Source organism: Pseudoalteromonas sp. AS71, from assembly GCF_038900275.1.
GTDB lineage: Bacteria > Pseudomonadota > Gammaproteobacteria > Enterobacterales > Alteromonadaceae > Pseudoalteromonas.
Genome location: NZ_JBBMQZ010000001.1, coordinates 171,140 through 228,810 on the forward strand (window position 1 = coordinate 171,140; position 57,671 = coordinate 228,810).

The 57,671-nt window shown below is 38.8% G+C and carries 57 protein-coding genes and 1 tRNA gene (1 of these 58 cut by a window edge); 32 read left to right on the top strand and 26 right to left on the bottom strand.

Features of this window, described 5'->3' with window-relative positions:
• From WNY98_RS00885 to WNY98_RS00895, 3 genes are all read right to left on the bottom strand, one after another.
• Positions 1–63 carry the beginning of a DUF2237 domain-containing protein gene (locus tag WNY98_RS00885; RefSeq protein WP_342876869.1) on the bottom strand. Its footprint begins 306 nt before the window's first position, so 63 of the gene's 369 nt are visible here — the first part of the coding sequence; the start codon lies at positions 61–63; its stop codon lies off the left edge, out of view.
• Between the two features lie 132 nt (positions 64–195).
• On the bottom strand, positions 196–2,064 hold the full coding sequence (gss, locus tag WNY98_RS00890) for a bifunctional glutathionylspermidine amidase/synthase (protein ID WP_342876870.1): 1,869 nt from the start codon (positions 2,062–2,064) through the stop codon (positions 196–198).
• A gap of 332 nt (positions 2,065–2,396) precedes the next feature.
• Complete coding sequence (locus WNY98_RS00895) at positions 2,397–2,783, bottom strand: hypothetical protein (RefSeq protein WP_170071729.1); 387 nt, start codon at positions 2,781–2,783, stop codon at positions 2,397–2,399.
• 372 nt (positions 2,784–3,155) lie between these two features.
• Between WNY98_RS00895 and WNY98_RS00900 the strand changes: the two genes are divergently transcribed.
• From WNY98_RS00900 to WNY98_RS00915, 4 genes are all read left to right on the top strand, one after another.
• Entirely contained in the window at positions 3,156–3,989 is an 834-nt protein-coding gene (locus tag WNY98_RS00900) for a mechanosensitive ion channel domain-containing protein (protein WP_076923657.1), read from the top strand.
• Between the two features lie 242 nt (positions 3,990–4,231).
• Entirely contained in the window at positions 4,232–6,304 is a 2,073-nt protein-coding gene (locus WNY98_RS00905) for a catalase (protein WP_342876871.1), read from the top strand.
• A gap of 108 nt (positions 6,305–6,412) precedes the next feature.
• Complete coding sequence (locus WNY98_RS00910) at positions 6,413–6,937, top strand: GFA family protein (RefSeq protein ID WP_342876872.1); 525 nt, start codon at positions 6,413–6,415, stop codon at positions 6,935–6,937.
• A gap of 101 nt (positions 6,938–7,038) precedes the next feature.
• Positions 7,039–7,512 carry a VOC family protein gene (locus WNY98_RS00915; protein ID WP_342876873.1) on the top strand — a complete coding sequence of 158 codons (474 nt, stop codon included), beginning with the start codon at positions 7,039–7,041 and terminating at the stop codon, positions 7,510–7,512.
• A gap of 212 nt (positions 7,513–7,724) precedes the next feature.
• Here WNY98_RS00915 and WNY98_RS00920 read toward each other — a convergent pair.
• A tRNA-Leu gene (locus WNY98_RS00920) sits at positions 7,725–7,809 on the bottom strand.
• Positions 7,810–8,199: 390 nt separating this feature from the next.
• Here WNY98_RS00920 and WNY98_RS00925 point away from each other — a divergent pair.
• The gene (locus WNY98_RS00925; RefSeq protein WP_342876874.1) at positions 8,200–9,192 is read left to right on the top strand and encodes a fatty acid desaturase; all 993 of its coding nucleotides are present in this window, start codon (positions 8,200–8,202) and stop codon (positions 9,190–9,192) included.
• 104 nt (positions 9,193–9,296) lie between these two features.
• On the opposite strand, the gene WNY98_RS00930 is transcribed toward WNY98_RS00925, so the two are convergent.
• Positions 9,297–9,590 carry a hypothetical protein gene (locus WNY98_RS00930; protein WP_342876875.1) on the bottom strand — a complete coding sequence of 98 codons (294 nt, stop codon included), beginning with the start codon at positions 9,588–9,590 and terminating at the stop codon, positions 9,297–9,299.
• A 132-nt stretch (positions 9,591–9,722) separates the two neighbouring features.
• On the opposite strand from WNY98_RS00930, the gene WNY98_RS00935 reads away from it, so the two are divergent.
• A complete protein-coding gene (locus WNY98_RS00935) occupies positions 9,723–10,037 on the top strand; it encodes a hypothetical protein (protein WP_342876876.1) in 315 nt (104 codons plus the stop codon).
• A 170-nt stretch (positions 10,038–10,207) separates the two neighbouring features.
• Here the strand turns inward: WNY98_RS00935 and WNY98_RS00940 are convergent, their stop codons facing one another.
• A complete protein-coding gene (locus WNY98_RS00940; RefSeq protein WP_024598856.1) occupies positions 10,208–10,807 on the bottom strand; it encodes a short chain dehydrogenase in 600 nt (199 codons plus the stop codon).
• A gap of 137 nt (positions 10,808–10,944) precedes the next feature.
• Between WNY98_RS00940 and WNY98_RS00945 the strand changes: the two genes are divergently transcribed.
• The 5 genes from WNY98_RS00945 (at position 10,945) to WNY98_RS00965 (ending at position 14,920) form a co-directional block, all read left to right on the top strand.
• On the top strand, positions 10,945–11,841 hold the full coding sequence (locus WNY98_RS00945) for a LysR family transcriptional regulator (protein ID WP_342876877.1): 897 nt from the start codon (positions 10,945–10,947) through the stop codon (positions 11,839–11,841).
• Positions 11,842–12,057: 216 nt separating this feature from the next.
• Positions 12,058–13,344 carry an amidohydrolase gene (locus WNY98_RS00950; RefSeq protein WP_342876878.1) on the top strand — a complete coding sequence of 429 codons (1,287 nt, stop codon included), beginning with the start codon at positions 12,058–12,060 and terminating at the stop codon, positions 13,342–13,344.
• A gap of 403 nt (positions 13,345–13,747) precedes the next feature.
• Entirely contained in the window at positions 13,748–14,161 is a 414-nt protein-coding gene (locus WNY98_RS00955) for a GFA family protein (protein WP_165721100.1), read from the top strand.
• A gap of 10 nt (positions 14,162–14,171) precedes the next feature.
• Positions 14,172–14,621: a Rid family detoxifying hydrolase gene (locus tag WNY98_RS00960; RefSeq protein WP_241763425.1), complete on the top strand. Its 450-nt coding sequence runs from the start codon at positions 14,172–14,174 to the stop codon at positions 14,619–14,621.
• A gap of 77 nt (positions 14,622–14,698) precedes the next feature.
• Complete coding sequence (locus WNY98_RS00965) at positions 14,699–14,920, top strand: hypothetical protein (RefSeq protein WP_076923652.1); 222 nt, start codon at positions 14,699–14,701, stop codon at positions 14,918–14,920.
• On the opposite strand, the gene WNY98_RS00970 is transcribed toward WNY98_RS00965, so the two are convergent.
• The gene (locus tag WNY98_RS00970) at positions 14,900–16,105 is read right to left on the bottom strand and encodes an MFS transporter (protein WP_342876879.1); all 1,206 of its coding nucleotides are present in this window, start codon (positions 16,103–16,105) and stop codon (positions 14,900–14,902) included. The two genes, WNY98_RS00965 and WNY98_RS00970, sit on opposite strands and share 21 nt — an antisense overlap.
• Before the next feature lie 106 nt (positions 16,106–16,211).
• Here WNY98_RS00970 and WNY98_RS00975 point away from each other — a divergent pair, with 106 nt between their 5' ends.
• The gene (locus WNY98_RS00975; protein WP_342876880.1) at positions 16,212–17,003 is read left to right on the top strand and encodes a helix-turn-helix transcriptional regulator; all 792 of its coding nucleotides are present in this window, start codon (positions 16,212–16,214) and stop codon (positions 17,001–17,003) included.
• 16 nt (positions 17,004–17,019) lie between these two features.
• Here the strand turns inward: WNY98_RS00975 and WNY98_RS00980 are convergent, their stop codons facing one another.
• The 3 genes from WNY98_RS00980 to WNY98_RS00990 form a co-directional block, all read right to left on the bottom strand.
• Positions 17,020–19,080 carry a TonB-dependent receptor gene (locus WNY98_RS00980; RefSeq protein ID WP_342876881.1) on the bottom strand — a complete coding sequence of 687 codons (2,061 nt, stop codon included), beginning with the start codon at positions 19,078–19,080 and terminating at the stop codon, positions 17,020–17,022.
• A 74-nt stretch (positions 19,081–19,154) separates the two neighbouring features.
• Positions 19,155–19,811 (bottom strand): YoaK family protein, encoded by a 657-nt coding sequence (locus tag WNY98_RS00985; RefSeq protein WP_294121613.1) that lies wholly within the window; start codon positions 19,809–19,811, stop codon positions 19,155–19,157.
• A 29-nt stretch (positions 19,812–19,840) separates the two neighbouring features.
• On the bottom strand, positions 19,841–20,530 hold the full coding sequence (locus WNY98_RS00990) for a transporter substrate-binding domain-containing protein (protein WP_342876976.1): 690 nt from the start codon (positions 20,528–20,530) through the stop codon (positions 19,841–19,843).
• 123 nt (positions 20,531–20,653) lie between these two features.
• Between WNY98_RS00990 and WNY98_RS00995 the strand changes: the two genes are divergently transcribed.
• From WNY98_RS00995 to WNY98_RS01005, 3 genes are all read left to right on the top strand, one after another.
• Positions 20,654–20,902, top strand: a complete 249-nt coding sequence (locus WNY98_RS00995) for a TIGR03643 family protein (RefSeq protein WP_342876882.1) — start codon at positions 20,654–20,656, stop codon at positions 20,900–20,902.
• 76 nt (positions 20,903–20,978) lie between these two features.
• Positions 20,979–21,329 (top strand): hypothetical protein, encoded by a 351-nt coding sequence (locus WNY98_RS01000; RefSeq protein WP_342876883.1) that lies wholly within the window; start codon positions 20,979–20,981, stop codon positions 21,327–21,329.
• Positions 21,330–21,352: 23 nt separating this feature from the next.
• Positions 21,353–22,432 carry an endonuclease/exonuclease/phosphatase family protein gene (locus tag WNY98_RS01005; RefSeq protein ID WP_342876884.1) on the top strand — a complete coding sequence of 360 codons (1,080 nt, stop codon included), beginning with the start codon at positions 21,353–21,355 and terminating at the stop codon, positions 22,430–22,432.
• A 219-nt stretch (positions 22,433–22,651) separates the two neighbouring features.
• Here the strand turns inward: WNY98_RS01005 and WNY98_RS01010 are convergent, their stop codons facing one another.
• From WNY98_RS01010 to WNY98_RS01025, 4 genes are all read right to left on the bottom strand, one after another.
• Complete coding sequence (locus WNY98_RS01010) at positions 22,652–23,539, bottom strand: hypothetical protein (RefSeq protein ID WP_342876885.1); 888 nt, start codon at positions 23,537–23,539, stop codon at positions 22,652–22,654.
• An 826-nt stretch (positions 23,540–24,365) separates the two neighbouring features.
• Complete coding sequence (locus WNY98_RS01015) at positions 24,366–25,826, bottom strand: hypothetical protein (RefSeq protein ID WP_342876886.1); 1,461 nt, start codon at positions 25,824–25,826, stop codon at positions 24,366–24,368.
• An 822-nt stretch (positions 25,827–26,648) separates the two neighbouring features.
• Positions 26,649–28,025 carry an NAD-dependent succinate-semialdehyde dehydrogenase gene (locus tag WNY98_RS01020; protein WP_342876887.1) on the bottom strand — a complete coding sequence of 459 codons (1,377 nt, stop codon included), beginning with the start codon at positions 28,023–28,025 and terminating at the stop codon, positions 26,649–26,651.
• Positions 28,026–28,241: 216 nt separating this feature from the next.
• Positions 28,242–28,757, bottom strand: a complete 516-nt coding sequence (locus WNY98_RS01025; RefSeq protein WP_342876888.1) for an NUDIX hydrolase — start codon at positions 28,755–28,757, stop codon at positions 28,242–28,244.
• A 233-nt stretch (positions 28,758–28,990) separates the two neighbouring features.
• On the opposite strand from WNY98_RS01025, the gene WNY98_RS01030 reads away from it, so the two are divergent.
• The 6 genes from WNY98_RS01030 (at position 28,991) to WNY98_RS01055 (ending at position 35,472) form a co-directional block, all read left to right on the top strand.
• The gene (locus tag WNY98_RS01030) at positions 28,991–30,331 is read left to right on the top strand and encodes a sigma-54 dependent transcriptional regulator (RefSeq protein WP_002958086.1); all 1,341 of its coding nucleotides are present in this window, start codon (positions 28,991–28,993) and stop codon (positions 30,329–30,331) included.
• Positions 30,332–30,345: 14 nt separating this feature from the next.
• Positions 30,346–30,555 (top strand): histidine kinase dimerization/phospho-acceptor domain-containing protein, encoded by a 210-nt coding sequence (locus WNY98_RS01035; RefSeq protein ID WP_007581523.1) that lies wholly within the window; start codon positions 30,346–30,348, stop codon positions 30,553–30,555.
• A gap of 38 nt (positions 30,556–30,593) precedes the next feature.
• Positions 30,594–32,078 carry an ATP-binding protein gene (locus tag WNY98_RS01040; protein WP_342876889.1) on the top strand — a complete coding sequence of 495 codons (1,485 nt, stop codon included), beginning with the start codon at positions 30,594–30,596 and terminating at the stop codon, positions 32,076–32,078.
• Positions 32,079–32,540 (top strand): response regulator, encoded by a 462-nt coding sequence (locus WNY98_RS01045; protein WP_002958089.1) that lies wholly within the window; start codon positions 32,079–32,081, stop codon positions 32,538–32,540.
• A gap of 10 nt (positions 32,541–32,550) precedes the next feature.
• Positions 32,551–34,518 (top strand): response regulator, encoded by a 1,968-nt coding sequence (locus tag WNY98_RS01050; RefSeq protein WP_024598671.1) that lies wholly within the window; start codon positions 32,551–32,553, stop codon positions 34,516–34,518.
• A 333-nt stretch (positions 34,519–34,851) separates the two neighbouring features.
• Entirely contained in the window at positions 34,852–35,472 is a 621-nt protein-coding gene (locus WNY98_RS01055; RefSeq protein ID WP_342876890.1) for a fumarylacetoacetate hydrolase family protein, read from the top strand.
• Here WNY98_RS01055 and WNY98_RS01060 read toward each other — a convergent pair.
• The 3 genes from WNY98_RS01060 to WNY98_RS01070 all read right to left on the bottom strand — a co-directional run bounded on the left by WNY98_RS01060 (position 35,423) and on the right by WNY98_RS01070 (position 37,961).
• The gene (locus tag WNY98_RS01060; RefSeq protein ID WP_342876891.1) at positions 35,423–36,346 is read right to left on the bottom strand and encodes an ABC transporter substrate-binding protein; all 924 of its coding nucleotides are present in this window, start codon (positions 36,344–36,346) and stop codon (positions 35,423–35,425) included. The genes WNY98_RS01055 and WNY98_RS01060 overlap by 50 nt on opposite strands.
• Positions 36,347–36,464: 118 nt before the next feature.
• Positions 36,465–37,517 carry an aldo/keto reductase gene (locus tag WNY98_RS01065; protein ID WP_342876892.1) on the bottom strand — a complete coding sequence of 351 codons (1,053 nt, stop codon included), beginning with the start codon at positions 37,515–37,517 and terminating at the stop codon, positions 36,465–36,467.
• A gap of 9 nt (positions 37,518–37,526) precedes the next feature.
• Entirely contained in the window at positions 37,527–37,961 is a 435-nt protein-coding gene (locus WNY98_RS01070; protein WP_024598668.1) for a thioesterase family protein, read from the bottom strand.
• Positions 37,962–38,129: 168 nt separating this feature from the next.
• Here WNY98_RS01070 and WNY98_RS01075 point away from each other — a divergent pair, with 168 nt between their 5' ends.
• The 3 genes from WNY98_RS01075 (at position 38,130) to WNY98_RS01085 (ending at position 41,349) form a co-directional block, all read left to right on the top strand.
• Positions 38,130–38,306 (top strand): hypothetical protein, encoded by a 177-nt coding sequence (locus WNY98_RS01075; protein WP_170071746.1) that lies wholly within the window; start codon positions 38,130–38,132, stop codon positions 38,304–38,306.
• A gap of 340 nt (positions 38,307–38,646) precedes the next feature.
• Positions 38,647–39,699: a DNA polymerase IV gene (dinB, locus tag WNY98_RS01080; RefSeq protein WP_294121539.1), complete on the top strand. Its 1,053-nt coding sequence runs from the start codon at positions 38,647–38,649 to the stop codon at positions 39,697–39,699.
• A gap of 129 nt (positions 39,700–39,828) precedes the next feature.
• Positions 39,829–41,349 (top strand): leucyl aminopeptidase family protein, encoded by a 1,521-nt coding sequence (locus WNY98_RS01085; RefSeq protein WP_182723955.1) that lies wholly within the window; start codon positions 39,829–39,831, stop codon positions 41,347–41,349.
• Between the two features lie 71 nt (positions 41,350–41,420).
• On the opposite strand, the gene WNY98_RS01090 is transcribed toward WNY98_RS01085, so the two are convergent.
• Both WNY98_RS01090 and WNY98_RS01095 read right to left on the bottom strand, forming a co-directional pair.
• A complete protein-coding gene (locus WNY98_RS01090; protein WP_342876893.1) occupies positions 41,421–43,058 on the bottom strand; it encodes a methyl-accepting chemotaxis protein in 1,638 nt (545 codons plus the stop codon).
• Between the two features lie 142 nt (positions 43,059–43,200).
• Positions 43,201–45,426 (bottom strand): S9 family peptidase, encoded by a 2,226-nt coding sequence (locus tag WNY98_RS01095; RefSeq protein ID WP_342876894.1) that lies wholly within the window; start codon positions 45,424–45,426, stop codon positions 43,201–43,203.
• Positions 45,427–45,537: 111 nt separating this feature from the next.
• On the opposite strand from WNY98_RS01095, the gene WNY98_RS01100 reads away from it, so the two are divergent.
• Positions 45,538–45,942 (top strand): HIT family protein, encoded by a 405-nt coding sequence (locus tag WNY98_RS01100; RefSeq protein WP_342876895.1) that lies wholly within the window; start codon positions 45,538–45,540, stop codon positions 45,940–45,942.
• A 41-nt stretch (positions 45,943–45,983) separates the two neighbouring features.
• Here the strand turns inward: WNY98_RS01100 and WNY98_RS01105 are convergent, their stop codons facing one another.
• Positions 45,984–47,684 (bottom strand): Zn-dependent hydrolase, encoded by a 1,701-nt coding sequence (locus WNY98_RS01105; protein WP_076923631.1) that lies wholly within the window; start codon positions 47,682–47,684, stop codon positions 45,984–45,986.
• Positions 47,685–47,980: 296 nt separating this feature from the next.
• Between WNY98_RS01105 and WNY98_RS01110 the strand changes: the two genes are divergently transcribed.
• Positions 47,981–48,820 carry an HDOD domain-containing protein gene (locus WNY98_RS01110; RefSeq protein WP_024590070.1) on the top strand — a complete coding sequence of 280 codons (840 nt, stop codon included), beginning with the start codon at positions 47,981–47,983 and terminating at the stop codon, positions 48,818–48,820.
• A 55-nt stretch (positions 48,821–48,875) separates the two neighbouring features.
• Here WNY98_RS01110 and WNY98_RS01115 read toward each other — a convergent pair whose 3' ends face one another.
• Entirely contained in the window at positions 48,876–50,558 is a 1,683-nt protein-coding gene (locus WNY98_RS01115) for an amidohydrolase (RefSeq protein WP_342876896.1), read from the bottom strand.
• 172 nt (positions 50,559–50,730) lie between these two features.
• On the opposite strand from WNY98_RS01115, the gene WNY98_RS01120 reads away from it, so the two are divergent.
• Together WNY98_RS01120 and WNY98_RS01125 are read left to right on the top strand one after the other, a co-directional pair.
• Positions 50,731–51,252 (top strand): energy transducer TonB, encoded by a 522-nt coding sequence (locus WNY98_RS01120; protein ID WP_182747655.1) that lies wholly within the window; start codon positions 50,731–50,733, stop codon positions 51,250–51,252.
• 180 nt (positions 51,253–51,432) lie between these two features.
• Positions 51,433–51,885 carry an energy transducer TonB gene (locus WNY98_RS01125; RefSeq protein WP_076923628.1) on the top strand — a complete coding sequence of 151 codons (453 nt, stop codon included), beginning with the start codon at positions 51,433–51,435 and terminating at the stop codon, positions 51,883–51,885.
• 57 nt (positions 51,886–51,942) lie between these two features.
• On the opposite strand, the gene WNY98_RS01130 is transcribed toward WNY98_RS01125, so the two are convergent.
• The 4 genes from WNY98_RS01130 to WNY98_RS01145 form a co-directional block, all read right to left on the bottom strand.
• Positions 51,943–52,179, bottom strand: a complete 237-nt coding sequence (locus WNY98_RS01130) for a calcium-binding protein (protein WP_024598659.1) — start codon at positions 52,177–52,179, stop codon at positions 51,943–51,945.
• Positions 52,180–52,188: 9 nt separating this feature from the next.
• Entirely contained in the window at positions 52,189–52,425 is a 237-nt protein-coding gene (locus tag WNY98_RS01135) for a calcium dependent protein (protein ID WP_024598658.1), read from the bottom strand.
• A gap of 179 nt (positions 52,426–52,604) precedes the next feature.
• Positions 52,605–52,832: a hypothetical protein gene (locus tag WNY98_RS01140; protein ID WP_342876897.1), complete on the bottom strand. Its 228-nt coding sequence runs from the start codon at positions 52,830–52,832 to the stop codon at positions 52,605–52,607.
• A 24-nt stretch (positions 52,833–52,856) separates the two neighbouring features.
• The gene (locus WNY98_RS01145) at positions 52,857–53,090 is read right to left on the bottom strand and encodes an EF-hand domain-containing protein (protein ID WP_024598657.1); all 234 of its coding nucleotides are present in this window, start codon (positions 53,088–53,090) and stop codon (positions 52,857–52,859) included.
• 330 nt (positions 53,091–53,420) lie between these two features.
• Between WNY98_RS01145 and WNY98_RS01150 the strand changes: the two genes are divergently transcribed.
• The 4 genes from WNY98_RS01150 to WNY98_RS01165 are packed head-to-tail and all read left to right on the top strand — an operon-like array spanning position 53,421 to position 57,286.
• The gene (locus tag WNY98_RS01150; protein ID WP_342876898.1) at positions 53,421–54,878 is read left to right on the top strand and encodes a HAMP domain-containing sensor histidine kinase; all 1,458 of its coding nucleotides are present in this window, start codon (positions 53,421–53,423) and stop codon (positions 54,876–54,878) included.
• A 1-nt stretch (position 54,879) separates the two neighbouring features.
• Entirely contained in the window at positions 54,880–55,425 is a 546-nt protein-coding gene (locus WNY98_RS01155) for a hypothetical protein (protein WP_024598655.1), read from the top strand.
• 2 nt (positions 55,426–55,427) lie between these two features.
• Positions 55,428–56,777: a sigma 54-interacting transcriptional regulator gene (locus tag WNY98_RS01160; protein WP_342876899.1), complete on the top strand. Its 1,350-nt coding sequence runs from the start codon at positions 55,428–55,430 to the stop codon at positions 56,775–56,777.
• A gap of 8 nt (positions 56,778–56,785) precedes the next feature.
• The gene (locus tag WNY98_RS01165; RefSeq protein ID WP_002961636.1) at positions 56,786–57,286 is read left to right on the top strand and encodes a DUF1543 domain-containing protein; all 501 of its coding nucleotides are present in this window, start codon (positions 56,786–56,788) and stop codon (positions 57,284–57,286) included.
• A 30-nt stretch (positions 57,287–57,316) separates the two neighbouring features.
• On the opposite strand, the gene WNY98_RS01170 is transcribed toward WNY98_RS01165, so the two are convergent.
• Positions 57,317–57,544, bottom strand: a complete 228-nt coding sequence (locus WNY98_RS01170; RefSeq protein ID WP_182692551.1) for a hypothetical protein — start codon at positions 57,542–57,544, stop codon at positions 57,317–57,319.
• Between the last annotated feature and the right edge of the window lie 127 nt (positions 57,545–57,671).

A 57,671-nucleotide genomic window follows, 5' to 3' on the forward strand; every position in this document is an offset into this window, starting at 1 on the left:
GTAACCACCATTACCGCAACATAGTTTTAAACGTGTGCCAAGCACATTAAATTGATTCGCCATGAAATACCTTAATTTGTGGTGTTTGATAAATTTACTCTATCAGGAGTAACTCGCTTGAGATAGTTATAAAACTTAAAAGAGGGAAGGGGGGTTACACAAACTTAAGCCCGCAGCAAAATTGCGGGCTTAGTATTATTTAATACGCAGTGCCATACAATCGCTATGGCCGTTTATGATCATGCTTTTATCAACGCGTACGCCACCACCAGAGTATTTTCCGGCAGCTGTAAAACTACATATTTGTACAAAGTAATCATCTACTTTGGGCAATGCAAATAACTGTTGATATATTTGGTCTTGCTCTGCAAAGTGCCCAGTTGTTTTTTCTATAACTTGCTGCTGTTCATCAACAAGTTGAATATTAGCGCCACAGCGTCCTACTATTGGTTTAACTACATATCCGGTTTGTAATAACTCGTCGTTAAGATCAAACGCGGTATTAAGTAAATATTTATGATTAGGGAATAAGCTCCACAGTATTGGCAAAATAGCTTTGTTACTAGGAATTAATGTCCACAGCGGTTCAAACACCATGACATTTTTACGCAGTAATACATCAACTAAGCGTGGCGTTTCACCAATTTTGAATTGTGGTTCAAAGTTATCACCTAATGATTGATCGGCTTCGCATTCTTCACGGATTTGATCAAGTGCGGTTTCCCACGACCACGTTTTCCATACATAACTCAGTTGTGCGCCATCTGCATCTATTATGTTGCCCGATTCATTCCAGCGAAGTGTGCTTAAGCCAATTACTAACTTACACTCAAAACCAGCTGCTTCAATGGCTTCTTTCATAAATAATGCATGGTAATGCTCTTCTGGTTCATCATCTTGCAGAATATGAACAAGACCTTTTACCTCACTTTTACGCCATGCCTTTACTAGGTCTTTAAATAAATTTTGGCCTGCATCTACACCTGTTTTAACACCAAAGTGTTTTGCCCATTTACCCTGAACCTTACCGCTTTCCATATAACACGATGCCGAATCGCAATTGTATTCGTAAACTTTTAAACCTGCTGTGGTTAGAGCAAAGTCAAACCGACTGGTAATTAATTGGTTTAAGCGGTTATCCCACGATTGGCGAATTTTATTAAGCACAACATCGGGTAAATTGAACTTTTTTAATAACTCAGGGTGCTGCAGTACATAGTCGGTTGCATGCATAAATAAGCCATGTAGCTCATTTGTAGCATGCTCAATGCTTTGCTGCGCCGTTTGAGATATCGCAAAGTAATTATGTTGATCCTCAGCTACTGATGTAAGTTTATGGCCTTGCATCATTTCTACGTAGGCAGCTTCATCGTCATTCGCAATATTTAACCATGACTTGTTTGCTTGGCCTGTATCTACTGCTTTATGGGCTTCTATAATAAATAAGTCGGTGTTTAGCTCTGACGTTGGCTCAGCATATTCTGTTTCATCAGTTTGTGTCATCCAGCCTAAAATAGTGGCGTCGCTGTAAGAGCACTCAATCCAATAGTCGCCATCTTTAGTTACTTTTGCTTTTAGTTCACGACACCAGCTTTGATCTTTTGGCCATATTTGATGCCCTACATTTTGCTCAGCAAGGCGTATTTTATCTTCATATATTTCAACAACGACAGCAACATGGCCTGTTTCTTCAAACTCGCCACCTTCTTCCCAAATAAGTAAGCTACCTACCTGAGGATGATGTTTAGCACCGTTTTTAAACGCGTTTAGTGGCAGTCTGTTTTGACTATTTACATCGCGCACAGAACGCAGCTCAAAAATATCGTAAGCCATAGCAATATCATCAAAAATATAACTATGGTTGAGATACATCCATCGACGTGCAAACTCAACGCATTGCCATTTATAGCCCATGTAAATGCCATCAAGGTAACTACGAAAGGCGCTACGATTAGGATAAATACTTTCGTCAGCCGTATCATAATCAGATGAATAAACAGCAACATTACCAGGTGCATAACCTAATAAGGTACCAAAATCACTAGCAGGAGCAGAAGATTTCATAAACAAAGATGTTCAAAATAAAGGTGTGATAATTTGCTGACTATATGAGCGAAACTGCGTTATAGCAAGATATAAAATATGTTTTTACGAAGGAGGGATAAGTAAAAAATTACTCACTCATTAAAGAGTGAAAATACGGGAGAGTACTTTTACTAATAGTGTTAGGTTTGGTGCTTTTTTGCCTTTTAGCTAGTTGAACGTTAGTAATATTTTTGACGTAATTATTACTGTTTAAAATTCAACTAAAAAATGGAGAAGCTATAGGTAGCTTCTCCATTTTTATTATTCATATTTAGTGCTTTTTATAATGTTTAAAGCAGGTTAACGCGCTGCTAAATCATTTCAGCGTCTATATGGCGTATAAGGTTTGTTACCCAATTAACATACTGACGGTGAATTTTTTTGCCGTTGTAGTTTAAGTTAATTGAGTCTTTATAGTTGATTGAGTATGCCGTTTTGTCATACGCAATATCGATTGTTAATTGGTGTGTGCGAATATCCAGTACACCTTTTATTTTACCTTCACTCATAGGCGTACACTTCCAACCAAGCTGAATACATGCTTTTAGAATACCTTTTTCTACGTCAGCTTCACTGTTGGTAATTGTTGATGTTTGCGGAATAGGGTTTTGTTCAAAGTCTCTTACTGCAACAGATGTTGAACAACCAGCAAGTACAGTAAGTGCTGCCGCTGTAAGTAAAATTGAGTACTTTTTCATAATAATCCTTTGTTTTTAATTTCATCCAATTGTGTTGTCTCGCCAATATATGCGCGCTTAGGTGAGATTATCGGTAAATTTATAGATGAGTGCCAGTAATAATTAGAAAATTAAGAGAGTTAACCGAGATTTATCTCGGGTATTAGCTTTATTTATGAACTAGTTGAAGTTTAATTATTTAAGCTATAAACCAAGGATTGATAGCAAAATTATGGGTGAAAGATTTACGTGAGCGATAACATGTATTGAGGGTAACGCTCTTTCTTTATGTTTTAAATTACTCCTATAGTCGTACTTTAGTTAATTTTTTGTTAAACTTTTGCGCTTAGTATGGATTGAAGCTAGTTAAAAGTTTTTAAAACAGGAAAAACAATGGAAGACATAATAAACAACATTGATATTAATCAATATTTACCCGCTGCAATTACGTGGGCAACCAACATATTACTGGCGATTGCAATTTTACTTGCGGGCTTGTGGTTGGCAGGCAAAGTACGCAATTTAATTATTGGCTTATGCCACAAATACACTCACCTTGATGACACGCTTTTTCGCTTTTTAGGCAGCATGGCTCGATACATCATATTAGCGTTCGTTATTATTGCTGTGTTAAATCGCTTTGGTGTACAAACAGCTTCTATTATTGCTTTACTCGGTGCCGCGGGACTTGCTATAGGCTTGGCGTTACAAGGTGCAATGTCGAACCTTGCAGCAGGCGTTATGTTGCTAATATTTAGACCTTATAAAGTGAATGACTTTATTGAGGCAGCAGGGCGCTTTGGTAAAGTAACTGAGGTCGATATGTTTACTACTATTTTACAAACGTTCGATAACCAACAGGTTATTATTCCAAATAGTCAAATTTGGGGCGCGCAAATTATAAACCATTCACATCATCCAATTCGTGGTGTGGATATGCATTTTGGTGTTGCTTACGGTGAAGATACAACGGCTGTACGTAAAGTTATAGATGCCGTACTTGAAGCGCATCCACACATACTAAAAGACCCAGCTCCTTTTGTTGAAGTAGAAACACTTAACAACAGCTCAGTAGACTTTTTAGTAAGACCTTTTTGTAAGGGCGAGCATTACTTCGATATTCTTTACACAGTGCCAGAGTTAATTAAAAAAGCACTAGATGAAAACAACATCGAAATACCTTTCCCACATCGTAAAGTTATTTTAGTTAACGAAAGCAAAGATTAACTAAATTTAAAATGATTTAAATCTAAGAGCACTTTTAAGTGCTCTTTTTTTGTCTGAAAAAGTTACATACCTGTGTAACTTTTTCTTTTATAAACCACCTCAAATACTACATTGTTATCTGTACAGCCCTTTCTTACTAGGTTGGATGGCTGGTCTTTATTTTGCATTTGCATAGTCGCTTTTAGCTTTAAAGCTCATAAAAACTATTGACCCATTAAATCAAACTGTATGAAGGACTCAACATGGCTGAATCATTTAAATACTCAGGTAATAAAGGACATGGCGGCGAATTGCATCAAAAGGCGTCGGACGAACATCCTACCATGACCACCGCGCAGGGCTGCCCTGTAAGCGACGATCAAAACTCATTACGTGCAGGCAAGCGTGGCCCAGGATTATTAGAAGATCATATAATGCGCGAGAAGATCTTTCATTTTGATCACGAACGCATTCCTGAGCGAGTAGTGCACGCTAGAGGTTATGGTGCACACGGATATTTTGAAACTTACGACACGCTTGAAGATTTAACCTGTGCGGATATTTTTCAGCGAAAAGGTGAAAAAACGCCAGTGTTTACTCGCTTCTCTACGGTTGCAGGTAATAAAGGATCACCAGATTTAGCACGTGATGTACGCGGTTTTGCGGTTAAGTTTTATACCCAAGAGGGAAACTGGGATTTAGTGGGTAACAATATACCGGTATTTTTTATTCAGGATGCAATGAAGTTTCCTGATTTAATTCATAGCGCTAAAGCCGAGCCTGATCGTGGTTTTCCGCAGGCGCAAACAGCACATGATAACTTTTGGGATTTTGTGAGCTTGTCACCTGAGTCAATGCACATGGTTATGTGGGCAATGTCTGATAGAGCTATTCCGCGCTCGTTGCGCTTTATGGAAGGCTTTGGTGTTCATACCTTTAAATTTATTAATGCCAAAGGCGATGAAAAATTTGTTAAATTTCATTGGAAGCCAAAAGGCGGTATGCAATCGGTAGTATGGAACGAAGCACTTAAGCTTAACGGCGCCGATCCTGATTTTCATCGCAGAGACATGTGGGAATCAATTGGTAACGGCGACTTCCCTGAATGGGAGTTAGGTGTGCAAGTGTTTGATCAGCAGTTTGCTGATGAATTTGAATTTGATATTTTTGATGCCACTAAGCTTATACCAGAGGAACAAGTACCAGTACAAATTGTTGGCCGTATGGTGCTTGACCGTGTTGTCGACAACTTTTTTGCAGAAACAGAGCAAGTTGCATTTTGTACTCAAAACATTGTACCAGGGCTCGATTTTACTCCCGACCCGCTACTGCAAGGTCGTAACTTTTCATACTTAGATACTCAAACTAAGCGTTTAGGTGGGCCTAACTTTACGCACATTCCGGTCAATGCTCCTAAATGCCCAATGCGTCATTTTCAGCAAGATGGCCACATGGCAATGCACAATCCAAAAGGGCGTGTAAATTACGAGCCAAACTCGTGGAGTGGCGGTGAAAATAACCCGCGCGAATGCCCGGTACATGGCTTTAAAAGCTCAAGCGAGCCTGAAGTAAGCGGCGGTGATAAACTGCGTTATCGCTCAGAAACATTCAGCGATCACTACAGTCAAGCTCGTCAATTTTATTTAAGTCAAACAGAGGTAGAGCAGGCGCATATTCAATCTGCGTACGTGTTTGAGCTTTCTAAAGTTGAGCATTTACCAATACGAGAACGTTTGGTATCGCACTTGTTAAATATTGACGAAACCCTTGCAAATAAAGTGTCCGAAGGACTTGGCTTGCAAGAAATGCCAGACCCAGCAGAAGCTGCTATGCCAACACGTAAAGACTTACCTGTGTCTGATGCATTAAGTATTTTAAAAAATGCGCCAAATACATTTAAAGGGCGTAAGTTAGGTATTTTAGTGAGTGACGGGTTTGATGCAGAAATTTTTGAATCGGTTACTAATTCACTTGAAAGTGAAGGCGCAAACTTTGAAATTATTGCCCCACAAGTCGGCGGTGCTAAATGCAGTAAAGGTAAGCACTTTAAAGCAGACCAGGTTATTAATGGTGGTCCATCGGTTTTATATGATGCGGTACTTGTACTAACCACCGAAGAGGGAGCTAAAAAACTAGCTGCCATTGCAGAAGCCAAAGACTTTGTAAGTGATGCATATGCACACATGAAATTTATAGGCTTTACAAATGAGGCTAAGCCTTTATTTAAAGCGGCAGGTCTTGATGGAAAAGCAGATGATGGTTGGATAGATTTAGAGGCACATTCAGCCGATAAATTTATAAATACATTGCGTAATTTAAGATATTGGAAGCGCTAGTCGATATGGGTTAGTGATAAATAAAACCACAGCATGTAAGTGTTGTGGTTTTTTTAAGCTCACCTAGCTAAGGTATTAGTTCAAGCCAACAATAAAATTGGATATATTATGAAGCTTAATGGCGCTTGTCACTGTGGCAAAGTGGTATTTACAGTCAACTCAAAACACCCTTATCCTTACAATTTATGTTACTGCTCTATTTGTCGTAAAACCGCAGGGAGCGGCGGGTTTGTTATTAACTTGAACGCGCAATACAGCACGCTTGAAGTCACAGGGCGTGAAAACATAACTATTTATCATGCAAAAATAGGCGATAAAATCAGCCCAGCAGAGCGTCATTTTTGTAAGCATTGTAGCGCTAACTTGTGGTTATACGATGCACGTTGGCCTGAGCAAGTTCACCCCTTTGCAGGTGCAATAGATAATGAGTTACCCATACCGCCTGAGCAAGTTCACCCCTTTGCAGGTGCAATAGATAATGAGTTACCCATACCGCCAGAGCGCACTCATTTAATGCTTGGTAGTAAAGCAAATTGGGTAAATGCGCCCATTAATGAAGGTGACAAGCAATTTGAAGAGTACCCTGATGAAAGTATTGCTGCTTGGCATAAGCGTTTAAACCTCGAAAAGTAACGCAATTTTTTGTATGAGCTAAGCTTAAATTTAGGGGGCAATTAAACGCATATTTAGTTAATTAAATATTAAAAATCACCGTGTAAGTAAAGGAGAATATTATGGCAGTCTCAGCAATACCAAAAGGGTTTCATTCAGTTACACCTTATTTAATTATGAATGACGCACAAAAAGCGATAGATTTTTATTGTGATGCATTTAGTGCAGAACACGTAATGCAAATGCCTTTACCTGATGGTGGAATAGCCCATGCAGAAATAATAATTGGTGATTCGCATATTATGCTTTCAGATATTGGTTCTGAAGAGTATTTAAAAAGTCCAAAAGAACTCGGTGGTACAGCGCTAAGCCTTATGCTTTATGTTGAAGATGTTGATACCGTATTTAAAAAAGCAATTGAGCTTGGTGCAACACTAATAAGACCCGTACATGACCAGTTTTATGGGGATAGGACCGGCACACTACAAGACCCATTTGGTCATATATGGAACATTGGTACGCACAAAGAAGATGTTAGTGACGAAGAGTTAAATAATCGAATTGGGGATATAACAAATCAAGAGCAAGACGCATAATTAGCATGCTAATCAGATTTATGTACCTCCCTAAGATATGCCGAGAGCTTTAATGGAAGGCTTTTGCTTCAGCTGAGCTAGGTTTCATCTTGTTATCGAAACCGTTTTTTTACCTCAGAATAGCTCATTTAATTAAGTGAATTGGTATAAGTTACTAGTTAATTTTTAGACATAAAAAAACCTCAGCCAATAATTAGCTGAGGTTTAAAAAGTGGTACCAGCGGCCGGACTCGAACCGGCACTCCTTTCGGAAGGGGATTTTGAATCCCCCATGTCTACCAATTTCATCACGCTGGCATAATTTTTCTTTAATCTTTTAAATATAAAAAATAAAGAAAAACCACTTAAAATAAAAAGGATACTTATATACCTCTTATTCTGTATCCGCATTATACAAACAAAAGAGGGGGCGGCAAGCCTTTTCTTTTATTTGCATAAACAACTGGTTGATAATTAATCGTTTATAGTAAAGATATTTAACAGGGAATTTTTTTAAGTCTTTTTAGCTGATACAAAAAGCGAATGTTTTAGGTTATGAGTGCTATTAAACTTGTTATGCGATTGAATACATAAGCAATTGAACTATTGGTAATAGTTAATCGTATTACAATAATTATTCCTGCTTTATTCCGATGTTGCGTTTAATTCAGGTATTATTTGTACAACAAGGTTTTTAAGACATTACATATGATTCAATTAAGTGCCAAGCAGAACATTCAAGCGATTGTTAAAGCAATTAAGGCAGAAGAAGTATCACTTCGTCAAAAGCACCCATTACTTGCACATCAAAATACCTTAGGGTTAATTATTTTATTGCTATCGCTTAGCGCATTAATTGGTGTTGGTGTTTTATATTATTTAGCCATCATACCTGCTTGGGTATGTATAGTACTTGCGGCTATTGCGGCGTCTATTTCCCATGAATTAGAGCACGACCTTATACATAAACAATACTTTAGTAATCAGCCGTTCATGCATAACTTTATGATGCTAACTGTATGGTTAATGCGGCCAAATACTATTAGCCCATGGTACCGACGTAAAATGCATTTACACCACCATAAAAGCTCAGGCACACAACAAGACCTAGAGGAACGCTTGGTGGGTAATGGTATTAAAAACCCATTTTTACGTGCGCTAGTTATTGTAGATGGGTTATTAGGGTTAGTTATTTCTACTAAACGTTTTAGAAAAGAAATTAATGGCTTTAGTTTTTCGAGTGTTTTTAATGCGGGGTTTCCGATAGCGACTGCGTATTTTGCTGTTTTATACAGCGTTATTCTATTTCATATTGTTGGTTTATTTATACCACTTGCGCTAAATTCACCTAACTGGTTGTTAAGTACAATGAGTGTGTTTGAATTTTTAATGGTCGTACTTATTGCGCCTAATATTATTCGCTCAAGTTCACTTAATTTTGTCACCTCAAGCATGCATTACTATGGTGGTGTTAGTAATATGCTTGAACAAACACACGTACTAACGAGTCGTTTATTTATGCCGTTTCACTTGTTTTGTTTTAACTTTGGTAAAACGCATACCATCCATCATTTTGTGCCAAATCAGCCGTTTTATTTACGCCAAATGCTAAGTGATAAAATACTTAAAGTAATGGCGCAGCATAACGTGCGCTTTAACGATTTTGACAGCATTAAAAATGCGAACGCTTACAAGGCATAACCTAAAACTTCAGTAAAAACCGTTATTACATAGGTGCTCAGTTGCCTATGCAATAACGTATGATTGCCTTAGTTGGATATAAAGCTAAAGCAATCATCTATAAATTAATCGGCTCTTTTAAATCGCTTTTTTATCAATCCAAATAACTTTGCTATTCCAAGCGTTAATAACATCGGCACACCAATTAAAACGAGTTCTTTTACAAATGGTAAAATATACATCAATATCGGTGCTATATTCGGCTTTTCTCCTTCAGCTGAGCCGTGGCTATAACCTTGTAGGTTTATTTGCATAGCCCAATCTGTTCGCTCCAAAGCCACCAATATCAGGCTCACTAAAACAGATACAATTAAAACGATGCTGGTGCGGGTTTTCCACTGTTGTTTTAAGTACTTCATTATTTAGCCTCCTTTGCAAACATGCGTTTTGTTAGCTTTAATATCCATCCCAAATTAAGAGCTAAATGAACACCTAACATCGGCATAATAAAAGTGGCCGAATCGTGATGTATTTTTGACCAAAAATCTTGAATGTTTAAACTAATATCAAGCGCAGGAAGTAGAGCAACCGACGGTTTAAAGTGGGACAAGCGTACTAACAAAATTTATATTACATACTTATTTGCTAACGCTATTTATAGTATTGATATGCAAGGTAAATTAGAGTTACTGGCACAAAATGGCAATACCACAGGACTTCATGGGGAGCTTGATGCACCATCTGAATTAATTGTTCGTGGTAAAGATATTATTATTATGAATTTTGACGCCGTGTTCGACAGCCCTAATATAGTTAACAAAAAAGCTTACAATCCACATACTTTATCGGTAATTAAGCTTAAATAACAGATTGCTAGCTGTTTAAAGTTACTAATTTAAATAGCTGCTTAGAGCAGCTATTTTATATCAGGGTTTCAGTTAATAAATAACCTGAACTTTGGATAATAAACCTCTTAACCAAGGTTCAGGTTAAATAAGTCCGGTTGAATTGTTACATCAAGCAATCTGCTTTAGCTCTAAATATAGTCGGCTACATCAAAAGCTTTACCTGTTTGGTTACTTTCAATTGCGTGTCTAAATGCTTTAGCTGTATCAGCAGCGGTTATACCACTGGTGCTATCCATACCCATTATCTCCATCGTTTCCTTTACAAAATGAGGACTTACGGTATTTACGCGTAATGTGCCTTCAAGTTCTAATGCCGCCGCTTTAGCGAATGAATCTAGCGCTGCATTTACCATGCTTACAGCTGCTGAACCAGGCGCAGGATTTTGTGCTAAAAAGCCTGAAGTAAAAGTAAAACTACCGCCTTGATTAATGTACTTAGTTGCAACATGAAATAGTGTAATATTACCCATTAATTTATTACCTACAGTTGTTGTGTAATCTTGCTCACTTAACTCGTTTATAGGTGCGAAGGCAATTAAACCTGCAGTAGATATAACCGCATCAACATTTCCTACTTTTTTAAATAATGCTTCTATAGAGGCTTTATCTTGAATGTCTACCGTGTGTTCGCTGTTTTTAAAGCTCGCTTTAATAACTTGATGATCATGAAGGTCTGCCGCTATTGCTGCTCCAACTATGCCAGATGCGCCTATTAATAATACTTTCATTTTTATTACCTTTGACAATGTATTTTGTGAATGTAAGGTAATAATAAACTCGTCAGTAAAGATGAAAAATAACAAATAAATAATATTATTTGTGATATTTTTAGAATAATAGCCAAGTGTAATTTAGCGAGTAAGTAATGGATTTATTAAAATCAATTCAGGTATTTGAGCAAGTAGCCCAGCAGCAAAGCTTTAGTCGCGCTGCCGAGAGTTTAAACTTAGTGCCCTCAGCCGTTAGCAGGCAAATTAACGAGCTTGAAAAATGGCTCGATATTAGGTTAATAAACCGTACTACACGCTCATTAAGCTTAACCGAAGATGGTAAAGCATATTTGCTTAAGCTCAGTGATATTCGTGCACAAGTCACCGAACTTCGCCGCTCCAAAACACAGCAACAACAAATTAAAGGGCTTATAAAAATTACAGCTCCCATAATGATTGGGCAATATATGCTGCCGGTTGCATTAGCTGAATTTAAAGAGCTGCATCAGGACGTTGATTTAGCAATTTCACTTATGAATCGTAAAGTAGAGCTGGTGGAAGAAGGTTTTGATTTAGCTATACGCGTAGGGCACTTAAACGACTCAACAATGGTCGCGCGTAATATTGGTAATATGCGCTTTAAAACGGTAGCAAGCTCTCACTATATAAACACTCACGGCATGCCCAGTACGCCTAAAGATCTTAAAAACCATCAATGTTTAATAAACACCGCAGTAACTAATGCCAAGCGATGGTCGTATTTAATTGACGGAAAAAGCACAGTAATAAAAGTAGCTGGTAGCCTTGAAGTTAACGATTCTCAAAGCTTAAAAGCCTTTGCTATAGCGAATCAAGGTATTGCTCAGCTGCCTAGTTTTTACGTTGATGCGGCAATTCAATCCGGTGAGTTAATAGAAATATTAAGCGATTATGTACCAAGCCCATTACCCGTGAATTTACTCTACCCGTCGCAACGTTTATTAAGCCCAACTGTCCGCGCTTTGGTGGACTATTTAGTGCCATTTTTAAATCAACAAAAGCAAAAGTGGTAGGTTTTATTAGCGCTAAAACTTCAAACTAAAAATAGATAAAACCAGTGTGAAGTGAAGTGGCCCTTCATAGTTGGGCATCTAGCTTAAATGGGATTGATTATTGTGGAGCCTTCAGTAATAGTGGTTATAGAGCGAACTAATTATGTTCTCAATAGTATATAAGGGCTCGTGCTCATCAATATTATAAAACCAATAAATATAATAAGGACAAACAGGATGAAAAAATCACTAATTTCAATAGCGCTGGGCTTTGCTGCCCTTAGTGCGCTTAATGCCAATGCAAACATTGATCAGCAAGTGAAAAAGGTAGAGCAACAGGTAATTGAATGGCGACGCGACTTTCACCAAAACCCAGAACTTGGTAACCGCGAAACGCGTACCGCAGGCATTGTGGCTAAACATTTAAAGTCGTTAGGTATGCAAGTACAAACCGATATTGCTTACACAGGTGTTGTTGGTATTTTAAAAGGCGCAAAGCCTGGCCCTACGGTAATGCTACGTGCTGATATGGATGCATTACCCGTTACCGAAAAAGCCGATGTTGATTTTAAATCAACTAAAACCACTAATTACCGTGGTGTAGATGTAGGCATAATGCATGCTTGTGGACACGACACACACGTAGCTATGCTAATGGGCGCAGCCGAAGTATTAGCAAATATGAAAGATGAATTGCATGGCAACATCATGTTTGTGTTTCAACCTGCAGAAGAAGGTGCACCAGAGGGGGAAGAGGGTGGCGCTGAGTTAATGCTTAAAGAAGGCATATTTAAACAATACAAACCAGAGGCTGCTTTTGGGTTACACATAACATCTAGTTTGCACAGCGGTAAAATTGGTTATAGAAGTGGTCCTGCAATGGCCAGTGCAGACCGATTTGAAATAACAGTACATGGCAAGCAGGCACACGGCTCTGCACCGTGGACTGGGGTTGACCCCATTGCCGCAGCAGCGCAAATAGTAACAGGCGTTAACCATATTGTTAGTCGCCAAATCAACATTACCAAAGAGCCTGCTATTGTCTCGTTTGGTAAGATAGCGGGTGGGGTACGTAATAATATTATTCCTGAAGAAGTTGAAATGGTAGGCACAATTCGTAACTTTGATATGGATAATCGTGCACAAATATTTGAAAAAATAAAAACCACAGCCACGCACATTGCTAAATCGTCAGGTGCAACTGCAGAGGTACACATTCACGAAGGTTATCCGGTAACGATTAATAACCCAAAGTTAACTGCGCAAATGTTACCTAGCCTTAAAAAAGCAGCAGGTAATGGAAACGTAGTGGAAATGGGGAAAATAACCGGCGCAGAAGACTTTTCGTTTTACGCATTAGAAGTGCCGAGTGTATTTGTATTTTTAGGCGGCACACCAAGTGAGCAAGATTTAAATACAGTGGCTAGTAATCACTCACCTTATTTTTATGCCGACGAATCGTCGTTTAAAGTAGGCACTAAGGCGCTTAGCCTCTTAGCTGTTGATTATTTAAACGCACATTAATACCAACTCGCAATAATACATAATCAATTTGAGGGATTAAACCGCACGTTAACTTCGTTAAAAATATCTCATATAGAACAACTAAATAACGAAATTTTTGCCTTGTTATCGACACGGTTTTCTTACCTCAAAATAGACAACTTAATTAAGCGAATTGGTATAAAAATAGCTTAAACACACCACGTTACGCTATTAGCTTAACGTGGTATTGCTGTTTTATTTAAAACATCGGATCATGTTTGTAGCACTTGCTCAACTTTTAAAAAGTCACTCTAAAAAATTAAAAATCTAACCGAATATAAAAATGAACCGGCGAGCAGTTTTTTATATTTTAAAAATAATGAATCGATATTGCCGGTCTTATATCTCGATTCAATCTTCATAAGCATTAAGGATTTAAATAATGAAAATTACTGGAAGCTGTTACTGTGGTGAAATTAAATACCAAGCAAAGTCTCAAAATAACAACGCACTTGTTTGCCATTGTAGCGATTGCCAACGTATGTCGAGCGGCCCATTTAGAGCAGTTATAATTGCAGAGCCAAACTCGGTTGTGTTTACCCAAGGTGAGCCAAAAGAGTTTGTTAAAACAGCCCAAAGCGGTAACAAGCGTGCGCAGGGCTTTTGTGGCACATGTGGTACAACACTTTATGCTACAAATGCAGAAAAAGAAGGTCGTGTTTATGGGTTGCGTATTGGTGCGGTTGATCAGCGCGATGAGTTTAAACCGTCTGCACAAATTTGGTCACAATCAACGCTTACATGGTTAAATAATTTACACGAAGTTCCTGCTTTTGAAACCACACCACAAAAATAAGGTAAGCCAGATGATGAACTCACTGATGAAAAAAGCCTTATTAGCAAGCGTACTACTTACTGGTTTTGCGCAGGCAAAACCCAGTAATGTCGACTTTTTAAATACAGGCAAAGCTAATCCTAACTTACCATTTTCGCAAATAGTAAAAGCCGGTAATACGCTTTATATGTCGGGGCAAATAGGGATTAACCCTGCAACCGGTAAGTTAGCGGCTGGTGGTTTTGAAGGTGAAACTAAACAAACACTTGAAAATATTAAACGCACTTTAGAGCAACATAACTACAGTATGAGCAATATAGTTAAATGCACCGTTATGCTTACCGACATAAACGACTTTAAAGCATTCAATGCCATTTACACTCAGTATTTTAGTGCGCCGTATCCTGCACGTAGTGCTTTTGCTGTAAAGGCGTTAGCGCTTGATTCTTTAGTAGAAGTTGAGTGTATAGGCTCACTTTAAATTAAAAGTTAAGTTTTCTGAAATTTTATTTGCTAAAAGGCTGTCTATTTTAGTAGTTACACAACAGAGGAAATATTATGTGTAGTTCACCTAAAAGCAGCCGAGCAGTTAAAAAAACAGCCATTAGTTTTAATGATGAGCTAACTCAAGAGCAACGCCTACGTTTTGCCGCAAAAGCTAATTTAGCACAAGAGCGCCGTGAACAGCGCGAAGCAACTAATAAACGCTATGAGCAAAAACACACGAGTAACAAACCTTCGTCTGGCCTGTTTTCGTGGTTACAGCAACTCGTTAGCTGATTTAGCTAAAGTGGTGTTTTTACCGCTGCCTAAACCACATAAAGCACACAGTACTCCGGCAATAGCGCACAGCCATAATGGCGCACTCCAACTTCCCGTAGTTGTATGTAATGCACCTGCCAGCATCGGACCAATAGCGGCAAGTAAATAGCCGACACTTTGCGACATGCCCGAAAGCGACGCAGCTTGCGCGGAGTCATCAGTTCGTAAACTGATAAACGACAGTCCCAATATAAAACATGCACCAGAGCAAAAGCCCAGCATTAAGGTCCACACTAAGGCAAAGTTTGGCATATAAAGTAGCCCCAATGCACTAAGTGCACTGAGCATGGCTAAAATAAAGCTAAGCGCGCTTTGATCTTTTAATTTTGCAAGTAGCGGAATTAATATTAAACCAGGTAATGCGGTCGCTATTTGAAAAGCCCCATGATAAGAACCTGCTAGCGTAGCTGAGTGACCAGTTTCGGTTAATATGCTTGGTAACCACGTAATAATTATATAATTTAAAAATGAGTTTAAACCCAATAGCAGGGTAATTTGCCATGCAAGTAAATAACGCCATACACTTTTTGAAGTGTTAGCGTGCTGAGCAATTTTCGCGGGTTTAGTATGTTTATTTAATTGCGATATCCACACAATAATACTCGCCAGAGTGATAATGGCTGATGAACCCAGCGCAAGTTGCCACCCTAATCCGTTTAACTGACTCAGCGGGAATACCAAAGCAGAAAACCCGCCCGATACAACACCCATAGTGAGCACATAAGCCGAAGTCATTAATGCAATCTTTGCAGGAAAGTCGCGCTTAATTAAACTCGGTAATAATACATTTGCTATGGCAATACCTACGCCAATAATAGCGGTACCCACAAATAGCATTGCAGAGGTATTTATTACCCGCGCTGCAACACCTGCAAGTATAAATAGCAAAGCTACAAATAAGGTGCGCTCTAAACCTTGTTTTTTAGCAAGAGTTGCCGCCATTGGCGATACAACGGCAAAGGCAATAAGTGGCAACGTTGTTAAAAAACCGGCTTGTGATGCGCTAAGCCCAAAGTGATTAATAATTTGTTCAAGCACAGGTGCAATACCTGTAAATGTTGCACGTAAATTGGCGGCTATTAGCAATATGCCAAGCACAAGCAATATGCCAGCAAAGCGCGATTTAGGTGTGTTATTTAGCAAAAGAGTAAACCATTAAAGCTAATATTTAATGGGCGCTAGTATAAAGGCTTAGCAAAAACTATAATTTAGAGATAACGACATTAAATAACTAAAAACAGACAAAACTATGTTTGATGCAATTGGTTGGGACGACATTAAAAATTTTGAAACTATGGCGCAGCCCATAATAGCCAAAATAGAGCACGCCCATGCAAGTCATGAAATACCTCTGCATACCCATCCTAAAGGGCAATTAATTTTAGCCCTGCATGGTTATGTAACCTGCGAAGTGTCGGCAAAGATGTGGATGGTGCCTACGCACAGTGCAATTTGGATCCCCGCACAAAAAGTGCATAGTAATAGGGCGTCTGATAACGCAAAGCTCTGTCATTTATTTGTTGATAGTAGTAAAAACGGTATGCCGCTAAATACGTGTACATTAGCCATTACGCCACTGGTTAAAGAGCTAATGTGCGAGTTGGCTGGGCATAATCAGCACTATACTTTAAATAGTAAAACAGCACGTTTGGCGCAGGTATTGTTTGATCAACTTATCGATATGCCCGTACAGCCACTTGATTTTGTATTATCTAAAAACGAGGTAATTCAAATCATGAGCGATCAGTTAATAAACATGCCAAACAATCGAAAAACACTACCACAATGGGCTAAGCAGTTTGCATTAACTGAGCGCACATTAGCGCGGTTAATTAAAAAAGAAACCGGTATGACATTTGGAAAGTGGCGTACGCAATTGCATATAATTACTGCCTTAAAAGCACTTTCTGATAAGCAAAGTGTGCAGCAGGTATCGGAGTTATTAGGGTATGAGTCGGTGAGTGCATTTATTACAATGTTTAAAAAGGTAATGAAAAAATCGCCCATGAAATACATGAGCGATTTAAATCAGTTAAATTAACTTTATAGCTATAAGCTTACCAAGTATAAGTTGCCGATAACATGGCGTTACGTGGTTTACCAGGAAAGTACCTGTCGCCAGTAAAACTGGTGTAATCGGCGCGCTCTGCATAAGCCTCATTAGTTAAATTAATAACACGAGCAAGTACTTCAAGATTATTAGTAACTTGCCACTGCGCGCGTAGGCTTAAAACATCATGCCCTTGGTATTTATTTAAGTTTTCTGGGTCGGTGTAGTAGTTACCAACGCGATGCCACTGCAAAGCAAATTGTGCGTTGTTTAGTGCCTGCCATGTTAAATCGAGATTAGCGATATTGCGCGGTGCGGTATCTATGTCGTTACCGTTAATATTTAAACCGTTAAGAATTTGGTTGTTAGTATAAGTATGCTTTGCGTGCGTGCCTGCAAAGTTAATCGCAAGCGACTGCGTTAGCTGGTAGTCAAGCTCAAGCTCAATACCACGATGGCGAGAGCTGCCATTATTTACCGTAAAAAAGTCGCTATCGCGATAAATTGTATTGTGTTTACTCATAGCGTAAACCGACACGCCATAACGTAGTTTTTTGTAAACGCCTTTAATACCCAGTTCTGCGTTATTCGCTATTTCGGCGCTTAAATTTGCAGTAGTTTGCTCGCGTTGTAATTGGTATAGCTCAGCCGCTTGTGGCGCTCTGTAACCGCGAGAAAAGTTTGCATAAAGTGTATTATTTGTATTGTACTGATAACTCAACCCAAGCTTTGGCGATAAATTACTAAAGCTATTTTTCCCACTTTCAGGGCGGCTGTATCGGCAACCCCCAAACGCGCATTCTGTGCCATCGTCTTTTGTTCTGCCGGTAAGCATATTATTGGTGTAGTCGTATTGCATATGCTCGTAACGTACACCGGCTGTTAGCAACCATTTATTTAATTGCCAATCAACAGATGCAAAAGGGGCATAAAGCGTGGCGTTTACATCATAATCGTAATGTTTACCTTGTGGCACTGTCGCGACTAAAAATGCAGAGCCTTGAGTTGGCTCGTTTTGACTTTGAGTAAAATCGGCTTGCGTGTATTCGCCATCAAGCCCGAGGTTTACTTTTACATTACTCTGTAAGTTATGTTGATAAAGCGATTGCACACCAAAGCCAGTTTGACTGTTTTTTTCAAGCGGTGTGCCGGGTAAAAAATGCTTAAAAAAGTCCATGCTTTGGTCACGAAAATACAGCGTGGTAGAGAGCACGTCATCGTTATTTAGTTGCCATGTTGCGTTGCTCCATGCTCTAAACGCACGTGCTTTTCTAAATGCGTCTGGGTCAAAGTTTTTTTGCGCGAGATCTTCATCTTTGTAACTTTCAAAACCTGTAATAAATCCCGCAGTTTGCTGATCTAGGTTTGTGTAAGTAAGTCCTGAGGTAAGTAATAAATTATTATTTGAATAGCGATGGCGAATATTAACTTTTTGTTGCTCTACGCTTTCGTCGTCGCGGTAACCGCTATCGTCGGTAATACTTGCGTTAATGCCTATACCGCTGTTGCCGTAATCTTGTCCTGCACGTAATTTGTAGCGAGTATAGCCGTACGAGCCGTAATCTAAACCAACTAAGCCACCGCCTTGCGTGGTATCGGGCGTTATTACATTAATAACACCATGCACAGCATTTGAGCCATAAAGTGCAGAGCCGGGGCCTTTGAGTACTTCTATGCGCTGCGCCATTTCGCTGTGTGCTTCAAATAGCTCGTTTATATTACAAAACCCAGCGGCTCTGAGTGGTATGCCATCTTCTAGAGTCAATATGCCACCACAAGCGCCTGCGCCCGAAAGCACTTGTGAGCGAAGCGCGGGTAAATACTCTTGGCCATTTCCGCGTTGAATATTAGCACCCGCTACACGTTGCAGGGCTTCTTCAATATGCGTAGGCGCTATGCTATTTAGCTGCGCTTCACTTAGTGTACTTATTGATAAAGGCAGTGGGGTAGATAGCGCTTCAATACGCGATGCCGTCGTTGTTATGGTTTCTATTGCATCGTTATTTTGATTGTTGGCAAACGCAGTGTGGCTGAAGGGTAATAACAGCGGCAAAAAATAAGGTTTCATACATTCCTTGAAAGTAATCTATATTGCATTGCCTCTATAATATGCGGTTTTAATGTGCTTTTAAACTCGTTGCGTTAAAGCGTACGTAACCTATAAACCCGATACGTAATTGATAAAACAAAACAAGCCGCAGCAGGAAACACCAAAGCCAGCACTAAGTAATGCTCAAATAAAACAAAACCGGCTACACCGCCTAATAAAAAGCCTGCAATAATAAGTAAAAACATAACGCCTTTACGCGTATCAAATTGCTCACCTTTAAGTGCTTTACCTATCATTAAACCAAGGTCAGTAAAAATACCCGTTAAATGTGTGGTACGAACGACCGCGCCACTGTAATTAGTGACTAACGCGTTTTGTAACCCACAAGCAGCAGAGGCAAGCGTAATTGCATAAACATAAGATTGATTAAGTAGGTAGGCACTTGCTAACAGTAAAGCGCCTTCAATAAATAAGAGCGTGTCGTAATGGCGGCCAAGTTTTAATGAACGCCCTGCAAGTAAAAAGCCAGAAAGTGCCGAGCCCAACATAAAGCTAATGAGTATGCTAAATAACAGCAAAGCGGCTGAGGTATTGCTCATTAGCTTAATACCCAACAAAGTAACAGAGCCTGATAAGTGCGAAATGGCTTGATGCTCAAAACCTAATAAGCCTACAGCGTTAACTATGCCCGCTATAAATGCCAGTGTAAACGCGCCATATTCAACCCACTTTGGTAGTTTTGTAAACATTGGTTATCTCTTAATGTGTGCAGAATTAATTATTGAGCTTGTGCTTTAAAACGCTTTATTTGTTCATCAACTAATTTTGTATCAATTACGCCACGCTTAAAAGCAATGTAAGTAGGAAATGTAAACTCATTTAATTGCCGAGCATAAATGTTTTTATATTCCTTTGAGTACCACAAACCCGCTTTATAATTAGTTATTGCGTATTCAACGCGTTTTTTTTCAAGTAGCTCAAAAGTGTCTTTAGTTGAAAGTGAACGAAGCAGATTATTCTCATCAAGGCTGTACTTTTTAGCGATAATTTTGGGAAGAATAACACCGCGAAGCATCGCTATTGGGGCATTTGATAAATCGTCAGTGAGCAGTTTATCTTTGTTTAAAGTAAATAAACCAAACTTAGTGGTATGCAAAGGCTCGCTAGTAAAGTCTAAATATTCTGTACGCTCTTTATAGTTGGCCAATGAAAAATAGCAGTCGTAATAGCCCAGCTCCATCTCTTTTTTAACACGCGCCCAAGGTAGATGAACAACGTCAATTTTGAGGTTTAAGTTTTTTTCAATAAACTTAATGTAATCAATATCTAAACCTGTAAATGTATCGGCTTTTTCATCGTAAATAGTAAAAGGAGGGTAGTGCGTTGTAACGCAGCGCAGAGTTTTACTTGGCGCTGCAAGTAATAACGAGGGAAAAGTTAAAGCTAAAAACAGAAATATTGCGCGCATAAATATAAATTCGATACCATTTAAATACATAATCTGAATGCTAATTATACAGTTACTGAGCTTAAATTGCATTGATCTAAGTATTTTTACCTAGCGTATAAGTTAAATTTTGTGAGATATACCATGTTTAATCCAGAGCAGCAGTCACGCATTATCGAAATGGCGTGGGAAGATAGAACCCCCTACGAGGCTGTAGAGCAGCTATACGGATTAAAGTATCCGCAGCTGGTGGTTTTCATGCGCGACAATATTTCAAAAGGCAGTTTTAAAGTTTGGCGTAAGCGCCATGCAGGGCGTAAAACAAAACATTTAAAATTACGCGATCCCGCTATTATGCGAAGCCATTGTAAAACTCAATATAAACAACGTTAAATAGGTGTTAGTTGTTTCATACGATGTTCATCCGTATTTGTTAACCTCTAGCTATTAATTATGCTAGAGATTATTTATGAGAGCACCTATATACACAGCACTAATCGTATTGGCTTTATGTTCAATCAGTGCAGGCGCAAAACCACATAAAGATAAACATGGCCATAAAAATCATCATTCGCATAAGCATAACGACAATGGCTACCTTTCTAAAAAAGAGGCAAAGCAACTAATTCGCGCAGGTTGGACGCCACCAGGGCTAAGTAAAAGCTATCACCGAGGCGACTTTTTAGAACGCGATTTATACAAAAGAGGTAGAGTGATTGAACGCTCTAGAGATAATGGTACAGTGAGTATAGAAATAGACCGTACAGTTATCCATATGGTGCACGATACTCGAGAAATACTTTCAATTTTAAGTCGCTAAATTAACTTTATAAGGATATTAAAATGCTCATTGCGCTGGCTATAATTATTGGCTTTTTTTTACTGGTTACCTTATTACCTATGTCGTACAGCCAGCATTACTTAGTGCGTAGCTGCGACTTTGTGCGCTTACAGGTATTTTATATTGCCAGTTTTGTAGCCGTTACTTCGTTGTTTTTATTATGGCAAAGTAGCGCGATAGGTTATGTATTTATAGCTTTAACATCATTTCTTATAATGTTTTTACAAGGTAAATGGATTTACCCGTATACGTGGCTTGCTAAAAAAGAAGTACAAAGCGCACCTAAGCATATAGACCATAGTATAAGGATTATGTCGGCAAATGTACTTATGTCGAACCATAAAAGTGAGCAGTTAATTAGCCTTGTTGATGAGCACCAACCTGACCTGCTTATTACACTTGAGAGTGATAGCTGGTGGGAAAATAAATTATCAGTTATTAAAAAAAATTACCCGTATTACATAGAGTGCCCTAAAGACAACCGCTACGGCATGCACTTATACAGTAAGTTTAAAATACTTGATGCACAAATATGTAAGCTAATAGAAGACGACATTCCTTCTATTCATATACTGTTTGAAAACGATGAAGGCCTTGAAATGCAAGGGCACTTTATTCACCCTGCACCACCAAGCCCAACGGAGGAAGACTCATCGCGCCCGCGCGACTCGGAGTTAATTATGGTGGCTAAAGCACTTAAAAACCCAACTCGTCCTACCATCGTTGCCGGCGATTTAAACGATGTTGCATGGTCGCGTAGCACTCGTTTGTTTATGCAAATAAGTGGCTTTTTAGACCCTCGAAAAGGTCGCGGATTTTACAATACATTTCATGCAAGTTACTTTTTTATGCGCTGGCCGCTCGATCACTTATTTCACAGCCAAGGCTTTAAAGTAAAGCGCATTAAGCGCCTTGCTAAATATGGCTCAGACCACTTTGCACTGCTTACTGAGCTTTCTTTTGAAAATGCTAACCAGCAGTCATTAGAAACTAAATCGGCAGAGCATAAGCAAGAAGAAATCCAAGAGCTTGCGATGAATAAAGCCGATAAGCGAAAAGTGCCGAGGTTTGAGAAGGAGTGAGAGACGCTAGTTGTCAGCTTCTAGTTATTAGTTGAATACATTTTAACTGAACTGTCAGGTTTGATTAATGAGACTTGATCAAGTTTGATAGTCTCATCAGTGCCAATGTAGGTCGGATAAGCGAAGCGCCATCCGACACAGTAAAATACCTTATCAATATTTTATGGTTTCGAGTGGCTGGAGAGTGCCAACAGCGGACGCTGACACAATAGCCACTTATTAGGCATTTATGTTCAATTTTTCTTGAAGCTCAATGTCAGTAACATTATTCAGTTCGGTTTCAGTTATAATTCTAACTATATCCTTTCCTTTTCTATAAAGTTCGTTTGACCTCAAGCGAGTAAGAAGCTTGCTATATTTATCTTCGTTATAAGCTTCATCCGCAATCACAATTAATAACAGTGTATTAGCAGCTTTATTTGTAATCTTAGAATAGGCATTTTGAGCATATAGATTTCGTAAGAATGCCTCATTTAGCCAACCAAAATTGAATCCTTTACGGATATATTTAACTTCTATAATATAATTTTTAGTTAATAGTGATTTACCTTCTAAAAATATATCCAATTCAAACCCAGCAATCATCATATTATGACTAACTTTATACTTATTGCTGTAGGTATTATTCAGTCGATTAAAAACGCATGTCTCAATTTGATAGTAAGCTCTACGAAAAGAAGCCAGATGCTTCGGTGAAGTATTAAACTGCACTAATCCTTCAGTTTCCTTACTTTGTTTATATTCTATCTCGTCTTGGGTTGACTCACGCAAAGCATTTTCTTTAAGTTTAGACTCAATCATGGTTTGCTTATCTAAATGAGATTGGTTTACCTGCCACTTTTGTAAGCCCATATAAATAAATATCATTCCAACTATTGCTGCAATGGATGAAAACCAAGGTATAAACGTAAATATAAAAGATATTAAAGACTGTCGTTTTTGAATTATATCTTGAGCAACTGGAGTAAATGCTTGAATTTCTGCATGGGTCTTATAAAGATCAAAGGGCTCTCTTAAAAAAAGCCAAGGAGTTGTAACTGATAGTGTAATTAGAACCACACCTAAAGAGACAATAAATTTATATAGATCCCCAAACTCAAACTTCATGCGTACTCCCTAACGAGGCTGTAGAATAACTCCAATAGCCAAATCCAATTAAAAATTGAGTTCCTGTAATTAACACTAAGCGCTTTTCAAGCATTTGGAACCTATAAAACAGGCTGTTTTTCTTTATAAAGAGTAATTCTATAGCTTCAACGCCTCATTAAGAGGAAATTTATAGTTAGCTAAAATGTTGAACGCAGTGAAAACAGCCAACTGAAAATTTTCCTGCTTTAATGCCAATGTAAAAAGAAGCTTAGGTTAACGGCCCACCAAAGGCCACAAGACTTGTTCCCAGTGACTGAACTACGTCAGCTACCGAAGCAATAGAGCATTTTACAAATGATACGACTTTTCCCATAGAGCTATCCTCCTTCTCAGAACTGTGGCCTGAGTCCAATGTTGTTAACATGCGATTTTTGATGTACGCCAAAACCACCAACATAATTAAGACAACCGAGAACAAAACAAATACGGGAGGATTTGAACCTCCACCGATAACCGTTAACCTAAACTCCTTTGAAACCTAACAGATTATTGAACACCATTTTGGTGGTTTATAACACACCAAAACGGGGTATATTACATACCTGATAATTTCATCAATAATTACCTTTGTAAACAAGTGATTAAAATAGCTGAGAAAAACGCTTGTTATTTTGCACCAAAACGGCGTTTAATAATGTTATTGGACAAAATTAGGTTTCTACTCAAAACATAGGAATATATTTAATTTTTTAATCTCTGCTCAACGCTCTTTGCCGAAGTTCGCAAAAGAATGTACCATAAGCGGACGTTGGTAACACCCGCGTAATAGACGCGTTTTTTAGGTTCATTTAGCATTGGATCCAGACGGCTTATTCGTAGCCCTTGCATCAATTAAAACTAACTCTTTGTTTTGTTTAAGCTCTAAATCCTTTAATGCTTTGAGGATTTTTTCTAGCTCAGAATCAGTAAAATATAGAATTACCTTAATGGATTTTTTAGTTTGGTTGGCAGCTTTATATACTTCAACCTGCTTGGCCAGATTCTGTTTAAGCTTGCTATTGCTTGCTAGCTTAAATTCAACCAATGTGCTGTCCTTAGAGCCCCTAGAAATTTTATAATCTACTGGGCCTCGGCCATTGTTTACCTCGGCATTGACATCATCCTCTGCCGCATACCAAGTGAGTCGGAAGATCAGTTGTAGGTCTGATTCTCTTTTGACAGGTTCACCCTTAACATAAAATAGACGGTAACCATCGTTGCTCTCAATTACCTGCTTGAGAAACATGACTCGGTTATATGCTTCATCAAACGTATCACCTTTTTGAGAATAGAACACTTTTTGTGCTCTAAGCGTTTCAACAAGATTTGTAACTTGCTTAATAAAGATAGCTTCTGTTTCTTTTACTTTTTGCTCACTTAGGGCAACCGCTTGATCTCCATGGTCTTCTTTGAATCGAATATAATGATCGATAAGAAGTGGGAATTTTCTAAGTGTCCTCGATATAGCCTCGTTAACTTCTCGCTGATTCGCGCGTTCAGGTATTTGACGAAGAAGATATTCATTTATCTGTGCTCGAAGTTCAATATTTGGTATTGATTCCGCTATTTCATCGAAATCGCCAATAATATCGTGCTTATTAATCCAAGCATCATCTTTGGTGAGGATATCCTTTGGGGTAAGTAGAACAAAATCACCATCAATATAAGGAAGCGTATATGACTTAGCACTCCACCTTCTAGTGTTATAGTCAAAATTAGCGTGATTAACACTAACTTTCTTACATCTCGTTTTATCAAGGTAATTTAAGGCAAATTCTTGGGTATATTCACAAATATACCCCTTAATTAAATTCGTAGTGAAATCACTAATACTATCTTTTCCTACGCCATCTTTGATAAGACAAAGCTTTTCTAGATGACTACTTTGAGTTATTTGTTCTTGTCCAAAATTATTGAATATAGAGCTGAGGTTATCGTTCAATGCAGCCGCAAACTTCGGCCCAAGCCCCAAACCGCCATTTCCAACCTTACTGTAGCCAAGCCAATTCTGCTTAACCTCTGGAAAAAGGAACCAGTGCTTAACAAGCCCCTTTGAGATTTCACCTTTATCCGACATCTCTCTGAGGAAAGTAATATATTTTATTATTTCTTGGTGCAGCGTCTCGTACTCATCTTTCTCACTGCTAAACAACAGGAACGGATCGATAAATACAGGGAGGTCATTGATCAATGAAACATTGAAAGCGCCATATTCATCGAGCTTTTCCTTAGACACTCCAAAATAATCAGAAAAGTATATATTCATTCGATCCCTCTTTTGAATCTAACAACTTATTGAACAACGTTTTGGTCGTTTATAACACACCAAAACGGCGTATATTACATACCCTGATAATTTCACCAATAATTACCTTTGTAAACAGGTAATTAAAACAGCTAGGAATTAAGCATGTTATTTTGCCCCAAAACGGCGTTTAATAATGTTATCGGACAAAATTAGGCTCCTATTCAAAGAAGTAGGAATAAATTTAACTTTTTCAGTGTCCGGTTATCGCTCATTCTTGTCTGTCAGGTTTCAGGTATTAGCTTCTAGATATCAATAGTTATCTCTGGGCTTAATAGCACTTGCTCTAGCTCTATTTAAACATCATATTTGTGATGTTTTTCTGTAATAGTCCTCACTATGTTTATGCCTTTAAATATAATGCTTAACAGGTTTTTTAGCGCAATTTAAATACCTATAAAAGCAGCCGTGCTTACGTTTTTATTAAATATGCTAAATTGTGAAGTGAGTTTTAAATTATTAAAACTTAATGAAGTAGCAATGGTTAGCTTGTAACTTTTTATTTTGAAGGATATTTAATTCTTAAAAGCGCGATGTAAAATCGCACCTACGAATATATCTAAAACTCGGTACTATCTCTTACTAAAAGCTCGGTACTATCTCTTACTAAAAACTCGGTTCTATCTCTTACTAAAAACTAAGTACTGTCTCCTGAAAATTACTTTCTAAAAGTCATAAAAAAGCCTAAAAGCGGTTACCCACTTTTAGGCTTAGTAGTTTTTGTATTTAAACAGGTATTAAAAATAATCTATTTAAAACAATTATTTCATTTATGCAGCTAAATTAGCTAGCGATCATAATGCTTTTAACATTCACAAATTCGCGCATACCAAAGCCGCCGTGCTCTCGGCCATAGCCACTGCCTTTAACACCACCAAACGGTAAGTTAGGCTGTGCTAAACCATAGCCATTAATGTTGATCATACCTGTGTCAAAGTGCTTTTTAGCAAGCTCAATAGCTTTTTTCTCATCTTTTGAGAAAATACCACCGCCTAAACCGTAGCGAGAGTCGTTAGCGATACGCATTGCATCATCGTTGTCTTTCGCTTTAATAAGTGAAGCAACTGGACCAAATAATTCGTCATCGTACGCAGGCATGCCAGGCGATAAGTTATCAAGTAGTGTTGGTGGGTAGTAGTAACCTGTTTGCGATGGTATTTCGCCACCCGTTACTATGTTTGCACCTGCTTTTACTGATTCCATTACTTGGTCGTGAATACCGTCGCGTAAATCTTCACGGGCCATTGGACCTAAGTCTGTGTCATCTGCCATTGGGTCGCCCATTTTCATGGCTTCAAACTGCTCTTTAATTTGCGCTTTAAAGTCATCGTAAAGTGACTCAACAACAACATAACGTTTAGCTGAAACACACGTTTCGCCGTTATTGATCATGCGACCTGTTACACAGGTTTTAACTGCAAGCTCTAAATCGGCGTCATCGAGTACTAAGTAAGCGTCATTACTACCAAGCTCTAACACTGTCTTTTTAACGTGTTTACCCGCTTCTTCAGCTACTTTTTTACCTGTCGCATCACTACCCGTAAAGGTTACGCCGCTAATTGCTTTGTGTGCAATTAGAGAACTGGCGGTTTTGCCGTCGATAAGTAAATTGTTAAAGCAATACTCTGGGAAACCAGCTTGTTTAAATAGCTCTTCAATTTTTTCAGCCATGCCAAATACGTTACCAGCATGTTTTAATACGGTTGTGTTACCTGCCATGATGTTGGCAGCACTGTAACGAATTACTTGATAAAGCGGGAAGTTCCACGGTTGAATACCTAATAATACGCCCGTTGGTTGGTAGCTAATGATTGCGCGGCCGCCGTCCATATCACGTTCTTCGTCAGCAAGTACTTGTGGGCCGTTTTCGGCGGTGTAACGACAAATAGCTGCACATAGTTCAACTTCTTGAAAGCCTTGCTCGTATACTTTACCCATTTCTTCGGTCATGAGTTTTGCAATAGATTCTTTTTGCTTTTCGAAAAGTGAGGCTAACTTATTAAGATATCTCGCACGTTCAGTGAACGACGTTAAGCGCCATTTTAAGTATGTTTCGTGAGATTTTTCGATTACCTGTTCTGCTTCCTTTTGAGAAAGTAGTGTATAGGTTTCAATGGTTTGCTCAGTTGCGGGATTAATCGTTTTAACTGTGTTACTCATTTCTATCTCCTTACAAATTTAGTTATTTAAAAGGTGCAAGGCTAGAGCCAGTTTTTATAAAAAGTTGATTTTGTTTTTATCCATCTGATTTTATTAATTAAATTAATATCTTTGCTGAAGGAGGATTTTTTAAATATAAAAATTGAGGTGCTCGAGGCAGTAAAATATTCTGGGCGTTGCAAAATTTACAACACCCTCTGGGGCAAACACAGAGCTTTATATTAGCTCCTTTGCAATGCGCTTTAATAAGTAAGTTTCTCGTAAAATAGAAAGCCCTTGTTTTTCACTGTTAGCAATGGTGCGCTCGTTATGTGCAATTGCGTCGTTAATATCAACCCATTTGGCTGTCATGCCATTTTGCTGCTCGTAATGCTCTAACTGCGCTTTGCCAAACTTGTCGGCAATACTGCATACAAAGCAATACGATTTAATATGAATAATATCAAAATCGTCCTTATACCAAGGGCGATACTCTTCATAGAGTCCAAAAGCTTCAACTACACTTATTTGTTGTGCACCGGTTTCCTCGCTTAGTTCACGCATCAAACCTTGCTCAATACTTTCGCCTTCATCTACTCCACCACCAGGTAAACTGTAGTCTTCATAGCGGTTTGTATACATTAAAAGTATTTTATTATTTTTAATAACAATGGCGCGAGCCGTTAAACGGGTAAATTGACTGCCTTGGTCAATATTAATACCTGAATGTATTAAGGTTTTTAATTGCTGCATTTCGTCTCCTTTTTTAGGTTTTTAATGATAACAGTTGCTACCATTCTATAAATAGAAACGATTTTAATTATTTTTCGTAATTTGTGATCGTTTTTTTTAAGCATACGTAAATATTGAGTTGGTAAAATAGATAGTATTGGATTACTTAACTATTTAAGTAATTAGATTCTAGGTGCGCCTTTAAATTAATATTTAGGATGCGTAGAATAAGAAAAAAAGCATAGGGATTTATCATGTTAGACATACTTTTAGTAGACGATGACGTCGAGTTTAGTGACGTTGTATGCCACATAGTCGAATTCCTCGGCCACAATATAAGCACCGCCACCAGTTTAAAAGAAGCACATCAATGGTTTGAAAATAATACCTTTGACCATGTGTTGCTTGATTTTATGTTACCTGATGGTAGCGGTTTGCACTTACTTGATCACCTAAAAACGATTGGGCAATCTCCAAAAATTACACTTATATCGGGTCATCCTTCAGTTAAAGGCATTTTAGCTGAGATGTGTGAGCCAAATGTAGGGCATTTATTAAAGCCATTACAACGCGAAGATTTAGAGCTGGTTTTAAATGGCCCTAAAAAAGCAGTTAAAAAAGCAAAGTCGGGCGGTATAACGCGTCACTTTGGTGGTTTAATTGGCGAATCAGAAGTAATGCACAAGCTTTACAATATGATTGAACGCGTTGCTAAAACAAATGCCAATGTAATGTTGATGGGTGAAAGTGGTGCAGGTAAAGAAGTTGTAGCTCAGGCTATTCATAACGCAAGCCAGTGCGAAGGCCCGTTAGTGGCGAGCAACTGTGGTGCGCTTTCAAAAGAATTAATAGGTAGTGAATTATTTGGCCATGAAAAAGGCGCCTTTACCGGTGCTATAGCCCGCAAAGAAGGGGTATTTGAGCAATCAAATAACGGTACTTTGTTTTTAGATGAAGTGACCGAAATGCCAATTGATATGCAGCCAAATTTACTGCGAGTGCTTGAAACTAAAAAAGTAACACGCGTGGGTGGTAACAGAGAAATACCAACCAATTGTCGCGTTATTTCGGCTACTAACCGCTCGCTTACTGATTTAGCGCAAAATAATATTATTCGTGAAGATATTTACTTTAGGTTGGCTGTTTTCCCTATTGATATACCGCCACTACGCGACAGAAAAGAAGATATTCCTTTATTAGCGAAAGCATTTTTAGATCAACTTAATGATGAAAATGGCACTGCCTTTAGTTGGACACCCGCACAGCTTAAAGAGTTACAAAGCTATGAATGGCCAGGTAATGTGCGCGAAATTCGCCACGCAATACACCGAGCATTCATTATGAGTGACCCGCAAACTAGCGATATTATTTTACCTGATAACTTAGAGTCGCCGTTTTCACGTGTTAATAACCAAACTGCAGATAAGCCAGTATCAGCAGGGCAAACTATTGAAGAAGTTGAAAAAGAGCTTATTCATGCAACGCTTGATAAGGTGCAAGGTAATAAAACGCTTGCTGCACAAATGCTGGGTATTAGTACTAAAACACTTTATAACCGCCTTAATGCATATGGCGGTATTGGCGAATACAAATAGATTTGAGGAAGGGCATGACATCCGATAACCAAACAGAGCAGCTAAACAAGTTAGTTCACGATGCAAGAGCGCCGCTTAATCGTATATCGATGAATGCAGAGCTTATTAAGTTGGTACTCGAAAACGATATGCCAAAAGAAAAAGCGTTAGATGCGCTTGATAAGATTATTAACAACTGTCAACAGTGTAGTGAAAGTTTACAAAAAATAACTGACTCTCAATAAATATTAAGTGTTGTATAAACGCTAATTCGGGAAGCTAAATGAGCAAACAAGAACATCAAGGGAAAGCGAATATTACTTGGGCAGCTTTTATAGTTGTTGTGTTGAGTATTATTGTGGGTAACGCATTTTTAGCATTGAATACGATTCAAGGTTTAACACAAACCCAAAAAAGTTTAGACAACACTAATATGCTGACAACAGCAATTGAGCAACTACATTTGTCAATAGTGCAGGCTGAATCAGGCCAGCGTGGCTATTTATTAACAGAAGAGACGGATTATTTAACGCCTTACTACGATGCTGTTGGGCAAATTGAGGCGCAGACAGATCATGTTAAGTCGCTGCACTCTGAAATTGATGGCCAAGCTGAGCGTATTGCTCAGTTGCTTGTACTTGTCGATAGTAAAATTAAAGAGCTAAAACAAACCGTAAACTTGGCACTTGATGATAGAGAAAGACGTGCATTGTATGTGTTAAATACACATAAAGGCAGGGAGCTTTATAAGCAAATTAGAGAGTATGTTAATGAAATTCAAGACCGTGAATTACTCTTTAAAGAGAGCCATTTTTCAAAGTTAGCGCAAATTAAGAATGAAGCTAAAATCACGTTTGCTATTACAGCAGTCACAAGCATATTACTTATTATAGGTATGTTTGTAATGACGCGGCTTAATTTAAGAAATGCGGCACGGTATCGCTTTGAGCTTGAAAAACAAAACGAAACATTAGCGACTAAAGTGTCTGAGCGTACACAAGAATTAACGTTGTATTCTGATGAACTGAGCCGAAGTAACCGAGAGCTTGAGGAGTTTGCTTTTGTTGCAAGCCATGACTTACAAGAGCCTCTTAGGAAAATTCAGGCATTTAGTGACCGACTCGAAACCATGTTTAAAGATGAGCTTGGTGAAAAGGGTATTGATTATATTGGACGCATGAAAAATGCGGCGCAACGCATGTCTAATTTAATAAACGACTTACTAGAGTTTTCACGTATTACTACACGCGGTAAAGATTTTGATGATACAAATTTAAACGACGTTGTAACCGATATACTCAGTGATTTAGAAATTGCGATAGGCGAGTCTAATACACAAGTTGATGTAGAGGATTTACCAGTTATTCAGGCTGATAAGAGCCAAATGCAGCAGTTGTTTTTAAACTTGTTGTCGAATGCAGTTAAATTTAGACGCCCAGATGTAAGTCCACATATAAAAATTAGTTACCAGCATGAAGACATTTTTAGCGAGGATCATAATGCTAATTTAAGCTTTCAAGTTATTACTATAGAAGATAACGGTATTGGTTTTTCACAAGACTATGCCGATAAAATATTTGTACCGTTTCAACGTTTACATGGCCGCTCACAATATAAAGGTACGGGTATTGGCCTTTCTGTATGTAGGCGTATTGTGGAACGCCATGGCGGAACAATTACAGCCCAAAGTAAAGACGGTGAAGGTGCAACCTTCATTATAAAACTACCTGTGGAAGCTGCGCTTTTCACATTGCAAGGAGAGGCTTAAATGCCCTATTCAAAAGTAAAACCGATTACTATTTTAATGGCAGACGATGATGAAGATGATCGTTTGTTAACACAAGATGCCCTTGCCGAAAGCCGTGTACTTAACGAGCTTCATTTTGTAGAAGACGGCGTTGAGTTACTTGAATATTTAGAACGTAAAGGTAAGTTTGAAGATAAAACAGTGTCGCCGCGACCAGGATTAATATTACTTGATCTAAATATGCCAAGAATGGATGGCCGTGAAGCGCTTGAAGCTATAAAAGGGAACCCTAATTTAAAGGGAATTCCGGTTGTTATTTTAACTACATCTAAGCAAGAAGAAGATATGGTTAAAGGGTATAACTTAGGTGCTGCATCTTATATTACAAAACCAGTGACGTTTGATGGTTTGGTTGATTTGATGAAAACGCTAGGAAAATACTGGGTAGAGTTTGTAGAGCTACCGACAACATTTAACGATTAATGGAGATTGTATGTTAGATAAAGTGACTCAGTTGCTGCTTGTAGAGGACGATGAAGATGATTATATACTCACCTGCGACTATCTGGACCAATTGGATTCACACACGTTTAACATTCAATGGATAAGCTCCCCAGAGCAGGCAATTGCAACGCTTAGTAAAAATGAGCACGACATTTGCCTGCTTGATTACCGCTTGGGTGCATCTAATGGTTTAGATGTATTAAAAGAGGCCATTGCGAATGGCTTTAGCGGCCCAATTATTATGCTTACCGGGCAGTCAAACGATGAGTTAGACTCGGCAGCGCTTGACGCCGGTGCAGTAGATTACTTAATAAAAACAGAAATGAGTTCGAGCCGTTTTGCACGTGCTATTCGTTATGCACTTGCTCGTAAAGATGTTGAAGGCGAGCGAGTTGAACGTTTAAAAGCCGAAGCTGAGAATCGTTCAAAAGACCGCTTTTTAGCTCATTTGAGCCATGAATTAAGAACCCCTCTATCATCTATTTTAGGTTACACCGAATTATTAATGCAGAGCGATTTTAGTCAGCAAGCAGAAAATGAATTGGGTGTTATTTATCGAAATGGTAAACATTTATTGAGCTTGTTAAACGACGTGCTCGATTTATCTAAAATAGCGGCCGATAAACTCGAACTGACCTTAAGCGAAGTTAACCTTGATAGCATGCTTGCCGATGTATACACCTTAATGCGTGTATCGGTGCTTGATAAAGGCCTTACACTGCGTTTTGAATCTCAACAGCCATTGCCCTTAGTTGCACGACTGGATGCAACAAGAGTTCGCCAAATTTTAATAAACTTAATAAACAATGCGGTTAAATTTACCGATAAAGGCGAAATTGTTGTTAATGCGTGGACGCAGTGGGTTGATGATCATGAAATGCTATTTTTTAGCATTAAAGATTCAGGCATGGGCATTGCCCCTGAAAAACAAGAACTAATATTTAAGCCATTTGAGCAGATAGCCGATGTGGAATCACGCTCTGTAGGTGGTGCAGGCCTTGGCTTGGCAATATGTGCTGAGTTGTTAGCGCGTATGCACGGTAATATTAGTTTGCACTCTGAAATTGGCAAGGGTGCTACATTTACGATTTCGGTGTATCCAGGTGATATTAGCGAAGTAGAACGACAAGTACTTAATTTTAGCAGCGTTCCACAACTACAAAGTAAATCGGCCCCATGCAAAGTGCATGGGCGAGTATTAGTAGTTGATGATTTACGTGATTTACGCATGTTAGTAGGGCATATGATCAGTACCTGTGGTGCGCGCGTAGATTACGCCGAACATGGGCAGCAAGCACTTGAAAAAGTGCGTATTGCAGATGCGTATAAAGCGCCTTACGATATTATTTTTATTGATATTCATATGCCTGTAATGGGCGGCAAGGAAGCTACCATAGAGCTCAGAAAAATGGGCTACAAAGGCCCAATAATTGCGCTTACGGCAGCTACAATGAAAGGAATACGCGAAGAGCTTGCAGCCCTTGGCTTTAACGATGTAATACCAAAGCCCGTTGATAGCGCTGCTTTATACCAGTGCCTGCAAGATTATTTAGTCGCGCCGGAGCATGCACCGCAAGCTAAAAATATACATTGTAGTAATGGCTTAACCGAGAAAAAACAACGTTTTTTACTGGTAGAAGACGATCACGATGCAGCGCAAATTACGCAGCTACTTTTAGAAAGTTTAGGTGTTGAGACGGTGATTGCATCAAGTTGCGCGCAATGTTTACAAATACTTAATCACGACCAGCAATTTAATAAAGTATTGCTAGATATGCATTTACCCGATGGACGTGGCACTGATTTAGGCCAGCAAATTAATGAGCGATATCCAGAGCTTCGCTTGGTAATTGTAAGTGGTGCAGAGCCAGATCCTAGAGAAATAAAAGATTTAAATATAGACCGAGTTTTACTTAAACCTATTAATTTGAGCTTACTTGAAACGCTTATTAGCTAGGGCCTGTTTATCTTTCGAGGTTGAATTTGCAGCAGTATGTTTGGTATTTAGGCAAGGCAGAGCCTGTGTAGTGTGGTTATTCCCCATAAATAGGCGATAACGTAGCACAAATGCCAAACATGCGCTGCCCGAAGGGTTCTGCCCAGGGGCTATTTACTCTTTGTTGCTCGGTTTTTACTTATTCTTACAGGGATGTAAGTCAGTAGAATAACGCAGGAGCAGTTATCGAGCCCACTAGGTTACAAACCTCGCGCCGCGATTAAATAGCCCCTAGATTGAACGAATTTTAATCCTGAAAGGTCAACAGGCCCTAATAACTGAGACATTATTTATATGCATTCAATAAAGTTAGTATCTGAAGAATTAATACCATCAAAAGTAGTGTGTGTTGGCCGTAACTATACCGCACATATTGCAGAGCTAAATAACGAAACGCCAGAACAAATGGTTTTATTTAACAAACCAAATAGCGCAATTACTAATACGTTACTTGCAGCTCATAACGGTGACACGCTGCATTATGAAACCGAGTTATGCTTTGTAATTAAAGATAAAAAATTTGTAGGTGTTGGGTTGGGTTTAGATTTAACTAAACGCACAGTACAAAGTAAATTAAAAAATAAAGGGCTTCCATGGGAGCGCGCTAAAGCGTTTGATGGCTCTGTTATTTTAAGTGACTTTGTCGAACTAACTGATGCAATGAAACACTTTACGTTTGAACTTAAAATTAATAATGAAGTGATTCAGCGAGGTGATACTCATTTTATGCTACATAATCCTGACTTGATTTTACAAGAGATTAATGAATTTATGAGCCTCGAGGACGGTGATGTAGTAATGACAGGCACACCTTCGGGCGTAGGTGAGGTAACGGCTAAAAGTATTTTTGCTGTTGCACTTTATGCTAACGATCAGTGTTTACTTGAGCATCAGTGGAAAGTAAGTAAAAATTAATGACTTGCTGTTGGTAGTGTTTATCAAAGTCGGTAAAGGTAGTTTTAAGCCAAGTATGCTGACTTTGTTGGTACTCAGGTGATTGTAGTACGTTGTTTTTTAGTGAACGGTTAATTTTTTTGAGCGCTTGCTCTGCAAAATTATTGGGGGCGTTAGCCGCACAGCCTATTGCTCCTCTTATAAATTGAACATCATTTTCTTCTATTGGCACACTCTCTATATTCGTAAATTCGCCTTGCTTATTAAAGTAATCGGCCATAAACGGGTAATCAATTGAATAGTCTAAAAATCCGTGACTCAAACGCGCTATAACAGCCTGACTTTCGTTTTCACTGCTCCAACTTAACGATGACTCTTTATCTCGTTTTGTATTTTCGATAATAGTATTAATTTCAGTTGTAAATTTACGTGCAGCGGCTTGTCCATATACGTATTGGGGATCAGTTAATAAATTAATAAGATGAATAGGCGAGCCGTGCTTTTTCTCTAATTGTGGCTTTAGCTCTTTTGTCGTGATAATTGAAAATGGAGGATATACCGTTGTTGGATTTGAGTAGTTAAGTAGTTGGTTATTATATTTTTTATAAATAACACATGGGAAACATACGTTTTTTCCTTCATTTAAATATTTATTTATACGCTGCTGAGGGACTATTAAGCGAGTATGTTTTACATCAGTTATGGTTCTGATTAGTTGCTCAGTTAGATTGTCGCAAATTCCACCTTGTGGTGCACTTTCGCTCTTAGCTATATGAAAAGGGGGCGTGTAACTTTGCAGCCAAATAATCTCTTCTAGAGGCTGTACTTTTTGCTCAACGGCATGTGCGTTAAATACAATTAATAAGCAAAATGCATAGTATCCGTTTTTCAGCATTGATAATTATTCGTTGAATTAATAAAACTTAATTAAAGTATAGTGTTGGTTGTTGTAGGGTCAAATATTTTAGTTAAAGGCAGCCTTTATGCAAGGCTGCTTTTTAACTGGTACACGCTTAATAAGGCATTGGATAGTTTTTAAATATAGTATTAATTTCGCTAAGGATTTCGTCACTTAATGTAATGTTAAATGCATCAATATCTTCTTTTAATTGGGCTATGGTTGTTGCACCAATAATTGAAGATGTGACGCCATCTACTTGGTTACACCATGCGAGTGCTAGTTGTGCTGGAGTGATATTGTTTGCATGAGCCAGTTCAACATACTGCTTAGTTGCTTGCTCTGCGTTTAGTGTATCTCTAAAAATACCGTTGCGCTGCATGAAGGTCCAACGAGAGCCTTCTGGGCGAGCACCATTTAGGTATTTACCCGTTAATAAACCGGCGGCTAAAGGTGACCACGGTAAGTAGGCAATATCTTCGTGTACACATTGCTCTATTAAATACGGCCAGTCTTTAGCGTGCGCTAGGCTGAACTCATTTTGAATAGATACCATGCGCGGTAAGTTATGCTCTTTGGCCAAGCTTAAAAACTGGCTTATACCCCATGGCGTATCGTCAGATAAACCACAGTGCTTAATTTTACCTGCTTTAACACATTCATTAAGGCCTTGTAGAATATCAAGCATACTAGCTTGGTGTTCTTGTGTATTTACGTCGGTAAATTTAAGTGTGCCAGGCCATTGTCTGCCAAAGTGTGGAGTAGAGCGATTTGGCCAATGCAGCTGATATAAATCAATGTAGTCGGTTTGAAGACGCTTAAGTGAGTCGTCCACGGCTTCTATTACTGTTTGGCGAGTAATATTACCGCCATCACGTACCCAAGATAATCCATTGCCTGCAATTTTTGTGGCAAGTACTACATCGCCACGCTTTTGCTGATTACGCGATAGCCAGTCGCCAATAATTTCCTCGGTTTTGCCATAGGTCTCTGGAGAAGGAGGCACAGCATACATTTCGGCTGTATCAATAAAGTTTACGCCTTGCTCTAGCGCGTAGGCTATTTGTTCATCAGCATCGCTTTGAGTATTTTGTTTACCCCAAGTCATACTGCCTAAACATACTCTTGAAACGTTAATACCACTGCTGCCAAGTGGGCTGTATTGCATGAGAATTCCTTATTGATCGTCTTGAGAGTAGCTAACTAACGCTGATAAAAGAGGCTCTGCAATTGGCGCTTTTTGGCCTGTTTCAAAATCAAACATAACCACTTTTGAAGTGCCTGTTGTTGTTATAGCGTTTTGCGCGTGACTAAATACGGTGTAATTCATAACAAATCGATCTGTTTTTATATCAGAAATAGTAACGCCAACTGTAAGCGTATCTGGAAAAGTAACTGGGCGTTTATAACGAATGTTGTTTTCGCTTATTACCGGACCTACGCCATTAGAGCTTATTGTATCGAACAGATTTATTTTATTTAAGAAGTCGATTCGGGCTATTTCAAAGTAACGTAAATACACCACATTATTTACGTGTTGTAGTGCATCCATATCAGCCCACGCTACGGTGATGTCGGTATGGATAGGGTGCTGATCTTTAAACGTTTGCATTATTTATTGGCCCTTAATTTTAAAGTATTTAGATTATCAATATGGAGTTGTGAGCTCAAGGTAATTAATAGCATGTTTTTTTATAAGATGATTGTACCTGTTTAATTTTAGGTCTACAGTTAAATTACACAGACAAACACAAACACAAAAACACACACAGAGGTATGTATGCACAATATAATTAATTGGTCTTTAGCTTGTTTGGTTTTTATAGCCTCATTTACCTGCTACGCAATGGGTAATGAATCTGGCGCTATTATTTTGATGTTAGCGGGGTTTTTCTTCGAAGTTATGTTTTGGTTACGTGGCCATAAAGAGCCAGAAGATAATAAGCACTTTTTTTAATCGCTAACTAGGGCCTGTTGACCTTTCAGGATTAAAATTTGTTCAATCTAGGGGCTATTTAATCGCGGCGCGAGGTTTGTGACCTAGTGGGCTAAGTAAAAACCGAGCAACAAAGAGTAAATTGCCCCTAGGCAGAACCCTTCGGGCAGCGTATGTTTGGCATTTGTGCTACGTTATCGCCTATTTATGGGGAATAACCACACTACATAGGCTCTGCCTTGCCTAAATACCAAACATACTGCTGCAAATTTAACCTCGAAAGATAAACAGGCCCTAGGCTTGCTTATCACATTTGATTCTATAATAATGGCTGTATAAATAACCAGTTGTTGTTGTGGTGATGAAGAAGTTTATTCACATAGACATGGATTGCTTTTATGCAGCAGTAGAAATGCGAGATAATCCTAAACTTGCATGTGTACCGCTTGCTATTGGAGGCAATAGCCGACGAGGCGTGCTCTCAACCGCTAACTATATAGCGAGAGAATATGGCGTACGATCGGCTATGTCGAACTATCATGCTAAACAATTATGCCCCGATTTAGTTATTGTTCCTGGGCGCATGGCTGTATACAAAGAAGCTTCAAATCAAATACGCGAAGTATTTAGCCGCTATACAGACTTAATAGAGCCTCTCTCCCTTGACGAAGCCTACCTAGATGTAACAGACAGCACCGCTTGTAAAGGCAGTGCTACACTAATTGCACAGCAAATAAGAGCCGATATTTACAGTGCCACAGGATTAACTGCATCAGCAGGTATTGCACCAATTAAGTTTATTGCCAAAATTGCCAGTGACGAAAAAAAACCGAATGGTCAGTTTGTCGTTTTGCCTCATGAGATCGATGACTTTTTAGCGCAATTACCGCTGGGGAAAATTCCGGGGGTGGGTAAAGTAACGCTCGAAAAACTCAATTTAAAAGGCTTATATACCGGCAAAGATGTACGTGAAAAGGGCGTAAATTGGATGCAGCAACATGTAGGCAATTTTGGTGTATCGCTTTATCAAAAATGTGCAGGTGAGTATATTGGTAAAGTATCGACAGATCGCATTAGAAAATCTCTGAGTGTTGAACATACCTACGAATACAATAAAACAAGTTTGCAAGAGTGCTTAGATGAGCTTCCAAAACTCTTAGACGAATTAGTTTTAAGGCTTAATAAGCAACAATTACAAAACCGTATTAATAAATTGAGTGTTAAGGTGAAGTTTGCAAATTTTGTAGTAACCTCAGCCGACCAGGCATACCACGAACTAAACACTGAAATACTTGTTCAACTACTTACCAAGGCTTATCAAAGAGGTTTACAGCAGCCTGTACGATTACTTGGTATAGGCGTTGGTATTAAAAGTGAGCCAGAGCAAAACTTTCAACTGAGTATTCTTGATTAAGCTGTAAAGCCTGTAACTCCAAGTTGCCATTTATTGATAGGTTATGTGATTAGCTCATCGCTCCTTACTGGTCTTCAATATTTAAATCGACGATAATAGGGGCTTATGTTTTCTAACAGGACCTTATTTATGGCATACCCTCAAGCGGTTAGTGCAAGCCTTGAATGCACATCTCATGATGCGCTTATTATTATTAGTAATGACTTTTCTCAGTTACCAAATAACTCATTACGTGATGCTATTTTAGCTCAAGCAAACGTAGATTCTCGCATCGGTAAGCAAGTTACTTTATTAGTAATTGAAAACAAGCGCGTTGTACTTGCGCCAACCGGTCCGTTAAATAGAGATTACGACGACGTGCGTCGTTATTTTGATGCTGCTAAATTAGCAATTAACGAAGCAAAAGCGTCGGGCAGTATTAACCCTGCATTATTTTTACCAAATTTAAATGGCGATAGCCGTTATCAGCATGCTTTAGAGGTTGCTTATTTAGGCGCTTGCCAAGCCTTATGGCAGCCATTAGAAGCGCGTGAATATCACGGTGAAAGCATTGAACCAATTACACAGATTGGTTTAGTTGGCGCAAGCGAGCAAACTATTAAAGCTGTTAATGCAATTGCAGCTGGCCAATATGCAGCGCGTGACCTGTGTGGTACTGAACCTGAGCGTATGGCTCCCCCACGTTTTGCTGATTACTGCGTTGAATTGTTTAAAGGCTCAAACATTGCAGTTGACGTAATTGATGATATTGCAGCTATTGATAAAAACTACCCAATGCTAAGTACAGTTGCTCGCGCATCGTATGCAGTTGAGCGCCATCACCCACGTGTTGTCAAGCTTGAATATGTACCAGAGGGCGAAATTACTCGCACACTTATGTTTGTAGGTAAGGGCCTTGTATACGATACAGGCGGTGCAGATTTAAAAGTAGGCGGCCATATGGCAGGCATGAGCCGTGATAAAGGCGGCGCAGCTTCTGTTGCGGGCTTTATGAAAGCCGTTGCTGATTATCAGCCTAAAGGCGTTAAAGTGGTCTCGTACTTAGCTGTTGTTCGTAACTCTATTGGCTCAGATTGTTTTGTGCCAGATGAAATTATTACTAGCCGTGAAGGTGTTCGTGTCCGTATTGGTAATACCGATGCAGAAGGGCGTTTAGCAATGGGCGACCTGCTTAGCGAAATGAAAGATTTAGCTAAAGGTGAGGTTAATCCAACGCTGTTTACTGTTGCTACATTAACGGGTCATGCAGCTCGCGCAATGGGTCCTTACGGTGCGTATGTTGAAAATGGTCCAGCTCGTAGTGCTGGTGTTTCACGTCAAATAGCTGACCTTGGAGATTTGTGGGCCGATGGCGCTGAAGTATCGCGTTCACGCCGTGAAGACTACGACTTTATTAAACCACGTACGCTAGCTGACGATGTTTTATCTAGCAATAACGCAGCATCTGCCGTTACTGCTCGTGGACATCAGTTCCCTATGGCGTTTATGGCTATTGTTGGTGGGCTTGATAAGCACGGTAACGACTCTGCACAGCCTCTACCTTATGTTCATATGGATATAGCAGGTAGCGGTGTTGAAGGCGGTGATTGGCAGCATGGTAAGCCAACAGCTGCATCAGTAACGAGCTTGTTTGCACGTTATTGTTTGTAAGCTAAAAACTTACATGTAATAAAAAAGCCCTGTTAATTCAGGGCTTTTGCATTTTATGAGAACGCTATCGATTAATCTAATTTAAAACGATTAACTACGCTCGAAAGACCTTCGCTACTTTGTTTGAGGTTATCACTGGCATCGGTAAGCTGCTTAGTATTATTTAATGATTGCTCAGTTGATTGAGATAGCTCATTAATACGCAAATTAACCTCGTCGGCAGCTTGCGTTTGTTGCTCTGTGGCACGTGCTATTTGGCTGTTCATTTCGGTAATAATTGAAACAAGTCGTTCTATTTCATTAAGTGAAGTATTGGCTGATGACACCTGCTCTACGGTAGAAACTGAAAGTGCTTGGCTTGATTTAACTGCTTCTACTGCTGCTTTTGCACCTTCTTGTAGTTTAGTGATCATGGTTTGAATTTCGTCAGTACTTTGCCCTGTACGACTGGCCAGTGTTCTTACTTCATCTGCAACAACAGCAAATCCTCGACCATGCTCTCCTGCGCGAGCTGCTTCAATGGCAGCGTTTAATGCCAGTAAGTTTGTCTGCTCCGATATGCTTCTTATTACATCAAGCACAGAGCCTATATTATGGCTCTCGTTGGCTAAATCTTCTGTTACACGGCTGACTGTTTCAATGTTGCTTGAGAGTGTTTCTATTGCTGTAATTGTTTGCGCAACCACATTTTTACCCGTTGATGCATTTTGTGCTGCATCCTTAGCTGCTTGCTCTGCGGCTTCGGCGTTACGGCTCACATCGTGTATTTGGTGAGTCATTTGCTCCATGGCAGCTGCAACTTGGGTTGAACTATCGTTTTGAAGCTCAATAAATGAGTGGCTTGTTCTACTTGAGTCGTCAACTGTATGCGCATGTTCGCTTACATCGTTTGCACTTTGTGCTACATGAACAAGTGACTCTCGCATTTTTAGAGCAAATAAATTAAATGAACGTGATAGTTCAGATATTTCATCATTACCGGATTCATTTAATTTACGGGTTAAATCGCCTTCGCCTTGAGAAATGTCTTTCATCATATCGGCTGCTAAGCGAGTCGGTATTAAAATACTCTTACCTATAAAGTAACTAAGTAAAATAACAGCAATAATCATAATTATTGCACTGATGACTATAAGGTTACGTTGCTCGCTAAATGCTTCTTCAATTGAATCAAGGTAAACACCCGAGCCAATAATCCACTGCCATTGATTAAAACCTTTAACAAATGCGATTTTTTCAACCGGTTTATCTTTACCTGGTTTTGGCCATTTATAAGGGATAAATCCCTCGCCAGAGCGTTTAACTATATTTACCATATCAACAAACAATGCTTTGCCGTCAGGGTCCTTGTTATTAGTTAAATCTTTTCCATCAAGCGCAGGTTTTATAGGGTGCATAACCATTGTTGGCTGGTAATTGTTAATCCAAAAGTAATTGGTTTTGTCGTAGCGCAGTGCTTTTATTGCATTAAGTGCTTGTGATTGAGCTTGTTGTTGAGTGAGAGTGTTATCTTGTTCAAGCGCATAATAGTGCTCGATTATACTGTACGCCGTTTCTACTACATTTTGTGTTTTTATGTATTGCTCGTCTTTTAGCGAACTATATTGATGAGTTAGGCTCGATATACTAAGTATTATTAGTCCAAATACAACGATGGCTATTAACAGTGAAAAACGCTGGGATATACTAAAACTTCGTAGATTAGGCATACATTTATCCTCAAAAAGTGTGCGCTTTAGCGCATAGAATAAGCGTAGCTAAAAAAAGAGTTTAATCTAGGCTTAACGCCTATTAATGCAAAAAAAAGGCTGATTTATCAATCAGCCTTTAGTCTGTTATTACTTTACTTGCTTATTTAACGTCAAAATGGCGATTAAAGAAGTTTGTAATTGTTTGATGTAAGTGTGTTTGCACTTGTTTACCGCGTAGGCTGTGCTTAGAGCCTGGGTAGGTCATCATTTCAAACTGCTTTTCGTTATCTTGCAGTTGTTTAAACAACTTAGTTGAATGCGTAAACAATACGTTGTCATCAGCCATTCCATGGTAAATCATTAATGGGCCTTTTAAGCCATCAGCATATGGAAATACTGCGCTGTCTTCATAGCCTTTAGCATTTGTATCGGGGTGACCTAAATAACGCTCTGTGTAATGTGTATCGTATAGAGCCCAATCGGTTACTGGAGCACCTGATACGCCGGCTTGAAAGTAATCGCCTGCTTTAAACATAGTCATAAGCGCCATGTAGCCGCCGTAGCTGTGGCCATAAACACCGATGCGTTGTGGATCAACGTAATCAAGTGTACGTAAAAACTCTACGCCTTTAATTTGATCGGCAACTTCAACCACACCTAAATGTTTATAAATAGCATCTTCAAACTTTTTACCACGGTTGTACGAACCACGGTTATCCAGTTGAAAAATTACATAACCTTGTTGCGCCATGTACTGAAAGTACAAGTTTTTACTGCGCCAGCTATTCGTCACTCGTTGAGCATGCGGGCCGCCGTATACGTTAACAATAACAGGGTGCTTTTTGCCATCAGCAATGGCGCTAGGCTTAAATAAACGGTAATGCATAACTTGACCATCATCGGCTTTAATTGTGCCGTATTCTGGTTTTGTTAAGTCGCTTAAATAAGGAGTAAGGGGGTGGCTACTATCAAGCTTATTTTCTTCAAGCCAGGTAATAAATTCACCGTTTACTTTACGAAGTGCTGCTGAGTTTGGTTTATTATCAGAAGAGCTATTATCGATAAAGGTTTTGCTGTCCTTTGCTAGCACAACATTGTGGTACTGACCTTTTTCGGTAATACGTTTGGCATCGCCTTTTTTAAATAAAGGCGCGCTGTATAAATGGCTTTCAAGCGGTGTATCTTTTCGACCGGCAAAGTAAACAATGCCTTTTTTCTCATCAATACCTTTTAAGCTATCAACAGCCCAATCACCAGAAGTAATTTGACGAACAAGTTGACCGTTTGTGCGATACAGATATAAATGTTTAAAACCGTCGCGCTCAGATGCCCACACAAAATGCTTTTTGTCTTTTAAAAACTCAAGATCAAAATGTAGGTTAATCCACGTTTCGCTGTTTTCGGTTAGTGCTACTTTTTGTGCTTTAGTTTCACTGTTATAAAAACGAAGCTCTAATTTATGTTGCGAGCGATTTTGCCATTGGTACGACAATGTATTGCCGTCTTTTAGCCACTTAGCGCGTGCTATATAAATGTCTTCATCTTTACCTAAATCAATCCAATCTACTTTTTGGTCGTTTAGTTTAACCACACCGAGTTGAATTTTAACATTGTCGGTACCTGTAAACGGGTAGCGTTGGTTAAATAATTTAACTTCATCAGCGTAAATTTCGTTACGGATAGCTTCTTTTACTGGAGTTTCGTCAACGCGGGTATAAGCAATTTTAGTTTCATCACCTGACCACCAGTAACCCGTCATGCGGCTCATCTCTTCTTGAGCAACAAACTCAGCCATACCATTTTTAATTACGCCACCGCCATCTTTACTAAGCTGAATTTCTTTTCCTGAATCAAGCTCTAAAGCATAAAGATTTTGTTCACGAATAAATGATACATAATTACCTTTAGGTGAAAAGCGTGCATCGGTTTCAAATGCTTCAGTGTCGGTTAGTTTCTTACTTTTAGCTGAGGCTAAATCGTAATAATAAAGGTCGCCATTGAGTGGGAATAAAAGTGCTTTGCCATCTTTAGACCATTTGTATTCAAGTATGCCTTTACCAAAAATACGTTGGCGTTCGCGGCGTGCTTTTTCTTCATCTGATAGGTTTTCAGGGCCTGAAAATAACTTTGCCGAATCAACTAGCACACGGTTGGTGTTATCTTTTAGATTGTATTCCCATAAATCGTAGCGGTTGTAGTCATCGCTTTTGCCTTGTAGGTAAGTTACACGGCTGCCGTCAGGCGAAAATTTAAGTTGTACAGGCGATTTACCAGAAAGGCTCGGATCGTCAAAAATTCGCTCCAGCGATAAAGGTTTTGCTTGAACACTAATAGCGCCAACCATTAACGGTATAGCTAGTGAGAGGTGTTTTATTTTTTTTAGCACAAGGTTGCCTTAGCTTATTATAAATATTGCTTTGATGGTAAAGCCAAGCGTGTGCAACTGCAACTAAATGCTATAAAGTGGCGATTATCAAAGACAAAGTAGGACATAGCAATGACTCACCCTGAATTTAAACTAGCGCCAGAACTTAAACGCGACTGTATAGAGCTTGCCGATTGGCCGTTGTGTAAAGTACTTTTATTGAACGACAGCTTGTATCCGTGGTTTGTATTAGTGCCTAGGCAGGCTAACTTAAAAGAGATAATTGATTTATCTGAGGATGATCAAATTGTGTATTTAAAAGAGTCAGCCAAGCTAAGTAAATTATTAATGGATGTATTTAAACCTGATAAATTAAACATAGCGGCTTTAGGTAATATGGTACCACAATTACATATTCATCATATTGCGCGCTTTACGAGTGATGCTGCTTGGCCTGCGCCAATTTGGGGTAAATTTCCTGCAGTCCCTTATAGTGATGAGCAAATTACAGAGATAAAAAAAGCGCTGCAGTTTTAAGCTGCAACGCTTATTTAGGGTTTAGCTAAGTTTGACTAAACTTATTTAAGCCCTAGTACTTCTTTACCTTGTTTAAACGTTACATCTACAGGGATATTTGCTTTACTTAGTTTTTCTAAGTCTTTAGCTAGTTCTTCTTTAATATCGCCATGCGTTGCGATTAGTTGATCTACTTTTTCGTAGTCGCCATCACCTTGTAAGGTTAAAATTAGACGAGAAAGCTTGGCCATTGCAATGCTCATTTTTTCCATGTTTACGCGGTATAAACCCTCGTCATTTTTAGAAAATGCGCCTTCTTGTGCAAAAAAGTTAAAACGAATCATGTTAGCTTTACCGTGTGCGCTTGATGCACCAAAGCGAACTGAGCGGAATATACCGGCCATAAACGTTGTGTAGTAATCCTCAAGGGTACCTTCAGTAATTTCGCCTTTATTAAGTAACTGTTCAACCATATAGAGACCTAAAATATCGGCTTTACCTTCTTCAAGTGCACTTGCGTGTTCTTGTAGTGATTGGCGAACAGTACCTTTACCCGTAAGTGTATTTTTAATACCTAAGCCATGCGCCACTTCATGAAACATAGTATTGGCAAAAAATGCGTTAAAGGTAATGTGTTTACGCTGCTCAGGTACAATTAATTGTTCTGAAATTGGCACTAAAATTTTATCAAACTTGGCTCGCATCGCATTTTTAAGTTGCAGACGACGAGTCCCTTTTTCTAGTTGCACTTGCTCATCGTTTGGTAAGTTAATTGCAATTGTTTTACTACCCGCGTTTGAATGCCCAGCGTAATAAACAACATCATATGCATTTAGGTCTGCGTCAGAACCCGGTACTTCTTGTTTGTACTTAGCATCAACAGGTAAGTCTTTTTGAAGCTCAGGTAAAAAAGCTGCAAATTTAGCTAAACGCTCGCTCCATTTTAAATCTTTAATTAGTACGTAAGATTCATACGCTGCGCGGTAACCAAATAATTGATCTTCATAAGTTTCAATTGGGCCAATAACCACATCTACAGGATTGTTTTTCATATCCATCCACGCAAAATCAGACACTTGAAAATCATCTTTTTGTAGGGCATCAGCACGTAGGTTTAGGTAATTAGCGAATTCTTTATCGTCAGCAAGTTTACTTGCTTCACGTAAAAGGTCAGCGGCTTTTGCAAGCTCAACAGCGTATTCTTTAGAATAAGGTACGCTATAAAGTTTGCCTTGCTCATCACGCTTGATTACAGAGTAAAGCCCTGTTTTGTCTTCAACGTCTGCATTATTTAACTCTTCTTTAGTTATGTCGGCAGGGTAAAACTGTGCACCAAGAGGTTTTTCTTTATAGCTAGATAAAAATGCTTCATCGCCATTTAAGCGATCCCATGGACCGTAGTTAATATCGGCGAATTTACGGACTTTTTCATCATTGAGTTTTGCTAAAAACGCATCTCTATTCTCACCAAAAGATTGCTTCCAAAATAACTCGTCCATTATTTTTGAAGCATCAATAAGCTTAGACACCATCGCTTTTTGGTTATCACTCAAATGCGAAAGGTCAGCCTCTAGGCTAAAGTCGGTATAAATATCTAAACGTTGTTTATCTGTATTAATAAGCTCAGGGCCTGATTGTGCACTGCTTTTTTGAGCAAGCTCTACGGCTGTATTGTCGGTAGAAGACGGTGCTTGTTCAGAACATGCACTAAGAAAAACGACACCTGAGAGCATAATTGCTTGGCTAATTTTATTTAAGATCATTATATTGCCTGTTAAAAAAGTAAGTTTAATAACTTGTACTGCTTAGTTAAATAACTAAATATGTACAAACGCTTCCTTATCGTGAGTGCATTAAAGCAAAACTAAATAGTAAATAGCAAGTATTTGGCGTTGTAAGGCAAGCATGAGCGGTAAAGCATTATAAATAAAAATAAACTTCTATAATTTTCTTAACTTTATCGGTAAGTTAGACAATACTAATTATATTACTAATACGAAAATTAACTGCCTGAGTTTGCAGTTAATTTACAGGCTGAACACAAAAGGACGGCAGCTTTATGTCTACAGAAAACGCTTTATTAACGATTCTAGTCGATAGAATAAATAACGATACTTTGGTTTTACCAACGCTACCTGAAGTAGCGATTAAGGTTCGCCAAGCTGCAGATAACCCTGATGTGAACTTAATGCAAATGTCAGATGTAATCTCACAAGACCCAGCGCTTTCAGCTCGTATGATAAAAGTAGCTAATAGTGCGATTATGGGACGTTCTGTAAAAGTATCTAATTTACAACAAGCGGTGACTCGTATTGGGTTGCGCCAAATTAAAAATATTGCAACGGCTATGGCCATGGAGCAATTATTTGTATCAAACAATGAGCTGATTAAAGGCTACATGGGTAAGGCTTGGCAAAAAACATTAACCGTTGCTAGCCATTCAATAACACTCATGGAGTTTTACTTAAAAAACAATAAACACACTTCATTAAATCGTGATTCAATTACATTAGCTGCACTTGTTTATAATATTGGTGTATTACCAATTTTAACTGAAGCTGAGCGCCACCCTGAAGTGTTTGCTAATCCAAGCTTTTTAGCTCACGCAATTCAAAAACTGAGTGGAAAAATTGGCTCATCCATCATGCAAGCGTGGGAGTTTCCTAAAGAGTTTGTTGATGTAGCTCTAAGCTGGGCAGATCCAAGTTACAAACCTGATAAAGTTAGTTACGTAGACTTTATTCGAGTAGGCGCTATTTTAGAGGGAACATTACAGGTTTCTGATAAGTCAGCAGCGCTGCAAACATATATAGATAAAGGTGTAATACCGTCAATGCAATTATTCACAAGTGATGAATACAACGATATGCTAAAAGATGTAAAAAACATGTTTAGCTAAACATGTTTTATCATAGCAAACTAAAAGGGTTAACTTGCGTTAACCCTTTTTGGTTTTATTTATCGATAGTATTTTCTGTTTTGGTTTTTTCGTACCGTTTTATTCCCGCTACCCATGTTTGCAGGACGTTTGTTTTGTATACCTCGTCAACAGGCACCTTAAAGTAGTCTTTATCAATTAAAATAAAGTCGGCCCATTTACCTTTTTCTAAACTACCCACCTTAAATTCTTGATGAGCTGAATAAGCGCCACCGAGAGTAAATGCACGTAATGCATCTTCGCGGCTTAGTACTTCACTTGCGCGCCAGCCGTTTTCAGGTAGTTTGTTATGATCCATGCGTGTAATGGCTGAATACAAACCATCAAATGGATTTGCAAGCTCTACAGGGTAATCAGACCCTGCTGCAACAACCGATCCTTGCTGTAAAAATGTTTGCCAAGCGTAGGCTCCGCTTAATTGTTTTTCAGTTAAGCGTTGCTCTGCCATATGCATATCAGAAGTGGCATGTACTGGCTGCATTGAAGGAATTATTTTTAACGCTTTAAAGCGAGGTATGTCGTCTGGCGTTACAATTTGTGCGTGCTCTATTCGGTTACGTAGTAATATACCGCCCGTTTTTTTAAACACATTTTGATAAGCATCAAGTACTACTTTATTTGCTTTATCGCCAATTGCGTGGGTATTTGCGCTAAAGCCGCTTTTAAAGCTTTGCGTAAAGAGCGCTTCAAGTTTTTCTTGTGTTTCAAGCATTAAACCATGGTGGCCAGATCTGTCTGCATATTCTTCAATCAGAGCGGCTCCGCGAGAGCCAAGTGCACCATCGGCGTAAACTTTAACACTGCGAATTTCCATAAAGTCATTTTTGTCGTGGTATCGGCCTGCCTTTAACATTGTATCTAAATCAGGGCTTGCACCACTTAACATTGCCACAATACGTAGCGGTAAATTACCAAGGTCGCCGCGCTCTTTGTAAACCTCCCATGTGGCTTTATCAATACCTGCATCGTGAGTAGAGGTAATGCCTAAACTTAATAAATGCTTACCTGCTGCATCTAGTGAGTCACTTATATCTTGCTTTGAAGGGGCTGGCATATGCTGGGTAATTAGCGATTCAGCTTTATCTACAAAAATACCTGTAGGATTACCAAATTCGTCTTTAATTATTTCACCGCCTTCGGGCGCTTTTGTTTGGGCGTTAATCCCAGCAAGTTCGAGCGCTTTTGAATTAACCCAAATGGCGTGGCTGTCAACCCGAGAAAGTACCACAGGTCGATCGCTAACTATTTTGTCTAAATCTTTAGCTGTAGGAAAGCGTGTATCAGCCCAAAGCTCTTGGTTCCAACCTCGCCCTATAATCCAACCTTGTTTGTTATCGGCAAATACTTTTAGTTTATTTGTTACTTCATCAACCGATTTTGCGCCGCGTACGTCAAGTTGCGATAAATTATCTCCTAGGCCAATAACGTGCCCATGAGCATCAATTAAGCCAGGTAATAAGGTATTACCGTGCGCGTCAATTAGCTTGGCATCTGGGTAGCTATCTTTAAGTGTTTCGCTACCGAGCTTAACTACCTTGCCATTTTTAATAACGAGGGTAGAAAACTGCTGTACTTCACCTTTGTATAAAGGGGTATAACCATTGGCGTTATAAATTACTTTTGTTTGTGCGAGAGTGTAACTAGAACTAGCGCAAAGGCTGGCTAGTATGAGTGGTTTGATTATTTTTTTGAGTGGCATAGTTACTTAATTTTTATTGTTAATTTACTTACATTAACAAACTTGATTTTATAATACCAATGAATTGATAGACCTCATTTTAAGGCTTTTCTCTATATTAACTGTTTACAAAATAGGTAATTGATGTGATTATTTAGTATGCAAAAAAATCAATAAAGCATAAGGAAGCGCTATGAAAGCCCTCTATTTATTTCTACCATTAACTTCATTACTTGCGGCATGTGGATCGACACCTACTGCAGATAAGAGTGTAGAAAAGCTAAACCATACTGATGTATCAAATGCTGAAATACGCGATTATATAGATTTATCAAGTGTTGAGCTGCGCGACAGGGTGAAAGACTATTGGAATATTTCCACAAGAACAGAACCACGATATCCAATAGCTGCTGCAAAAAAAGGTCTTGCTGGTTGTGTAGAACTCATGACTATTATTAATTCTGAGGGTAAGGCGCAAGGATATAAAGTAATTTCTTCATACCCAAAGGGGTTATTTGATGAAGCCGCAGCGCAATCTTTAAATACATGGGCCTGGCTACCTACTAACGTAAATGTAGCTAAACAACCTGTACTTACTCATATCAGAATTGATTTCATGATTGATTCAATACCAGTAGGTAAAAAATATTTAAAAAATTGTCCGGCTGGCGAAACATTTCAAGTAACAGGTGAAATTAAAAAAACCTCCTACTGATGAAACATTTCAAGTAACGGGAAAGATTATAAGGTTTGAACAAAGTACTTATTTACCTCACTCTAAAGTTACTTTAAGTGTGTGTAACGTTTTAGATCGAACCTTTATAAAATCTGATGGGTATGAGTTTAATACGGATATTACAAATAACTAAATAAGCATCAAGAATAAGGAAATATTGTGAAAGCCCTCTATTTATTACTCCCGTTGAGCATGATGCTAACAGCCTGTGGCTCAACGTCTGATCAACAAGTAAACGATGAAATGCCGAGTTTTATTGATTTATCGAGTCCTGAACTGCGAAGTAAGGCAGGTGAATACTGGGATGTTGCTAAAAGAGTAGAGCCGCGATATCCGATAGAAGCTGCAAAGAAAAGTATTTCAGGTTGTGTTGAGCTGGCTATGTTAATTAATTCACAAGGTGAAGCCCAAGGGTATAAGGTTATTGCATCCTACCCTGAGGGTGTGTTTGATAATAATGCAGCTGCTGCTGTGGGTTTATGGCGCTGGAAAGCGACAACTGAAAATACGAGTAAGCAACCTATTCTAACTTATCTCAAAATGGATTTTATGGTGAGCCCAAAACCTACTGATGCAGAGTATTTGGCGCATTGTTCTAAAAATAAAGCCTGAACGTAATTAATAGATATAAATATAATAAGCTAGGTGCTTGTTTACCTAGCTATAAAACTACTTACTTGCATATAAGCCATATTCATTTAGTGCTAACTTGCCATCTTTATCACTATCGTAGCTTGAGAACCGTGACCACAAAGCCGGATCTATAGCGGTTTCTGAACGTGATAAGAAACCATCTTTGTTCCTATCTAGCTTTTTAAATTGCTTTGCAATATCGTTACTTGCGGCAAAACTAAATGTGCTAAAAATACTAAACGCCAGCAGCGTTATATAACTTATACTTTTCATACAAATCACTTAGTAAAGGTTGTTAGTTAGATAACTTTTAAATTCGACTAGCGAAATTTGGTTATCTTGGTTTTTGTCCCATTTTACAAAGGTGTTTAAAAGTTGTGGTTGGGGATCAAGTTCGTCGTGTGTTAAATAGCCGCTTTTGTCGCTATCTAGGTGATCAAAGCGTTGCTTTACATCAAGTGCCGCGGCATCAAAACTTAATAGCATTAAAATGCTTATAACAAGGGGAAGTATCTTCATGGTGTTCCTTCCAAAAGATGTATTAAAAGTTCGTGACTAAAACAAAGTAAAAAGCACTTGCCGTAATTTAACTCCCAACATTAAATCCTTTTACACACTCCCTCAGGGATTATGGCAAATGCTTTTAAGCTCAGTTTACCTGTAACAAGCTTAAGTAAACCTTAATCAGTAATTACTGATTAAGGTTTAAAGCTTTCAAATTCTTTTTTTGAGATTTTTTCATCACCGTCTTCGTCTAAATCGGTAAATTGTCTCATTACTTCTTTGTCTTTCTTCGCTTCTGCAACAGATATTTGCCCATCCATATCTTTATCTAAATGGGTAAAGCGCACGTTTGTTGGCGATGCAAGGACAGTGGCACTAATTGCTAAAAACATTAATGAAAAAGCGGCTATAAGTTGTTTCATAATCACGTTCCTTATTAAATGAGTTTATTGGATAAATTTTTTGAATTCATCTAGCGACAATTGACCGTCTTGATTGGTATCAATTTGTGAAAAATTCTCGTGTAAAACAGCATCTTCACCTGCTTCGGCTTCACTTAATGTGCCGTTGCTGTCTTTATCAAGCTCGTTAAAAGTCGCGTGAACGTCCATTGCGTGTGCGTTAGCGCCTAAAAAGCCTAAAGCCAGTAATGATGAAACTACTAAAATGCGTTTGTTCATAATTATTTCCTTATTGATTAAAGTTAGTAACAGCATTACAAAAATGATGCCAATAATAATTATTATTAATTTTCAAATGCTTAGCGTTTTAACTTGAGGGGAGTGAGAATTTTTTACAGGGTTTATTATAATTTTTGTATGTCTTTTGCAACACTATGTAGCGAGATTAAAGAGATGTTTTTAAAATCAATGGCTTACGCTGTCTCTATTTGGCGACACATTGTTTTTGTAGCACTGGCTGTTAATCGTATTAAATATAATTGCTGGTTCAGCTAGTGTATAAGGTAAGCACTTAATAATAGAACGCTTAATTTAAAAGGACTAAACGAAATGCCAGCAACCATAGCTAAAAAATACCAAGCAATGCTTAACTGGCGGCCTAATTTAATCGGGCAATTTGCAATGAGTATGCTGCTTTCGTTGCTTCCGCTTTCTATAGTGGTAATTGTATTTTTAAATGCGCTTAACAAGCAATTAGCTATTACTCAAAGTATTGTGAGTAATAATTACCAAGTTACTAAATCGTTTAATACTCTAAAACAAGAACTCAACAGTCTTGAGCGGGCCACTAGGCAAAACTGGGTATTAAAAAGTGAATCGCTCGACAAACTCATTGTTGATAAATGGCAATCATCCCTGCAAAGCATTGATGAGCTTAAATTTGTAAACATGAATAAAGATTATACCCACCAATGGCAACGCTTATATACCACCTTACAAACCGCGCATGTTGAATTGGTTGAGCAAAAACAACAACAAGCTGAGTTGTTTGTGCCAGTGAGCGATTTAGTCGCTGAACTTACTTTATGGTTACGTGATAAAAACGAAGCGCAAATTACCAATAACCAAAATGAGCTGACAAGCTTGCAAGCCTCATTTATAAACTGGCTGGTGGCACTTATTCCACTTACTTTAATTGTAGGTGGTGGTTTTTTATGGCGCATAAGTGGGCGACTAAAAGGGTTAACCACGGTTATTGATAAGTTAGGACAGGGACATTGGCAGCAAAAAATATCAGTTAAAGGTTCCGCTGAGCTAGTTGAGCTAGGAGAGAAGCTTCAGTGGGTGCAAGAGCAACTACATATGCTTGAGCAGCAAAAAGATACTTTTTTACGCCATGTCACCCATGAGCTAAAAACGCCGTTAGCTTCAATGGTCGAAGGTACTGACTTACTAACTGATGAAATAGTAGGCCCAATTACAGGTGAGCAAAAAGCGGTACTTGAGCTTATTAGCCAATCTATGGTGCGCCTTCGCACAATGATTGACAGTTTATTGAGTTATAATGCGATTCGTACCAGTAAAGACAGTCTAAGCGAAGTTGAATTTAGCCTCCTTATTAATAAAATAAATAGCCATTTTGAGCATCGCTTAAGTGCGCGTGAGCAGGCTCTGCAATGGAGAAATGACTTACCAAATAAACCGCTTGCTTTACCTAGTGAGCTTATTGAGATGATTTTAATTCAGCTTATCTCAAATGGCTTAAAATTTTCAGAAGATAAGCAAAGCGTTACTATTAATTTAGCGCTTGAGCAAAATCAACTTTGTATCGCTGTGCTCGATAGAGGGTGCGGTATTAAAGAGCAAGAAAAAACTCAAATTTTCAGCGCATTTTATCAAGGTAAACACAGTAAAAATGTTACGCTGCAAGGCAGTGGGCTGGGCTTAACTATTGTAAAAGAGTCTGTTGAACAGCTAAGAGGTACACTTACTGTTGAACATAACGAGCCACATGGTTGCCGGTTTTCAATTAAAATTCCCATAACAAAAAATCTAGGAGTTAATTAACATGCGCTTGCGTTTAATCGCTATTTTATGTGTGCTCAGTAGCAGCATGGTTATATCTGGTTGTGAAATTAATAATGGGCAAGAAGAGCGTGTGTCAATTACACCAGCACCTGTGGTCGATACTAAAATAAAAAACGACAAAAACAGCAAACCAAGCCCAAAACCCAGACCAAAAATAGAACCTAGCTACCCTCCAGCAGAGCAAGTTATTGCATGGCACGCTAATCAGTGTGGCGGATTTAAATTGGTGCCAAAAAAAGATATTTTTACAGGCGAAAACGATCTTAAACGCTTTTTTAAATTTATGTGCTTAAACATAAATGATGATCCAAATACAGTAATGACTAAGTTGCTAAAACTCGATCTTGCTTACTTTTGGCCAGATGATATAAAGCAATATTTATGGCTTCAAAAGCAACAAGTGACTATGCAAATAAATGCTAAAAAAGAGCAACAAGCACTTAATAATAAAATGCAAGAAACCCTCTCATCGTTAGCAACGATTGAGCAGCAACTTTTACTACGAGAAGAAACGAAGGAGCAGTAACGATGGCCGCAACTAAAGTACAAGGTGCAAAAGTATTACTCGTAGACGACGACGCTAGCTTATTAAAACTGCTCGCTATTCGTATTGAATCAAAAGGATACGAAGTAACAACCTGCGAAAGCGGCTTAACCGCACTACAAATACTTAAAAGCCAAGTGTTTGACGCCGTAATAACCGACTTACGCATGGATGAAATGGATGGTATGGCACTGCATCGTCAGCTGCAAAGCCGCTACCCTGCATTACCTGTCATTATGATGACAGCGCACGGCTCAATTCCTGATGCAGTAGAGGCAACTAAGCAGGGCATTTTTGCATTCATAACTAAACCAGTGGATAAAGATGAGCTATTTGACAGCCTTGCAAAAGCGATAGAAATTCATGGTGTTAACGCCGATGAAGCTGCACCTAAAAGTAATATAGTTACGCGTAGCGGCACAATGCTGCACTTGTTAGAGCAAGTAAAACTACTTGGGCCAACGCAAGTTAATGTACTTATTTCGGGGGCTAGTGGTACTGGTAAAGAATTACTCGCACAGGCGATTCACCAGCATAGCCATGTAAGCGGTGGCCCTTTTGTTGCAATTAACTGCGGCGCTGTACCAGGGGAGCTTTTAGAGTCCGAATTATTTGGTCATAAAAAAGGCTCGTTTACGGGTGCAATTAAAGATCACCAAGGTTTGTTTCAACAAGCACAGGGTGGCACGTTATTTTTAGACGAAATTGGCGATATGCCGCTTAACTTACAGGTTAAGTTACTGCGCGTATTACAAGAAAAAACAATTCGCCCAGTAGGTTTTCAAGAAGAGATAGCAATTGATGTACGCATAGTGTCGGCAACACATAAAAATCTTCCTGAAGCTATTTTAAACCAGCAATTTAGAGAAGATTTATACTATCGCTTAAACGTAGTTAATTTAAAATTACCGCCACTGTGTGAGCGCCGTGAAGATATAAGCTTATTAGCACAGCACTTTAGTGCAAGCATTGCTAAGCGCATGAACCAAACTGAAAAACACTTTGCAAGCGATGCTATGCATGCGCTTGTACGTTACGACTGGCCAGGTAATATCCGCCAATTACAAAACGTAGTAGAGCAGGTTGTAGCATTAACGCCAAGCGATGTTATTTCAGAGCACTTAGTGTTAGCTGCGCTAAATAGTAACGAAACAAACGTAGAACCATTATCACTAAACGACGCTAAAAAAGAGTTTGAGCGCGACTATGTAATTAACACTTTAAAAATGGCAGGTGGTAACGTAGCTGAAGGCGCTAAGCTTGCCAAGCGCAACCGCTCAGATTTTTATAAGTTGATTAAAAAGCATAATATTGATGTTGATAATTTAGGTTAAGGAAAAGCATGCAGTTATTTATGGTGTATTTAGGTGGCCGGATTCAAGGTTGCCACATTGAAATGCATGATATTCGTTTTGTAGTAGGGGAGAATATAGAGCAAACCTACTCAAAGTTAAAAAGCCAATGGGTAGGCGACAGAAGTAGTGTTCACATGGATAGCTACATGGCAATTAATCATATTGATGGCTTTAAAGTAGAAGTTGTTGATAGCTATGTGGAGCAAAATAAACAACTCTATTTTGTAAATTTAGGCGCTTACAGAAGTGATTCCATGGCTGAGCAACATGACTTTGCACTGTATGTTGCAAGCAGTAGCCATGAAGCTAAAGAGCGCGCTAAAAACGATTTGCTCGCAGGGCTTAGTCATATTCATAAAGATGATTTACATGATGTGGACGATTGCTTTGCCATTGATTTACTCGACAGCCAGCTAAACATTAAGCTCACGCCCAGCGGTATATCGCAGCCGATAAAGCCAGACTGGTTTGGCTATCACATACTTTAAATTATAATAAGTAGCTAAAACAGAGTAGGATTAAGAGTCCTGCTTGTTTTGTTCATCCTTTTCGCTTTTAGCCGCCATTTTAAACGCCACAATAACCAACCCAAACATAGCAAACGGCAGTGCTGCCAACATGTATTCAACCAAATTACTGTCTTGAAAATTTGCTTGTAGTAAAAAGTGACCCGCCACACACATCAAAATAACCACTAATAAAATGGGTAGTAACATGAGTTCTTTTTTTGATGAATGGTTTTTCATTAATTATGAGGCTATAGCTAAAAATAATGCGCCATTGTAATGAGCTTACTTAAGCTTGGCAAATACCGCAGAATTTTTTAATTAATGATATGATTAGCGTCAAACAATTGGGCAAGTGTTATTGGGA

Coding starts and splice junctions, on each gene's coding strand:
- WNY98_RS01085 (WP_182723955.1), top strand. CDS start 39,829: ATGGCATACCCTCAAGCGGTTAGTGCAAGCCTTGAATGCACATCTCAT.
- WNY98_RS01090 (WP_342876893.1), bottom strand. CDS start 43,058: ATGCCTAATCTACGAAGTTTTAGTATATCCCAGCGTTTTTCACTGTTA.
- WNY98_RS01010 (WP_342876885.1), bottom strand. CDS start 23,539: ATGAAGTTTGAGTTTGGGGATCTATATAAATTTATTGTCTCTTTAGGT.
- WNY98_RS00960 (WP_241763425.1), top strand. CDS start 14,172: ATGATGAACTCACTGATGAAAAAAGCCTTATTAGCAAGCGTACTACTT.
- WNY98_RS01030 (WP_002958086.1), top strand. CDS start 28,991: ATGTTAGACATACTTTTAGTAGACGATGACGTCGAGTTTAGTGACGTT.
- WNY98_RS01005 (WP_342876884.1), top strand. CDS start 21,353: ATGCTCATTGCGCTGGCTATAATTATTGGCTTTTTTTTACTGGTTACC.
- WNY98_RS00910 (WP_342876872.1), top strand. CDS start 6,413: ATGAAGCTTAATGGCGCTTGTCACTGTGGCAAAGTGGTATTTACAGTC.
- WNY98_RS01130 (WP_024598659.1), bottom strand. CDS start 52,179: ATGAAAAGTATAAGTTATATAACGCTGCTGGCGTTTAGTATTTTTAGC.
- WNY98_RS01040 (WP_342876889.1), top strand. CDS start 30,594: ATGAGCAAACAAGAACATCAAGGGAAAGCGAATATTACTTGGGCAGCT.
- gss (WP_342876870.1), bottom strand. CDS start 2,064: ATGAAATCTTCTGCTCCTGCTAGTGATTTTGGTACCTTATTAGGTTAT.
- WNY98_RS01160 (WP_342876899.1), top strand. CDS start 55,428: ATGGCCGCAACTAAAGTACAAGGTGCAAAAGTATTACTCGTAGACGAC.
- WNY98_RS00900 (WP_076923657.1), top strand. CDS start 3,156: ATGGAAGACATAATAAACAACATTGATATTAATCAATATTTACCCGCT.
- WNY98_RS00965 (WP_076923652.1), top strand. CDS start 14,699: ATGTGTAGTTCACCTAAAAGCAGCCGAGCAGTTAAAAAAACAGCCATT.
- dinB (WP_294121539.1), top strand. CDS start 38,647: ATGAAGAAGTTTATTCACATAGACATGGATTGCTTTTATGCAGCAGTA.
- WNY98_RS01150 (WP_342876898.1), top strand. CDS start 53,421: ATGCCAGCAACCATAGCTAAAAAATACCAAGCAATGCTTAACTGGCGG.
- WNY98_RS01140 (WP_342876897.1), bottom strand. CDS start 52,832: ATGAAACAACTTATAGCCGCTTTTTCATTAATGTTTTTAGCAATTAGT.
- WNY98_RS00895 (WP_170071729.1), bottom strand. CDS start 2,783: ATGAAAAAGTACTCAATTTTACTTACAGCGGCAGCACTTACTGTACTT.
- WNY98_RS00950 (WP_342876878.1), top strand. CDS start 12,058: ATGAAAAAATCACTAATTTCAATAGCGCTGGGCTTTGCTGCCCTTAGT.
- WNY98_RS01000 (WP_342876883.1), top strand. CDS start 20,979: ATGAGAGCACCTATATACACAGCACTAATCGTATTGGCTTTATGTTCA.
- WNY98_RS01135 (WP_024598658.1), bottom strand. CDS start 52,425: ATGAAGATACTTCCCCTTGTTATAAGCATTTTAATGCTATTAAGTTTT.
- WNY98_RS01025 (WP_342876888.1), bottom strand. CDS start 28,757: ATGCAGCAATTAAAAACCTTAATACATTCAGGTATTAATATTGACCAA.
- WNY98_RS00995 (WP_342876882.1), top strand. CDS start 20,654: ATGTTTAATCCAGAGCAGCAGTCACGCATTATCGAAATGGCGTGGGAA.
- WNY98_RS00945 (WP_342876877.1), top strand. CDS start 10,945: ATGGATTTATTAAAATCAATTCAGGTATTTGAGCAAGTAGCCCAGCAG.
- WNY98_RS00915 (WP_342876873.1), top strand. CDS start 7,039: ATGGCAGTCTCAGCAATACCAAAAGGGTTTCATTCAGTTACACCTTAT.
- WNY98_RS01145 (WP_024598657.1), bottom strand. CDS start 53,090: ATGAACAAACGCATTTTAGTAGTTTCATCATTACTGGCTTTAGGCTTT.
- WNY98_RS00935 (WP_342876876.1), top strand. CDS start 9,723: ATGTTTAAACTAATATCAAGCGCAGGAAGTAGAGCAACCGACGGTTTA.
- WNY98_RS01110 (WP_024590070.1), top strand. CDS start 47,981: ATGTCTACAGAAAACGCTTTATTAACGATTCTAGTCGATAGAATAAAT.
- WNY98_RS01155 (WP_024598655.1), top strand. CDS start 54,880: ATGCGCTTGCGTTTAATCGCTATTTTATGTGTGCTCAGTAGCAGCATG.
- WNY98_RS01020 (WP_342876887.1), bottom strand. CDS start 28,025: ATGAGTAACACAGTTAAAACGATTAATCCCGCAACTGAGCAAACCATT.
- WNY98_RS00985 (WP_294121613.1), bottom strand. CDS start 19,811: ATGTTTACAAAACTACCAAAGTGGGTTGAATATGGCGCGTTTACACTG.
- WNY98_RS01035 (WP_007581523.1), top strand. CDS start 30,346: ATGACATCCGATAACCAAACAGAGCAGCTAAACAAGTTAGTTCACGAT.
- WNY98_RS01045 (WP_002958089.1), top strand. CDS start 32,079: ATGCCCTATTCAAAAGTAAAACCGATTACTATTTTAATGGCAGACGAT.
- WNY98_RS00980 (WP_342876881.1), bottom strand. CDS start 19,080: ATGAAACCTTATTTTTTGCCGCTGTTATTACCCTTCAGCCACACTGCG.
- WNY98_RS00930 (WP_342876875.1), bottom strand. CDS start 9,590: ATGAAGTACTTAAAACAACAGTGGAAAACCCGCACCAGCATCGTTTTA.
- WNY98_RS01100 (WP_342876895.1), top strand. CDS start 45,538: ATGACTCACCCTGAATTTAAACTAGCGCCAGAACTTAAACGCGACTGT.
- WNY98_RS01065 (WP_342876892.1), bottom strand. CDS start 37,517: ATGCAATACAGCCCACTTGGCAGCAGTGGTATTAACGTTTCAAGAGTA.
- WNY98_RS01170 (WP_182692551.1), bottom strand. CDS start 57,544: ATGAAAAACCATTCATCAAAAAAAGAACTCATGTTACTACCCATTTTA.
- WNY98_RS01055 (WP_342876890.1), top strand. CDS start 34,852: ATGCATTCAATAAAGTTAGTATCTGAAGAATTAATACCATCAAAAGTA.
- WNY98_RS01120 (WP_182747655.1), top strand. CDS start 50,731: ATGAAAGCCCTCTATTTATTTCTACCATTAACTTCATTACTTGCGGCA.
- WNY98_RS01070 (WP_024598668.1), bottom strand. CDS start 37,961: ATGCAAACGTTTAAAGATCAGCACCCTATCCATACCGACATCACCGTA.
- WNY98_RS00975 (WP_342876880.1), top strand. CDS start 16,212: ATGTTTGATGCAATTGGTTGGGACGACATTAAAAATTTTGAAACTATG.
- WNY98_RS01015 (WP_342876886.1), bottom strand. CDS start 25,826: ATGAATATATACTTTTCTGATTATTTTGGAGTGTCTAAGGAAAAGCTC.
- WNY98_RS00955 (WP_165721100.1), top strand. CDS start 13,748: ATGAAAATTACTGGAAGCTGTTACTGTGGTGAAATTAAATACCAAGCA.
- WNY98_RS01105 (WP_076923631.1), bottom strand. CDS start 47,684: ATGATCTTAAATAAAATTAGCCAAGCAATTATGCTCTCAGGTGTCGTT.
- WNY98_RS01050 (WP_024598671.1), top strand. CDS start 32,551: ATGTTAGATAAAGTGACTCAGTTGCTGCTTGTAGAGGACGATGAAGAT.
- WNY98_RS00940 (WP_024598856.1), bottom strand. CDS start 10,807: ATGAAAGTATTATTAATAGGCGCATCTGGCATAGTTGGAGCAGCAATA.
- WNY98_RS01075 (WP_170071746.1), top strand. CDS start 38,130: ATGCACAATATAATTAATTGGTCTTTAGCTTGTTTGGTTTTTATAGCC.
- WNY98_RS00905 (WP_342876871.1), top strand. CDS start 4,232: ATGGCTGAATCATTTAAATACTCAGGTAATAAAGGACATGGCGGCGAA.
- WNY98_RS01060 (WP_342876891.1), bottom strand. CDS start 36,346: ATGCTGAAAAACGGATACTATGCATTTTGCTTATTAATTGTATTTAAC.
- WNY98_RS00925 (WP_342876874.1), top strand. CDS start 8,200: ATGATTCAATTAAGTGCCAAGCAGAACATTCAAGCGATTGTTAAAGCA.
- WNY98_RS01165 (WP_002961636.1), top strand. CDS start 56,786: ATGCAGTTATTTATGGTGTATTTAGGTGGCCGGATTCAAGGTTGCCAC.
- WNY98_RS00990 (WP_342876976.1), bottom strand. CDS start 20,530: ATGCGCGCAATATTTCTGTTTTTAGCTTTAACTTTTCCCTCGTTATTA.
- WNY98_RS01115 (WP_342876896.1), bottom strand. CDS start 50,558: ATGCCACTCAAAAAAATAATCAAACCACTCATACTAGCCAGCCTTTGC.